Raw genomic sequence first — 56,218 nt, forward strand, 5'->3', positions numbered from 1 at the left:
ATCGGGATGTAGATCGACTCGTTCTCGTGCACGCTTTTGACGGTCTCGTTGACGGTGACGCGGGCCGTGCCGCGGACCACGATCCAGTGCTCGGCGCGATGATGGTGCTTCTGCAGCGACAGACGCCCGCCCGGCTTCACCACGATGCGCTTGACCTGGTGGCGCTCGCCATTGTCGACCGACTGGTAGCTGCCCCAGGGCCGATGCACCTTGAGGTGCTCCTCGGTGACCTTCGGCGCGACCGCCTTGAGTTTTGTGACCAGCCGCTTGAGCCCGTTGGCGTCTTTTTGGCGCGAGACCAGCACTGCATCGGCCGTCGCAACCACGATAAGATCATCAACGCCTTCGAGCGCGACCAGCGCGGAGTCGGTGGTGACGTTGCAGTTGCGGCTATCTTCGAACACGGCGGTGCCGTGCGAAGCATTGCCTTGCCCGTCTTTGTCTGACAATTCCCACACCGCGTGCCAGGAGCCGACGTCGGACCAGCCGCACGACACCGGCACGACCGCTGCGCGCGCGGTCTTCTCCATCACCGCATAGTCGATCGAGATCGCCTTGGCCGCGCCGAACGCCTCGGGCTCCAGCGTCACGAAGCCGAGATCGCGTCCGGCGTTACTAACAGCAGTGGAAATCGCCTCCACGCTCGCCGCATCGACCCTGCGGTATTCGTCGAGCAGGACGCTAGCCGGAAACATGAAATTGCCGCTGTTCCAGAGATAGCCGGAATTGACGTAGTCGGCTGCCTTCACCGCATCCGGCTTCTCGACGAAGCGCGCGACCGCGTGCACCTCGCCGGAGATGACCTCGCCCGGGCTGATATAGCCGTATTCGGTCGCCGGCCGCTCCGGCTTGACGCCGAACGTGACGATGCGCCCGGCGCTTGCGGCGGTGAGGCCTTGGCGGCAGGCCGCGACGAACGCGGCATTGTCCTGCACCACGTGGTCGGCGGCGAGCGCGAGCACGATGGCCTCACTCGCGCGGTTCTGCGCGAACACCGCGCCGGCTGCGATCGCGGGGCCGGAATCGCGCCGCATCGGCTCGAGGATCACGTCGGCCTCGATGCCGATCTCGGCGAGCTGCTCCAGCACCATGAAACGATAGGACGCATTGGTGATGACGATCGGGCGATCGAACAGCGACGCCTCCGAGACGCGCAACAGCGTGTCCTGGAACGTCGAGCGCGTGCCGAACAGCGGCAGGAATTGCTTGGGGCGCACCTCGCGCGAAGCCGGCCACAGCCGCGTGCCGGCACCGCCGCACATGATCAGGGGGATAATGCGTTTGTCCATCGTCATCTCAAACCTTGAAGTCGTCCCGATACCAGGTGACACAATTACGAACTCCGTGCGCGATCGGCCTTGACGGTGCAAAGCCGGCGTCGCGCATCAGATCCTCGACATCCGCGAACGTTTCCAAAGGTTTCTCGGCAGCAATTCTTTGATCGCCGTCCGACCCAGCTCCTGCTCCAGAACTCCGACGACGTGCGTCAGCTCTTCCGGGTGGTGGTTCTCGACATTGTAGACCTTAGACGGCGCATTTGCGGCAGCCGGGTCACCTGCGGGCACCAAGCCGATGAAATCGGCGGCACCCGTGACCAAAATCGCCTGATCCGTCATCCTGTTCCCAAAGACTGCTTCGCCCGATCCGTCGCTCGATCTTTCGCCCGCGGCGCCTCTTTAGCCTCGGCGTCGACGGCGTCGCAATAGCCCGCCGCCCTGCATGCGGGCTCCCGATCACCGCTATTGCAAGATCGGCGCCAAAACCATACCAAAGCGGCCGAATTCGGCGCCTTGCGTCGGGTTGCTTCAAAACCCTTGTTCATGCGGGCGAAATGCGCCGAATCCTGCTGTCGACGGCCAAGATCCTGATTTCCGGAGCGCTGCTCTACCTGGCGCTGCGCAAGGTCGATCTGTCCGAACTGTTTTCTCGTTTCAACGTGACCAGCCTGTTCTGGATCGGCTTGGCGATCGCGATCGCGTTCCTGCAAATCTTCGTCGGCGTGTTGCGCTGGCGCGAGATCAGCGCCGAATGCGGCGCCCCGCTCGAGCTCAGCCGGGCCATGCGCTACAACGTGATCGGATCGTTCTTCAACCAAACCCTGCCCTCGGCGATCGGCGGCGATGCGGTCCGGCTGTGGCTCGTCGCGCGCGCCGGCGCCGGCTGGCGCGCGGCGACCTACTCGATCTTCGTCGACCGTGCGATCGGTTTGATCGCGCTCGCGATCATGATCGTGGCAAGCCTGCCTTGGAGCTACGCCCTCATCGCCGATCCGCACGGGCGCTCCGCGCTGCTGCTCGTCGACTTCGCGGCGCTTGCGGGTGGTCTCGGCTTCCTGGTCTTCGGCGCGCTGCAATGGCGCTGGCTGAAAACCTGGTGGGCCACGCATCACATTCACGCCTGTGCCGTGATCGCCAACCGCGTGATCTTCAGCCGCTCGCGCGGACCGGCCGTCGTGATCCTGTCGCTCGCCGTGCATGTGCTGGCCGTCGTGGTCGCCTGGTGCGTCGTGCAGTCGATCGCGGCGCCGGTCGGCTTCAGCGACGTCTTTGTGCTGGTGCCGCCGGTGATGCTGATCACGATGATGCCGATCTCGATCGCCGGCTGGGGCGTGCGTGAAGCCACCATGAGCCTCGCCTTCGGCTTCGCGGGGTTGGCCACAAACGAGGGCGTCAACGTCTCGCTGCTGTTCGGCGCCGTGTACTTCATCGTCGGCGCGATCGGCGGCCTGGTCTGGATCCTCAGCGCGGAGAAAGCCGCGCAGGGATCGGCGCCGCTCGGGGTGCCGGAGTGAACGCGGCCGTCGACGCGCTCGGCGCGATACCATCGCTGCTTGCCGTTGTGATTGCCGCACTGGTGTCGGGCGTCATCACCTGGACCAGCCGCCCCCTGCTCCAGCGTTACGCATTGGCGCGGCCCAACGCGCGGTCCTCTCATCGTATCCCGACCCCGCAGGGTGCGGGCATCGCGGTGATATCAGCGACGCTGCTGGTCGCATCAGCCTGGGCAGCCTGGGCGGACGTCGCGATTCCGCCGGCGTTGATCGCTGCGACGGTCTTGATCGCCCTGGTCGGATTTGCCGACGACATCAAGTCGCTGCCGGTGCTCGTGCGTCTCGTGCTGCAGGCCGCAGCGGTCGGCGCCGTCGTGTTCACCACGCCCGAGACCGCGCGCATCGTGCCGGCGCTGCCGCTCGCGCTGGAGCGCGGACTCATCCTGCTGGCGGGCGTGTGGTTCTTGAACCTCGTCAACTTCATGGACGGGCTCGATCTGATGACGGTGGCGGAAGTCGTGCCCGTCACCGCGACGCTGCTGCTGCTGGCACTGCTCGGCGATCTGTCGTGGCCGGCCGCGCTGATCGCGGCGACGCTGTGCGGCGCCATGCTCGGCTTTGCGCCGTTCAACAAGCCGGTCGCAAAAGTCTTCCTGGGCGATGTCGGCAGCCTGCCGATCGGCCTTTTGCTCGGCTGGTGCCTGCTCGATCTCGCCTGGCGCGGGCAGCCCGCCGCGGCGCTGTTGCTGCCGGCCTATTACCTCGTGGATTCCACCATCACGCTGTTTCGGCGCATCGCAAGGGGCGAGCAATTCTGGTCGGCGCATCGCTCGCATTTCTACCAGCGCGCCACCGACCACGGCTTCACGGTCTCTCGCGTGATCGGAGAGGTGTTCGCCCTCAATCTCGTGCTCGCGGGGCTTGCCATCGTCACCGCGCGCGCCAGCTCGGTGACGATCACGCTGATCGCGCTGCTGGCGGGCGCAATCGCGATCGGCATCGTGCTGTGGCGGTTCTCCCGCCCTCAGGCGTCCTGAGCCACCAGCGCCAGCCGCAGCCCCTCGTCCAGAGACACCTGCGGCTGCCACCCGGTCGCGGTCACCTTGGAGAGGTTGAGCTCGAGCGAGCCGATCAGGCTGTCCTGCGTATCTTGCCGGCCCATCACGCGCAGCAGCGTGCTGAGCAGGTCCTGCGGCATGCCGAACAGCCGCGAGTTCTTGCCGGCAGCCTTGGCCAGCCGCGCGATGAACTCGGGCGTCGAGACCTGCTCCCTGTCCGCCACCAGGAAGATCTCGAAATTGCTCGCGGGATCTGAATGAGAGAGCCGTCGCAGGATGAACGACGACAGGTTCTGCACGGCAAGGAAGGCGCGGTGATTGCGGATCGCGGCAAAGGGCAGCGGCAGACCGAGGTTCACGGCACGCGTCAACAGCGCGAAATTGCCCTTGGCGCCCGCACCATAGACCAGCGGCGGCCTGATCACCGAGATCGTCATGGCGCTGTCGCGCGCCAGCGTCTTCAAGCCCGCTTCGGCCGCGGCCTTGGACATGCCGTAGAGACCGCGCGGCGTCAGGATATCGTCCTCGCTGAACGGCGCGCGGCCCTCGTTGCTGCGACCGTGCACGAGAACGGTGCTGATGAAGATGAACTGGCGCACGCCGGCCGTCGCCGCGCTGCGCGCCAGGTGCAGCGTGCCGGCAATGTTGACGTTGCGATAGAGCTGGACCGCATGCTCTTCGTGCTTGTGATGCACCCGCGCGGCGAGATGAACGACGGCATCGACGCCTTCAAGTGCCGCCTGCCAGTCGGTGTCGGGCCCGATCGTTTCGATCACGACCTCGTCGTCCATGCCTTCCGGTCTGCGCACCGCGCGGCGGACCGACCACCCCTCGCGCGCCAGCGCGGGTACGACATGACGGCCGACGAAACCGCTCGCACCCGTCACCAGCACGACTGGCTTGCGCTCGTTCATCGTTGCTCCGCCAGTTCGGGGTTGCGCAACAATTCGTCGACCAGGGCAGCATAGGCGTTCATCGCGGTGACGCGATCGAATTTCGCTGCCGCCTTTACCGCGCGCTCCGCAATGGCGACACCGTCGGAGTGAGACGCAGCGCGGATGACCTCGGCCAGTTGATCGGCACGGCCCGGCGTCACCACCCAGCCCAGCCCGTTCTCCACCACCGTCAACGCGGCCTCGGCCTCCGGTTCGGAGACCAGCACCACGGGACGGCCGACCGCCAGCAGATTGTAGAACCGGCTCGGCACCGACACCCCCGCAACGTCCTTCCGGTACGGAATGATCCAGAGATTGGCCGCCGCCAGGAATGCCTCGAGCTCGGCATCCTCGACCCGCCCCACGAAGGAGACATTGGGCAAGTTCGCATCGGCCTGCAACTGCTTCAATCGCTCGAAGCCGATGCCCCAGCCGGAGAGCAGGAAATGGATGTCAGGCTCGGCCCTCAAATGACGCGCCGCCTCGAACACGATCTCCGGATCATGGGTGAAGCCGAGATTGCCCGACAGGCCGACAACGAAACCCGCCGAGAGCGCTTTGCGGAACGGATTATCCGCCGTCACCGGCCGGGGTGCGGCCACGAGCGTCGCCCAGTTCGGGATGAAGCGGATCTTGTTCCGCGTCATGCCGGAATAGCTCAGCAGCGGCCGTTCCGCATCGCGGCCGATGGTGATGACGGCATTGAGCGCGCGGAACATCAGGCTGTTGGCAGCGCGCATCGTCATGGTCACGATCGAACCGGGCTTCAGCAGGCCCGCCATCACGAGCACGTCGGGGAAGAGGTCGTGCATGATCAGCGCCGAGCGCGCGCCCTTCAGCCTCGCCGCCGCCGCGACCGCGTAAGGCAGCATGAAAGGTGCAGTGACGGTGAGCACGACGTCACCTCGCCTCAGCTCCCGTGTCAGCGCCAGGAACGTGCGCGCCGCGAACAGCAGCTCGGAGGCACCGCGCCGCACCAGCGCCGCCTTGCCCGCCATCCGGTTCTTGACGGCGACGACCCGCGGCTTGCCCGGGCCGGTCTGCGGTGCCGGGAACGCGCCTGATGAGCCCGACAGCACCACGACCTCGTGATCCTCGGCGATGCGGCAGGCGATCTCGGCCATGATCGCCGCTGTCGTGCTCGGATCAGGCGGGTAATGCTGGCTCGCCACGACGATCTTGCCTCGAGGCTGCATGATCAGGCCGCGGTCGACCCGAATTCCGGAACCGCGTCCTTCAGGATGGTCCTGATGGTGGCCCGATCGTCGCGCGCGATCGCCTGCTCCAGCGCCGCAATCCATTTGCGCAGCGTCTGCATCGGCGGCTCGTTCGGCTGTGCGGCCATGATGCCGGCGACGCCGATCTCGCGGGTCGGCTCCTCGGAGGCGAACAGGATTTCGTGCAGGCGTTCGCCGGGCCGCATGCCAGTGAACACGATTTCGATGTCGTAGCCGGGTTGCAAGCCCGACAGGCGGATCATGCGCTCGGCGAGATCGACGATCTTCACCGGCTGGCCCATGTTGAGCACGTAGACCGACACGTCCGAACGCTGCGTTCCCAGCGCATGTGTTGCCGCCGTGATCACGAGATCGCAGGCCTCGCGGATGGTCATGAAGTAGCGGACCATGTCCGGATGCGTGACCGTCACAGGGCCGCCAGCATCGATCTGGGCCTTGAACTTCGGCACCACCGAGCCGTTCGACGCCAGCACGTTGCCGAACCGGACCGAGATCAGCCGCATCGACCGCCTGGCGCCACCGAGACCCGCCGCAAGATCATGGTCGAGCGCCTGGCAATACATCTCGGCGAAGCGCTTGGTCAGGCCGAGCATCGACACCGGCTCGATCGCCTTGTCGGTCGAGATCATCACCATGGCTTCGGCGCCGGCGCTGTGCGCGGCATCGGCAACGTTGATCGAGCCGAAGATGTTGGTCTTGACGCCCTCGCTCCAGTCGCGCTCGAGGATCGGCACGTGCTTGAGCGCGGCTGCATGGAACACGATGTCCGGCTTGAACTCGGCCATCAGGCGCATGATGCGCTCACGGTCGCGGATGTCGGCGATCCGCCCTTCGATCGAAGCAGCGGTGCCGAGCGCCGCGAGCGTTTCCGTGATCGCGTAGAGTGCCGGCTCGGAATTCTCCACGATCAGAAGGCGCGCCGCCCCGAACGCGACGACGCGCTCGCAGATCTCGGAACCGATCGAGCCGCCCCCGCCGGTGACGATTACCGCCTTGCCCTCGATCAGGGCCTCGAGCCGCGCATAGTCGATCTTTTCGCTCGGCCGCAACAGCAGGTCCTCGACGGCGACGGCCGTGAGCCGTGGCGTGTCGCCACTCTCGAGCGAGGGCATGCGGCTCACGATCACGCCGAGCTTGCGCGCCCGCATCAGGATCGATTCGGGATGGGCCTCCGGCTCGAATGCCGTCGGCGTCATCACGACGCGAGCGATCCCCTTGCCGCGCTTGGTGAAGTCGGCGACGACATCCTCGATGTCGTCGACGCCGCCCAGAACCGGGACGTTGCGGATGGACTGGCCGCGATCGGAACTCGATGGCGAGAGCACGCCGACCGGCCAGATGTGCTTGATCGCCCCGCTCTCGATTCCGCGCAACAGCACCTCGGCATCCGCGGCGCGACCGATCAGCAGCGTCGGCGCGGCATCTCCGGTGCGGGCGTGACGCCGCACCCGCGTGTAGCGGAAATAGCGGTAGGTCATGCGCAACGCGCTGAGGAAGGAGATCTCGAGGAACCAGTAGAGGACGATGGTCACCTTGCCGAGGAAGAAGGCGCCGCGGACGTTGGGGGCGACGAAGATGTAGTCGAGCACCAGGAGTGCAACCGTGAGCACGGTCGCGACGCGGATGATGTTTAGCGCGTCGGGCAGCGAGATAAAGCGCCATTTCGTCGTGGTCAGGTTGAAGACGAAGCACACGACCAAGCTGAAGGCCAGAAAATAGGGCAGGATCTGGATGAGCAGCGGCAGGCGGTCGAAGAAGCCGTCGCCGCCCTCGAAGCGCAGATAGAAGGCGGCGAACAGCGCCGCCGTGGTCGCCAGCAGGTCGTGGAGCGCGATCATGGCATTGCGCAAGGTGAGATGCGAAAGACGCGTCATCCGCTGACCGAAAATCCAATTAGATGCAACCTGATCGCGCTGATATCCCATCTCGGCCGGACATGCCAGTCAAGGCTTGCCCCTCAAGATTTGCCCGTCAAGGTTTGCCATCCGGGCGGCCGTTCAGGAACCGGCTACTGCCGCCTTCGCCTCGGCCTGCTGGGCCCGGATCACCATGCCGCCGGCAACGCCCACACCGATGACGTACATCCAGCCCTCGTGGAAGTCGAACAGATGGGAGTTGAACTGCGAGGTGAAGACGTTCTGGACCACGACCAGGAGGCCGACCCAGTTTGCGAGCCCGTCGCCGCGAAACAAACGCAGATGCAGGATCCAGATGGCGTAAAGAGCGGCGACCCCGATGACGCCCCATTGCACGGCCACGTTCAGCGTCTGGTTATGCGGGTTGCCGATCACCTCGGCGGACGCCTGGTACAGACCACTGCCCGGCGTCGCGGCACGCTCGAATAGCCCGCGCGTCGAACCCGTACCGTGCCCTTTGATCGGCGCCTCCGCGAAGAAACCGAGGGATTTCCGCCAGAATTCGAGCCGCAAGCCTGCCGAGGTCGACTCGCCTTTTTCCACATAGCGTGTGTAGTCGCTGGCAAAGCTGTCAGCGGTCTTGCGCAATTGCGGCGAGGCCTGCCAGGCGAGAACCGCGCCCACGAGCAGGGCCGCGGAGATGATCGCGATGTTGCGCCATCTCAGATGAAGCAACGCAAACACACCGAACAGGATCGGAATCGTGAGGAGCGCGGTGCGCGATACCACCACGAACACCATGTTGGCGAAGAAGGCGAGCGCAAGCGCCGTGAGCAGCCCGGCGATCCAGTAGCGCTTCTGGCGCAGCAACTGCACGATCGGATAGGCGAGCGCGACCGCGCAGAGCGTGAACTCCTGGCTCTGGTCGATGTAGTTCTTGACGAAGATGCCGCGCTCGACGCGATCGGATTTGAGCGCAAGATCAGGGTAGAAGGCGACGACCCAGGACATCACCGACAACAGCGCGCAGGACACCAGGAAGGCGACGAGCACCCAATGTCCGCGCAGCGAGCGCGCAAAATGATAGAGCAGGACCGGCAGCACCAGCAGCTTGACGGTCGGGTTGACCGCGTAGAAGCGCGCGCCCCAGGCCGCGTCCGACCACAGCGTCCCCACCAGCGCGAGCAGGACCAGCGCAATCGGCGCCGCACAGATCGGACGCTTGAGCGATTGCAGGAACTCTCGGACATCGAGGAACGGCACCATGGAGAGCAGCATCAGGACATTGAAGATCGCCGCAAGCGACGTCGACCACGGCAGCGAGGCCGCGGTCAGGATCGCAAACAGATCGACCGTCTCGGACCAGGCCGCCGGACTGCGCAGACGCCGCCACAGAACCTGGCCGGTGGTCTCCCCGGCGAGCGTCGTCACTTGCTCTCTCCCCGCGCGCGATGAACCAGCGCCGTCGTGCTGAAGCCCTTGAGAATGTCGACCAGCACGACCGTGCCGCCCGCGGCCTCGACGACCTCATGGCCGACCACCTGCTCGCGGGTGTAATCGCCCCCTTTGATCAGCGCGCTCGGCTTGATGCGGGTAATCAGGTCGATCGGCGTATCCTCATCGAAAATAACGACGAGATCGACGGCTTCGAGCGCCGCCAGCACTTCTGCACGTGCTCGCTCATCCTGAACGGGGCGGTCGGCGCCCTTCAGCCGCCGCACCGAGGCGTCGCTGTTCAGCCCTACGATCAGGCGGTCGCAGGCGGAGCGCGCCGCTGTCAGCACCTTGACGTGGCCGGGATGCAGGATGTCGAAGCAGCCATTGGTGAAGCCGACGCGCTGGCCTTGCTTCTTCCATTCCGCGAGCTGCGTGTCGAGCGCACCGGGCTCGAGCACGATCTTCTCTTCGGCCGCGAGATAGGCATGCGGCAATATCTTTCGCTTCAACTCGGCCACACTCACGCTGGCGGTGCCCTGCTTGCCGACGGCGACGGCGGCTGCGGCACTGGCCATGCGCAGCGCCGTGTCCCAGTCCGCGCCGGTGGCAAGCGACACCGCGAGCGCCGCGGCGACGGTGTCGCCGGCGCCGGAGACGTCGCGCACCTTGACCGGAAACGCCGGAACGTGAACGGCCTCGCCGTTGCGCGGCACCAGCGTCATGCCGTGCTCGCCTTGGGTGACCAGGATCGCTTCGCAATCGGCGAGCCGCATCACGTCCTCGCTGGCATCGACGATGCTCTGCGGCGTGTCGGCGCGGCTTCGGGTCGCTTCCGAAAATTCCTTGCGATTGGGCGTGAGCAGCGTGGCGCCGCGATAGATCGCCCAGTTCAGGCTCTTGGGATCGACGATCACGGGCTTGCCGAGTTTTCGCGCGGCGTCGATGGTGTGGCGGATGACGCGGGCGGTGAGCACGCCCTTGGCGTAATCGGACAGCAGCACGATGTCGGTGCGCGCGATCTGCGGCAGGATCGCTTCGATCAGCTTGGTCTCGATCGTATCGGAAGCAGGCTGTGCCTGCTCCCAATCCGCACGCAGCATGTGCGTGGAAAAATGCTCGGAGACGAAACGGACCTTTCGCGTGGTCGGACGCGAGGGATCGCACACCAGCACACTTTCGATTGCGCCCTGCTCCGCAAGCGTCGAGGCGAGCTGCCTGCCCGCCTCGTCATCGCCGACGAGGCCGACGAAGATGCAGCGCGCGCCGAGCGCGGCGACGTTGCGCGCGACATTGCCGGCGCCGCCGATATGGATCTCGCTGCGCTGTGCCGCGATGACCGGCGCCGGCGCTTCCGGCGATATCCGCGACACCTCGCCATAGACGAACTCGTCCAGCATGATGTCGCCGATGCACAGCACCGTGCGGCCCGAGATGGCTTGCGCGAGGGTATCGAAATCGAGAATGGGCGTCGGCATGGTGATGGGCCTCAGCGGAAGCGGTCGGGCCGGTCGAGATAATTCCCGACATAGGTCTTCACCGCGTCCTCGAGCGTCGTGAAACCGCCATTATAGCCGGCGCGGTGGAGGCGATCGACCTCGCTCTGGGTGAAGTACTGGTAGCTGCCGCGGATCTGCTCGGGCATGTCGATGTATTCGATGTTGGGGCGGGCGCCGAGCGCGGCATAAGCCGCCAGCATCAGATCCTTGAAGCTGCGCGCCTTGCCGGTGCCGACATTGAAGATGCCGGACACCGAGCGCGTCGCCAGCAGCCACATGATCACGCGCACGACGTCGTCGACATAGATGAAATCGCGGCGCTGGTCGCCGTCGGCGATGCCCTCGCGATGCGACTTGAACAATTGCACGACACGGCCCGCTTTGACGTCGTCGAAACGGCGCGCCAGCACGCTCATCATCGAGCCCTTGTGGTATTCGTTGGGGCCGAACACGTTGAAGAATTTCAGCCCGGCCCATTGCGGCGGCAGTTTCTCGCCGTTCGCTGCGCGCTCGGCGACGGCGAGATCGAACAGATGCTTGCTCCAGCCGTAGAGATTCATCGGCCGCAATTTTTTCAGCGCAGGGACAGAGCTGTCGTCATCAAAACCTGCCTCACCGTCGCCGTAGGTCGCCGCCGAGGAGGCGTAGATCAGCGGCACGGCATTTGCCGTGCACCAGTCCAGGAGACGCATCGACAGGCGGAAGTTGGTCTCGAACACCAGGTCGCCGTCGGTCGCGGTGGTCGCGGAAATCGCCCCGAGATGGATCACGGAGTCGAGCTTGCGGCCCTTCAGCCAGTCCAACAGCTCAGCCGGTGGGACGATATCCACAAGCTGCCGCTTGGCGAGGTTGCGCCATTTGCCCTCGTTGCCAAGGAAATCGCAGACGACGATGTCGCTGCGGCCGGCCTCGTTCAGCGCGGCGACGACATTCGATCCGATAAAACCGGCCCCGCCGGTCACCAGCAACATTCCAACTTCCCTGCCAGATTCCGCCTGCCCGAAGTTTTGCGGTCCGGTTCTGCCCTAGCGCATGATCCGCCAAAGTGTAAGCGGTTTTGGGATTGCCGCTCAGCCGGCTTTACCTGCCGGCCCGGAGCGGCTAACCGAACCGTCACATCAGCGCACCTCGACCTTATTAACGAATGAACCAAGATTCGCAACTTAGTGGCGAGGCAGATCGGGGCGACACGCGCCCGATCCTGATCGTCCCTTACATGTGGATCGGCGATTTCGTCCGGAATCACACCGTCGTGCGGGTCCTGAACGAGCGCTGGCCGAACCGGCCGGTCGATCTGCTCACGACGTCCCTGTGCGCGCCCCTGGTCGATTACATGCCGGGCGTGCGCGATGCGATCGTCTGGGATCTGCCGCGCGGGCAGCTCGCCGTAGGCCGCCAGCTCGGCCTGGCGAAGCTCCTGCGTGAGCGGAACTACGGCACCGCCCTGGTGCTGCCCCGGACCTGGAAGGCCGCCATCGCGCCCGCTTTGGCCGGGATTCCGGAAAGGGTCGGCTTCGTCGGCGAATTCCGGTTCGGCCTGCTCAATCGTTGGCGCTGGGGCGAAAAGAAGCTGCCCCGCTTCATCGACAAGAACGCCGCCCTCGCCCAGCCCGATGGCGCCCCGCTGCCACCGGAATGGCCGGTGCCGCAATTGCGGGTCCCGGCCGAGGACATCCTCCGCTGGCGGCAGGCCAATGGCCTGAGCACAGGCGCCGCCGTGGCGCTGGCTCCCGGCTCGGTCGGGGTGTCAAAACGCTGGACCTACTATCCCGAGGCCGCCCGCTTGCTCGCCGAGCGCGGCCTCGAGGTCTGGGTGGTGGGCGGCCCCGGGGAAAAGGGCCTGGCCCAGGAGATCGTCGCGGCCGGCGGCCCGGGGGTCCGGGACCTCACCGGCAATGATCTGCGCAATGGCGTGCTGGCCATGGCCGCGGCCGGCGTCGCGATCTCCAACGATTCCGGCCTGATGCACATCGCAGCCGCCCTGGCCACGCCGACCATGGGCATCTTCGGGCCGACCAGCCCTTACCTCTGGGCCCCCCTCAACGGCCTCGCCGCGACCGTGGTCCAGGACAAGAGCGTGCTCTCCTGCCAGCCCTGCCAGAGCACGATCTGCAAGATGAACGATCATCGCTGCATGCGAGATATCGCGGCGAGCGAGGTGGTGGAGATTGCGCAGCGGGTGCTGGGTGAGGCCGGCTTGCGGGCCATGACCTGAAGGCCGTCGAGGCTACGCCGATAATGACAGCATACCGGTGTTTTGCCCGACGAGTAAAATCGATTTCGTAAAATCAGCAGCCCATTTACACCGGCCGCCAAGCCATTGATTTCGTTGGCCCCGGCTACTGTGCATGGGGTTGTTTTCGCGGTTTTTGTTTTGGGGATGCGACAGCAGTGACTCAAAGCAGCGGCCGATACACTTCGCCGATCCGCGCCGCCTCGGCATCAAGGCTGAATCGTTCGAGCACCCGTGCCCGCCCGCGCTCGCCCATAGCGATCGCAGTGGCCACATCGCGCATCAGCGGTTCGATCGCTGCAGCCAGTGCATCCGCATCACCGGTCGGGATCAGCACGCCGGTCACGCCATCCTCGACCACGAGTTCGGCCGCGCCGGCGCGTGCGGCGACCAGCGCGCTGCCGGCCGCCATCGCCTCGATCAGCGTCAGGCCAAAACCTTCGTTGCGTGAGGTGAAGGCGTAGATCGTCAGCCGCTGATACCAGCGCTGCACGTCTTCGATCGGCAGTTCGCCAGTGATGACGATGCGCAATTGCAAGCCGGCGACCTCGATCCGCTTCTTCAGGTCGTTTGCGAAAACAGTTTGCTCGGGTGTGACCTGGCCGACGATGATTGCGGTGAAATCCGGATAGCGCGGCAGCAAGCGGCACATCGCATCGACGAACACATCGGTGCCCTTCTGCGCGCGCACCCGGCCGAAGCAGCCGATCGCGTAGCGGCCCGGCAGCGCGGTTTCCGCGAAGGCAGCAGGGCGATCTACCGGCGGCGCATAGACGGCGGTGTCGACGCCGTGTGGGATCACGGTCGCCTTCACCTTCAGGAACGAGGCCGAAAGATCTGATGTCGCGATGATCGCGTCCATGCGCCGGATCAGCCAGCGCGTGATCCAGCTATGATGGCGCTGTGCCGCCGAGGTGAAGACGAGCTTGAGCGGCCAGCCGAGCGCGCGCAACAGCACGCCCGCGATCATCTCGTTGTTGCGGCGCGCGTGCCAGATCACCGGCGCCTTGCGGCGCCACAATCTCAAGAGATCGGCACCGTTCAGGCGCGCGATCCCCTCCGGCGCGTCGGAGCCGAACCACGCGGCGCGAAACAGCTTTGCCAGCCGCGGCGCCACCATCCGGTTGGTCGCGGTGACCCCGGAATAGCGCCTGTGCAGATTTGGCACGATCACTTCGAGATCGCTTGGGGAATTCGCCACGCCACGCTCCGTTTCGAAAGTCCCTATACGCAACATTAAGCATAGTGACCAGTTCAGCCGCGCCGATACCCACTCTTCACCACGTAAACGTTAGCTTGGAGCGTTGATCGAAGACGGGTGAGATCATGACTGTGCTTGTCACCGGCGGTGCCGGCTATATCGGAAGCCACACGGTTCTGGCGCTGGCGGAAGCCGGCGAGGACGTCGTCGTGATCGACGATCTCTCCACCGGCTTCTCGGCCTATCTGCCCGAAGGCGTGCCGCTGTTCATTGGCGATGCCGGCGACGAGAACCTCCTCGAAGGCGTGATCGCCCAGCACAACATCGAGAGCATCATCCATTTCGCTGGCTCGGTGGTCGTGCCGGATTCGATGCGCGATCCGCTCGGCTATTACCGCAACAACTTCACGACCGCGCGCAACCTGCTCAATGTCGCGGTCAAGCGCGGCATCGACCGCTTCATTTTCTCCTCGACCGCTGCGGTCTACGGCGATCCGGACCAGGTGCCGGTGCCCGAGCATGCGCCGACACGGCCATTGTCGCCCTACGGTTCGTCGAAGCTGATGACCGAGATCATGCTGCACGACGTCGCTGCCGCCTACGGCATGCAATACGTGACCCTGCGCTATTTCAACGTTGCGGGTGCCGATCCGCAGGCCCGCATCGGCCTTGCCACCGCCGGCGCCACGCATTTGCTCAAGATCGCGGTGGAAGCCGCGACCGGCCAGCGCGCCAAGATCGACGTGTTCGGCACCGACTATCCGACCCCGGACGGCAGCTGCATCCGCGACTTCATCCATGTCACGGACCTGTCGCAGGCGCATCGCTCGGCGCTCGCCTATTTGCGCAACGGCGGCGCCTCGACGACGCTCAATTGCGGCTATGGCCGCGGCTACTCCGTGCTGGAGACCATCGACGCGGTACGCCGTGTTTCGGGCCGCAGCTTCGCCGTGCAATACGCCCCGCGCCGGCCCGGCGACATCATGACCATGGTCGCCGACACCAGCCGCATCCGCGGCCTGCTCGACTGGAAGCCGCAATACGACGACCTCGAGACCATTGCAGCCCATGCGCTGGCCTGGGAGGACAAGCTGTTCCGCGAGCGTCACGGCGAGCTCCGCCACGCCGCCTCGGCCTAGATTCCATCCGGGCGCAAGCCCTTAATTGGGCTTGAAAAGCGCTGGCTTAGCGGGCACAGAGGCCGTTCGATCCCTGACGCGCGGGCAGGCTTATTCCTGTGCCGTCAATGGACTGCGGATGGCTCAGTTTCCAAAGAAAATCACCGACGATCCCTATGCGGCAGCGGTGCTGATTCGCCGCCTGGTCACGGAACAGGGGATCATCTACTGGCGGCGCTATCTCGTCGCCTTCGCGCTGATGGCGCTTGCCGCCGGATCGACCGCGGGCGCGACCTACGTGCTCGGCCAGGTCATCAACCAGGCCTATGTCGACAAGAACATCCCGGGTATCGCGATGTTCTCGGGCATCACGGTGATCCTGCTCTTCATCAAGGGCGTGGCGACTTACGGCCACATGGTGATCCTGACCAAGATCTCCAATGCCATCCTCGCCACCAACCAGCGCCAGCTGTTCGCCAAGCTGATGCGCGAGAGCGTCGGCTTCTTCTCCGAGCGGCATTCGTCGGAATTTCTGGCGCGGCTGACGGCCGGCGCAAAGTCCATCACCGATGTCCTCAACATGCTGGTCAATGCGGTCGGGCGCGACCTCATGATGCTGCTCGCCATGATCGGCGTGATGGTGTGGCAGGATCCGGTGATGTCGTTCATCGGCCTCGTCGCCGTGCCGCCGGCGATGCTGGTGCTGCGCAAGCTGGTCAAGCGCATCAAGGGCCTCGCCTACAACCAGTTCACCGGCACCGCCGACATTCTCGAGACGATGCAGGAATCGCTGCAGGGCATCCGCACGGTGAAAGCGTTCACGCTCGAAGACACCATGCAGAACCGCATCGACGAGAACATCGCGATTGTCGAGCGCAACGCCAACAAGATGGCCCGCGTCGCCAACCGCTCCAACCCGCTGATGGAGATGCTCGGCGGCTTCGCGGTCGCCGGCTGCCTGCTCTATGGCGGCTACAGCGTGGTCGCCCTCAACGCCACGCCCGGCGCGTTCTTTTCCTTCATGACCGCCTTCCTGATGGCGACCGAGCCGGCCAAGCGGCTGGCGCGGCTCAACATCGACCTCAACAGCCAGCTCGTCGGCGCACGCATGCTGCTCGAAGTCGTCGACAGCCCCGCGAGCGAGCATTCCGACGACGACAAGCCGGCGCTGAAACTGTCGACTGCCCGTATCGAGCTGCGCGACGTCAGCTTCTCCTATCGCAACGGTGAGACCGTCCTCAACCGCATGAGTTTTGTTGCCGAGCCCGGCAAGGTCACCGCATTGGTCGGCCCCTCCGGCGGCGGCAAATCGACGGTGCTGGCGTTGCTGCTGCGCTTCTACGAGGTGACGCAAGGCGACATCGTGATCGACGGCCAGTCGATCGGCGCGGTCTCGCGAAGATCGCTGCGGGCTCAGACCGCCTATGTCGGCCAGGACGTCTATCTGTTCCGCGACACCATCCGCAGCAACATCGCCTTCGGCAAGCCGGGCGCAACCGAAGACCAGATCATCGACGCTGCGAAAGCAGCCTGCGCGCATGACTTCATCATGGGCTTCCCGCTCGGCTACGACACGCCCGTCGGCGAGCACGGCACGCAGCTGTCCGGCGGCCAGCGCCAGCGTATCGCGGTGGCGCGCGCGCTGATCAAGAACGCGCCGATCATCCTGCTCGACGAAGCCACCGCCGCGCTCGATTCGGAGTCCGAGCGGCAGGTGCAGGAGGCGATCGAGCATCTCTGCCAGAACCGCACGACCATCGTGATCGCGCATCGCCTGCACACCATCATGCACGCCGATGCGATCCTGGTGGTCGAGGGCGGCGAGATCGTCGAGCAGGGCCGGCACGACGAGCTGCTCCGCCGCGGCGGACGCTATGCGTCGTTCTTCCGCCTGCAACATCACGACGCCGGCGCTCTGGCGCCGATCAGCGCAACCGCATAGAGTTCCCTTCACCTCAAGAGCAGCGAGATCGCACCATGAACGCCGCCTCCTACGTCATCCCGCTTCCGACCCAGGCTTCGCTTCCCGTCGTCGGGGAAAGCGGCCGTTTTCCCGTGCGCCGCATCTGGTGCGTCGGCCGCAACTATCTCGAGCACATCCGCGAGATGGGCAATGACGAGCGCGCCCCGCCGTTCTTCTTCGCCAAGCACGCCGACATGCTGGTGCCCGACGGCGCCACCATTCCCTATCCGCCGCTGACCAAGGATTTGCATCACGAGGTCGAGCTGATCGTCGCGATGAAGAGCGGCGGGCTGAACATCCCCGCCGACAAGGCGCTCGACCATGTCTACGGCTATGCCGTCGGCATCGACTTGACCCGCCGCGACCTCCAGATCGCCTCCCGCAAGAAGGAGCGTCCCTGGGAGATCGGTAAGTCGTTCGACTATTCGGCGCCCTGCTCCGCGGTGCAGCCGGCATCGAAGATCGGTCATCCCGCCAAGGGCAAGATCTGGCTCACGGTCAACGGTAACGAAGCGCAGAAAGGCGACCTCACCGAGCTGATCTGGAACGTGCCTGAGATTATCTGGCAGCTCTCGCAGCAGGTGAAGCTCGCCGCCGGCGACATCATCATGACGGGCACGCCGGCCGGCGTGTCGCAGCTCCAGCCCGGCGACAAGCTCGAATGCGGCGTCGACGGCGTCGGTACGCTGAAGGTCTCGATCGGCCAGCCAGAGTAAGGCTCACGGCGGCTCTAAATAAAAAGGCCCCGGGCAAGTCCGGGGCCTTTTGTATTTCGACGGCGGATGCCGATCTACCGGGCCTTCACCGGCCGATCGGCGTGGCTTGCCTGCGGCACACCGCGATTGAGCGACATGTGGGAATGCACGCACAGCCAATCATCACGATGCCTTGAAAACACCATCGTGGCCCGGCCCGGGCGCGGAAACGCGCTGCCGTCGGGATGATAGCCTGTGCTCGTCCACGGCACGATCACGGTCGCCATCGTGCCATCGGACGATGCCAGCATCGAGGCCTGGTCGACGACGAAACGGAAGTCGGACGTCTTCGGCCAGACGTTGTCCCATTGCGTCGTGACCCATTGGTCGAGGCCGGGGATAACGTCGTTGTGGGTGCCGAAGGCCAGCACATCCGGATGGAAGAGCGGCCGCGCCGAAGCATAGTCGACCTCGCGGACATAACCCGCGAAGGTTTCCAACCAGTGGCGAAAGTACAGCGTGATCTCGGTATTCGCGGTCGGCAAGGACGCCATCGCCTGCTCCATGTTCGGCAACTCAATCGCGGCACTCTTTGTTGCCATGGGGCGAACCGTCCAGCAAGATACGCGGAGAGCACCGGTGGAGATCGATCGACGAACCGGGCCGATTTCATGGAGCCAGACTCATGAGACGCCTTCTCCTGCTTGCAGCCACGCTTATCGTCTCGTGCGACGTTGCCAGCGCGCAGTCCAGTCAGCCTTATGCTGGCCTTGAGCATCGCCCTATCAAGGCGCTGTCGCACCAGCAGATCGACGATCTTCGAGCCGGACGTGGCATGGGCCTAGCGCTTGCTGCCGAGCTCAATGGATATCCCGGTCCGAGTCATGTTCTTGAGCTAGGTGATTGGCTTGATTTGACCGCGGACCAGCGCATCCAGGTTCAGCGCCTCTTCGATGCCATGAAGCAGGAGGCGGTCCCGCTGGGTAACAAGCTGCTCGAGCAGGAAACGGAATTGGACCGGCTCTTCTTCACCCGCGTCGTGACATCGGAGTCACTCAAGGCGGCCCTCCTTGCCATTTCGGAAACCCAGGCACTGCTCCGCGAAAGCCATCTCAAATATCATCTGTCGACAACCGCCCTGCTCGATCAGAGGCAAATGCAGCGATACGCGGAGCTGCGAGGTTACCAACGGCCCGATAGCTCCGAAGGACACAAGCACCGTCATTAGAAAAATGCTGGCGGTCTGCTTCGCCACCCAATGCAAACGCGATCAGCGCAAAGCCGACAGCACGATGAGGCCGAGGATCAGCGCCGTCAGCGAATATTTGAGCGTGGCGCTCGGCGAACCGCACCGCAAGCTACCGCCGGCGAACAACGCCACGAATAATATGTACTTCCTCGGCAAGGCCGATCAGTTTCCCTATCTCGCCGCAACCGCGAAAGCGAACCGCGTGATCGCGCTTCAGGTCAGCGGGCCGGCACCGGCCCCCGGCTACAGCTTCAACTACATCAATCTCGGCGGCAGCACCGAGAAACTGATGGCGCAGTTCGGCGACCCCTTCCATGTCGGGCCGAGCGGGCTAGAGAAGACCGAGTTCTGGACCTATCACCCATGGCCCTTCTCATTCGAAGTGCAGGCGGACCGCGTCACGTCAATCCGGATCAGCGATCCGACCCTCCAGTAAATAGATTGTACGGGGCCCTGGTCACGCCCGTGACAGGGCCTGGAGACCCTTGAAGGTCAGGCGCTTGGGGTCTGTGACGCCGGCGAGATACAGGCGGCGGATGAATGCGATGACGGCGTCGCGGTCGCAATCGGTCAACGCGACGACGGCGTCGACCGCGATTCTCTGGGCTTCCATTGGGCTCACCTCGGCCTTGCAAGTAACCCCGGCCGAGACAGGCTAGGACTCCGCGGTTAATCCGGCGTTAACCGTTCGCGCAGCATGGCCGATTCACCTGAGCGGCCGTATACGCAAAACAACGCATTGCCCGGGGTGCAGCGGCTCACCGCGCAGTGATGCTGTTCTTGAGCTGAGCGAACTGTTTCTTCAGCCGCGGCACCGCAAAGTCCGTGAAGGTCCGCACCTTCGGCACCGAGAGCCGGCCCTGCGGACAGATCAAATGCGCGGGCATCTCGGGATCCTCGTCGCCGGCAAGCACGATCTCGAGCTCGCCGCGCGCGACCTGCTCACCCACCTGATACGAATACATCCGCGCCACGCCGCGGCCGGCGACGGCCGAGGCCACCGCCGCATAAGTGCTGTTGACGACGAGGCGCGGACTGAATTGCACCGTGCGGGCAGCCGACGAGCCGGCTTGCGGCGCAAAGGTCCAGGAATTGGGAAGGTGGGCCATCGCAACGATCTGGTGCTTGGCGAGATCGCCGGGCTCGGTGATCCGCGGGTGCTGCTTCAGATAGCGTGGTGATGCCACCACGACGCGGCTGATCTCGCCGACCCGCATCGCGACCATCGCCGAATCCGCGAGATGGCCGATGCGGAGCGCGACGTCGACCCCCTCCTCGATCAGATTGACGGCGCGATCGAACAACAGGAGTTTTGCCGACACGGTCGGATAGGCGTCGAGAAACGCATCGAGGATCGGCCGCAGCACCATCTCGCCCGACACCACAGGGGCAGTGATCGTGAGCAGGCCGCGGGGTGCCGTGCGCGGCCCGGCCGTGATATCGTCGGCCTCCTCCAGTTCGGTGAGCACGCGGCGACAGACCGCGACATAGCGCTCGCCCTCCTCGCTCAGCTTGATCGAACGTGTGGTCCGGTGCAGCAGCTCGGCACCGACCCGCTGCTCCAGGAACGCAATGGCGCGGCTCACCGCCGCCGGCGAACGGCCGAGCTTGCGGCCCGCAGCCGCGAGGCTGCCCTCGTCCACCGCAAGGACAAACACCTTCATCGCATCCAGACGATCCATACGTCTCCCACCAGCCCATCGAACTCCGATTGCAAGCTAGGCGTTCGCTCACGCTGCAGCAACCACCGCTGGCGCCGGCCCGGCATTCGTTCGCACCGCGAAAGAGTGTCTGCCGGACAGCGCATATTCGCAGCCGGCCCGCTGCGGCGTATTTCATCCGCCAAGCCAGCCACTGCTGGCGCAGGTTCTGAAAGCCAACAACAGGAGCCCATCATGGGTGTCGAACAGAAGGTTGCCATCATCACCGGTGCTTCGCAGGGCATCGGTGCCGCCCTGGTCCAGGGTTTTCGCGATCGCAACTATCGTGTCGTCGCAACGGCACGCTCGATCAAGCCGTCGGCCGACGATGATGTCCTCGCCGTTCCCGGCGACATTTCCGAGCGGGCCACCGCCGAGCGCGTGGTCTCGCAAGCCATCTCCCGCTTTGGCCGTGTCGACACGCTGGTCAACAACGCCGGCATTTTCGTCGCAAAGCCGTTCACGCAGTACACGGCGGAGGACTATGCGGCGGTGATGGGCACCAACGTCGCGGGCTTCTTCCACGTCACGCAGCTTGCCATCGGCGAGATGGAGAAGCAGGGGTCCGGCCACGTTGTCCAGATCACAACCACGCTGGTTGACCAGGCCAATTCGAATGTGCCCTCGGTGCTGGCCTCGCTGAGCAAGGGTGGGTTGAGCGCCGCGACCAGGTCGCTCGCGATCGAATATGCCAAGCGCGGTATCCGCGTGAACGCGGTGTCGCCCGGCATCATCAAGTCGCCGATGCATCCCGTCGCGACACACGCCCAGCTCGATGCGCTGCATCCCGTCGGCCATATGGGCGAGATGTCCGACATCGTCGACGCCGTGCTCTATCTCGAGGGTGCCGCCTTCGTCACCGGCGAGATCCTGCATGTCGACGGCGGCCAGAGCGCCGGCCATTAGCCCAAGAGGAGAGACGACATGCCCATTGTCACCATTCAAGTGACTCGCGAAGGAACGACGCCGGGAACGGCCTCGCTCACGGCGGAGGAGAAGGCGGCGTTGATCAAGGGATCGAGCGAGCTCCTGCTCGACGTGCTCGGCAAGCCGCTCGATTCCACCTTTGTCGTGATCGAGGAAGTCGACCTCGAGAACTGGGGCTGGGGCGGCCTGCCTGTGCCGGAATTCCGGCGGCGCCGCGCCGCCCGGACAGGTTGATCCGCGCGCCATCGCGCGCGCAGGAGAATGAGATGGCCGAATTCAATGCAAATCCCAAGCACGATACCCGGCCGCAACGGCGGCCGGGAGCGGCATCACAAGCAGCTTCCCGGCAAACCTGGCGATATGCGGTGGCAGGATTATCCGCATCGCTGGTCGGACTTGGCCTCGCGCGCTTTTCGTACACGCCGCTGATCCCGGCCCTGATCGCCGCGAAATGGTTCGCTGCGTCAGACATCGTCTATCTCGGTGCTTCGAACCTGGCCGGCTATCTCGCCGGCGCGCTCGCGGCGCGGGCCGTGGCCGCGCGCATCGGCGCCGTCCGTGCCGTGCGGGCGATGATGTTGCTCGCCACTCTATCTTTTTTTGGCAGTTCAACCCCGGTGTCGTTCACCTGGTTCTTCGCCTGGCGCTTCCTGTCGGGGCTCACCGGTGGAATCATCATGGTGCTGGCGGCCTCCGTCATTCTGCCGCATATCTCGGCCGCGAGGCGCGGCATCGTCGGCGGGGTGATCTTTGCGGGCGTCGGGCTCGGTGTCGCCGCATCGGGCACGCTGGTGCCACTGCTGCTACAGCAAGGCTTGCAACAGAGTTGGTATGGCCTTGGCGTGCTCTCGGGCACGCTCACGCTGGTGAGCTGGTGGAACTGGCCTGCTGAAGTCAAAGCCGATACCGTGCCATCGTATCGCGCGAAGCACGACCACGCTTCGCCCGTTGGTCGCGGCTTGCTCGTCCAATACGGCCTCAACGCGGTGGCGCTGGTGCCGCACATGGTCTTCATCGTCGACTTTGTCGCGCGCGGCCTCGGCCAGGGTATCGCCGCGGGATCGCACTATTGGGTGCTCTATGGCCTTGGCGCAATCGTCGGCCCGCTGATCACCGGTCATCTCGGCGACCGCGCCGGGTTTGGGCCCGCGCTGCGCGCCGCCTTCCTGATCGAAGCGGCCGCCGTGCTGCTCCCGACGGTCAGTACCGCGCCTTTCTCGCTGATCGTGTCGAGCGTGGTGGTCGGCGGCTTCACACCCGGCATCGTACCGCTCGTGCTCGGACGCATCCATGAGCTGGTCCCACACTCCGCCGAGCAGCAGCGCACGACATGGAGCCATGCCACGACCAGCTTTGCGCTGTTCCAGGCGGCCGCGGCCTACGGCTTCTCCTGGATCTATGCGCAGACCGGCGGCGATTATCTCGGCCTGTTTGCGCTGGGCGGCGGCGCCGTGGTGCTCGCACTCGCGATTGATCTTGCGCTGCCGCTTACCACGCGCAAGGCATAGAACGCGGAGGTCGTCGCGATCAGGAATATTGCATCACGCCGTCGTCGATCCGGCCGAACCGCAATGAGACGATGTCGAGCGCGTAGTTCTGGTAGAGCCGCCACGGCTGCTTCGAGCCTTGCTTCGGCATCTTTGCGACCGAGCGCTGCACATAACCCGAGGTGAAATCGAGCGACGGCTGCACGGTAATCGTGGAATCGTCATTATGCGGCACGCACTGCCGGAAATTGTGCCGGTCCATGTAGTTGATGAGCCGACAGACATACTCGCAGGTCAGGTCGCATTTCAGCGTCCATGATGCGTTAGTGTAGCCGAAGGCAGAGGCCATGTTAGGTACGTCCGCATACATCATGCCCTTGTAGGTCAGCGTGTTGGCGAAATCGACGATACGGCCGTCGACACTGATTTCGAGACCGCCGACGACCTGGAGCACCAGTCCCGTCGCGGTCACGATGATGTCCGCCGCAAGCTCGCTGCCGTCCTTCAGCCGGATGCCGTCGCGCGTGAACGTGTCGATCTCTTTTGTGACCACGGACGCGCGCTGCTCGCGGATCGCCTTGAACAGATCGCCATCCGGCACGAGGCAGAGTCGCTGGTCCCAGGGATTGTAGCGCGGCGTAAAATGGGTCGCGACGTCGTAGTCGGGCCCGAGCGCCATCTGCACGCCCTTGAGAACCAGCTCCTTCACCTTCGCAGGACGGCGCCGACTGAGCTGGAAGAAGAACATCCCCCACATCACGTTGCGCCAGCGGATCAGGTGATAGGCAAGCCGCGTCGGCAGATTGCGCCGCAATTTGTTGGCGACGGGATCCTGCGCCGGGCGCGACACCACATAGGTCGGCGAGCGTTGGAGCATGGTGACCTGCGCGGCCGTCTTGGCGAGCTCCGGCACCAGAGTCACCGCGGTCGCGCCCGAGCCGATCACGACGACGCGCTTGCCGGCGCAGTCAATGTCGTCGGTCCATTTCTGCGGATGCACGATGCGGCCGGCGAAATCCGCCGCACCCTTGAACTCCGGCGTGTAGCCCGCCTCGTATTTGTAATAGCCCGAGCACATGAACAGGAAATTGCAGGTGAAGCGCACGGCTTCTGCCGCGCCCTGGCCGGTGATGCGCTCGGCCTCGACGGTCCAGCTCGCCTCACTCGTCGACCACGCCGCACGCTTGACGCGATGATGGAAGCGGATGTGCTTCTCGATGCCGTTCTCGGCCGCGGTTTCGCGAACGTAGTTGAGAATTTGCGCGCCGTCGGCGATCGCCTTCGGATCGGTCCAGGGCTTGAAGGAATAGCCCAGCGTGAACATGTCGCTGTCGGAGCGGACGCCGGGATAGCGAAACAGGTCCCAGGTCCCGCCGATGCAGGCGCGGCCCTCGAGGATGACATAGCTCTTGCCTGGACATTTCGTCTGCAGGTGGAAGCCCGCGCCGATGCCGGACAGGCCGGCACCGACGATCAGCACGTCGAAATGGTCTTGAGCCATTGTTTCCTCCGCAGCCGAGGATTGTCTGACCGGGATCGTCGCTCGTCAACTGGCAATCGGCCTGACACAACCGGGAGGAAACAGGTGCGTCGCGCTCAAAACAACAAAGCCCCGGATCGCTCCGGGGCTTTGCGTCGATAATGGATACGATCAGCGGATCAGTACCGGTAATGGTCCGACTTGTAAGGACCTTCCTGCTTGACGCCGATGTAGTCGGCCTGGTCCTTGCGCAGCTCGGTGAGCTTGACGCCGATCTTGGCGAGGTGCAGGCGCGCGACCTTTTCGTCGAGCGACTTCGGCAGCACGTAGACTTCCTTCTTGTACTTGCCGTCCTTGTTGTTGGCGAAAAGCTCGATCTGCGCCAGCGTCTGGTTGGTGAAGGAGGCCGACATCACGAAGGACGGATGGCCCATCGCGTTACCGAGGTTCACGAGGCGGCCTTCCGACAGCATGATGATGCGATGCTTGTCGGGGAATTCGATCTCGTCGACCTGCGGCTTGATGTTGGTCCACTTCAGGTTACGCAGACCCGCGATCTGGATCTCGTTGTCGAAGTGACCGATGTTGCAGACGATGGCGCGATCCTTCATCGCGCGCATGTGCTCGATCGTGATGATGTCCTTGTTGCCCGTCGCGGTGACGAAGATGTCGGCGCGGGGCGCGGCGTCTTCCATGGTCACGACTTCATAGCCTTCCATCGCCGCCTGCAGCGCGCAGATCGGATCGACTTCGGAGACCATGACGCGGCAGCCGGCCTGGCGCAGCGAGGCGGCCGAACCCTTGCCGACGTCGCCGAAGCCCGCAACCATCGCAATCTTGCCGGACATCATCACGTCGGTGCCACGGCGGATGCCGTCAACCAGCGATTCACGGCAGCCATAGAGGTTGTCGAACTTCGACTTGGTGACGCTGTCGTTGACGTTGATGGCCGGCCATAGCAGCGTGCCGGCCTTCTGCATGTCATAGAGACGATGCACGCCCGTGGTGGTCTCTTCGGAAACGCCCTTGATGCTCTTGGCGATCTCGGCGAAGTAGCCCTTCGGCTTCTCCTTGAGCTGCTTCTTCAGAAGCGCGAAGAATACTTCCTCTTCTTCTGAACCCGGATTGTCCAGAAACTTGGTGTCGCCGTTCTCGGCGCGCAGACCGAGATGGACGTACATGGTGGCGTCGCCGCCGTCGTCGAGGATCATGTTCGGGTGACCGCCGCCGTGCCAGTCGAACAGCTTGGCGGTGTAGTCCCAATACTCGGTAAGGCTCTCACCCTTGACGGCGAACACCGGAATGCCGGCGGCTGCGATTGCCGCCGCGGCGTGGTCCTGCGTCGAATAGATGTTGCAGGAGACCCAGCGGATGTCGGCGCCGAGCGCTGCCAGCGTCTCGATCAGCACGCCGGTCTGGATCGTCATGTGCAGCGAGCCGGCGATACGCGCGCCCTTCAGCGGCTGCTTCGGGCCGTACTCCTCGCGGGTGGCCATCAGGCCGGGCATCTCGGTCTCGGCGAGCGAGAGCTCCTTGCGGCCGAAATCGGCGAGCGAAATGTCCTTGACGATGTAATCGGTGAAGCCGGGCTTCGCGTTCATTGCGGGCGTCCTGTTGTTGAATTGGTCATTCCGGGTCGCCCTGGAGAGGCGAGCCCGGAATCTCGATACGATGGTAGAATTCCGGGTTCGCCGCTGTCGCGGCGTCCCGGGAATGACGTCGGCGATCAGACCGCGCGCTTGAGCGCTTCGACGAGATCGGTCTTCTCCCAGGAGAAACCGCCCTCGTTGTCGGGCGTGCGGCCGAAATGGCCGTAGGCGGAGGTGCGCGCGTAGATCGGGCGGTTGAGATCGAGATGGCTGCGGATGCCACGCGGGGTGAGATCCATCGCCTTGGCGGCGGCCTTCTCGAGCTGATCCTCCGACACCTTACCGGTGCCGTGGGTGTCGATGTAGATCGACAGCGGACGCGCCACACCGATGGCGTAGGCGAGCTGCAGCGTGCAGCGATCCGCAAGACCGGCCGCGACGATGTTCTTGGCGACGTAGCGGGCAGCGTAAGCCGCGGAGCGGTCGACCTTGGTCGGATCCTTGCCGGAGAACGCGCCGCCGCCGTGCGGGGCCGCACCACCGTAGGTGTCGACGATGATCTTGCGGCCGGTCAGGCCGGAATCGCCGTCGGGACCGCCGATGTAGAACTTGCCGGTCGGGTTGATGTGCCAGATCGTCTTCGCCGTGATCCAGTCCTTCGGCAGCGCCTCGCGCACATAGGGCTCGACGATGTCGCGAATCTGCTTGGACGAGATGTCCTCGACCAGATGCTGATGCGACACCACGATCTCGCGCACGCCAACGGGCTTGCCGTTCTCGTACTGCACGGTGACCTGGCTCTTGGAGTCCGGGCCCAGCACCTTCTCGCGGCCCGAGTGGCGCGCTTCGGAGATGAGGCGGAGGATCTTGTGGGCGTAGAAGATCGGCGCCGGCATCAGATCGGGCGTCTCGTTGGTGGCGTAGCCGAACATGATGCCCTGGTCGCCAGCGCCCTCTTCCTTGACTTCGCCCGGCTGCAGCGCATCGACGCCCTGCGCGATGTCGGCGGACTGCGGATGCAGCAGGATCTCGATATCGGCCTTTTGCCAGTGGAAACCTTCCTGCTCGTAGCCGATGTCCTTGATCGCGTCGCGGACGACGCCTTCGATCTGCTCGTTGGTGACGGATGCGGGACCGCGGGTCTCACCGGCGATTACGACTTTGTTGGTGGTCGCGAGGGTTTCGCAGGCGGCGCGAATTTGCCAGGGATCGATGCCGGCTTTCGGTCCTTCGCGGTAGAACAGATCGACGATCTCGTCGGAGATCCGGTCGCACACCTTGTCCGGATGGCCTTCGGACACGGACTCGCTGGTGAAGAGATAGGACGCGCGCATCAGTAACCCCTTGTTCCGCCGCTAGCTGGCGGGCGTTGCGATATTTAGCTTTGAATGATGTCAATCACGCCGGCGCGAGATGACGTAGGATTCGTCGAGAAACCAGAGCCCATTGTACTTTCGCAGCACGTCCCTGGCGGCATCCAGAGTGCGGCCGTTTTGAGTCATTTCCGTCAACCGGTCGTCCTCAATCTGAGCGACATACACCGCCGCATTCCAGGCTGCAAAGGCCGTCGAGGTTCCGATAGTGCCTGTCACCTCGTTGGGCAGCGCTTCCATATCATACCTGAAGATCGAGCGGTTATCTGCATAAGCATTAAAATTTAAGTCGCGGCCCACCGAGCCGAGCTCGTACTTCACCGCGCGCAATAGCTCATGACGGCTCACCGAGAAAGGATTTTCTCCAGGCCAGATCGCCTGGATCATCTCCATGCCCGGATCCTGGCCGTGGGAGTGAATTCCGATCAGGCGGCCGCCTGCCCGCAAGGCCCTCGCCAGGGGCGCAATGATCCGTTTCGCCCTGAAATTAACCGAAGACAGCGCGCGGTATGGCTGGGATGCAATAACGAGGTCGAAATTTGCTTCGGCCTGGCCCGGCCGTGGAATGGTCGAATCGAGCAGAAACCGCTGGTCTTCACGGTAAAGCACCAGCACGACGGGACGCTCATAGAGCGGCATCCCGGTGCGGGGGCTGACCGCCGCGCGCCAGTTTTGCTCCAAAAACGGCTTCAATTCCGTAATTTGCGTCTCGAACTCGCCCGAGGAAGCACCCCGCAAGGGAACCTCGTGCCAGACGGTCGCGGCGGCTGCCGCGGGCGATGCCGGCGTGAGCCAGGGCGCCTCCGCGTAGAGCATGTTGGTAAAAACGAACACCGAGGCCGGATGCTCGAAAATGCGATCCGGCACCTTGTCCAGGGTCAGGCGGAGGTCCTCGAGACTGAGCTCCTTGCCGGCGACATAAAACGGCATGTGCGGAAAGCGCTGATGCATCGAGCGGAGCACGCGCGCCAGCACCGTGCCGTCGCCAACGCCGGCATCGAACACGCGCAGCGCCGGTGGCCGGGGATGAATGCTGGCAAGCTCCAGCGCCACGCGCTCGGCGACCACCCGCTTCTCGCTGCAAGTGTGGACGAACAGCAGGTATTTCTGGCGATTCTCGAAAAAGCGGAAATTGCCACGCGGATCGCGCTTTTCGGGCGGCACCTGAAGTCCGCGCGGGGGCGGCACGCCGCCGGCCATCGATGCGGCCATGTAGGCCTGGATCCGGTCCAGAGTATCGATCGTGATGCGCTTGCCCTCGCGCAGGCGGTGCACGAGCTTCCCATCGTTCACCGCGCGCCGGCCGAACGTCGACTCCGCCATGTCCGCCTTACGGCAGAACTCGGTGATTTGGCTCAGGATTTCGTCATTCTTCATGAAGTGGGACGCAGTGGGCAAAAGGGTTGGGTAATGCCTCCTAGCAAAATCTGCCCACTGAGGGAATAGGGATACATCCACCTGGTTTGCCGTGTGGACAATAGCGAGGCCGTGAACCCCCACGCGCTGCCGGGCAACAAACAGACGCCTCTCCTCAACGGGACCACCGCCAATGCGTCGCCTGCTCGTCGCGCTCTTCGTGCTCGCCGCAACCCTGTGGTCGGCATCCGCTTTTGCGCAGGCGCGCAACCAGCTCGGGCCGCTCTGCACCACCGACACCACGCCGGCCGACCAGATGATCGACGCCTGCACCAAGATCATTGCGCTGAAGGTGTTCAAAGGCGAGCAGCTCGCGACGGTCTACTTCTGGCGCGCGGTAGGCTGGAACAAGAAGGGCGATTACCCGAAGGTCATCACCGACGCCACGGAAGCGATCCGGCTCCAGCCGAGCCAGGCGGCCTATAATCTCAGGGGATCGGCCTACTACGACAGAGGCGAGTACGAGATTGCGATCGCCGATTTCGACAACGCGCTGAAGCTAGGCCCGCCGAGCGCTACCATCTTCCACAATCGCGGCAATGCCTGGCGCGGCAAGGGCGACTTCGCCAAGGCCATTGCCGATTACGATATGTCGATCAAAGCTGATCCCAGATCGGCGTTCTCGTTCCAGAACCGCGGCATCGCGAAGGAGGCACTTGGCGATCTCGACGGCGCGCTGGCCGACATCAACCAGGCGATCCGGCTCGACCCGACGCTGCCGCAGCCGCTGATCAACCGGACCGCGATCTGGCGTGTCAGAGGCGATTACGATCGCGCGATTGCCGACGGCAGCGAAGCGATCCGGCTCGCGAAAGAGAAGCCGCCAGTCAATATCATGACGCCGCCGAACAGCGTTCTGGTCTCGGGCTACGCCCATCGCGCGCTGGCCTATGAGGCGAAAGGCGACTACGCGCACGCGAGGGACGACTACAAGGCGACGCTGGCGATCGTGGCTTCCGATGCCGGCAGCAAGGCCAATCAGGCCACTGCAAAGGTGCGGCTGTCGCTGGTCACCGACGCTAGCGTGCCGATCCCGCGCGATGCGCCGTCACCGACGACGGAGCCCGCGCAGGCACCGGCTCCCCAGCAGACGGGTGCCGCGTCGCCCCCCTCGCCTGCTCCAGCTGCGCGCGGCACGCGCATGGCGCTGATCATCGGCAATGGCGCCTATGCGCATGTAAAGGCCCTGCCGAATCCCCCCAATGACGCTCGCGCCGTTGCGAAGAGCCTGCGCAACATCGGCTTCACCGTGTCAGAAGGCGTCGACCTCGACCGCGCGGCGATGCAGAAGATGACGCGTGACTTCTTGCGGGAGGCGGCGCGAGCACAGGTCGTGGTGGTCTACTATGCCGGCCACGGTGTGCAGGTCGACGGCCGCAACTATCTCATTCCCGTCGACGTCGAACTCAAGCCGGGCGCGAGGATGACGGAGGCGATGATCGACATGGACACGATCATGGCCGGCCTCGACGACCAGGTCCGCACCAATATTTTGATCTTCGATGCCTGCCGCAACAATCCGATGGCACAGCAGGTCGCATCGGCCGGCACCAGCCGCACCATCGAAGCTGCCTCAGGCCTCGCGGCGCCAACGAGTCTCGGAGCCGGTGCGACGCTCGGCGCCGGCACGCTGATCGCCTTCGCCACTGCACCGGGCCAGGTCGCGCTCGACGGCGAGGGTGCCAACTCGCCGTTCTCCGCCGCGCTCTCCCGCCATCTCGGCACGCCGGGCCTGGAAGTGCAGCAGATGCTGACGCGGGTGCGGGCCGAGGTGGTGTCGACCACGAAGAACAAGCAGGTGCCGTGGTCGAACTCGTCGCTGCTGGGCGAGGTCTATCTGGCGGAGAAGTGAGGGGCGTGTCTGCTGCGGTGAGGCGAAGCGTCGTGCTCATACTCAGTGTCGTCCCGGCGAAGGCCGGGACCGATAACCACAGGACGTAGTTTGGCGAAGACTCGGAGTTGCCGCCTTGGCGTCACAACATCTCCCTTGGGGTATGGGTCCCGGCCTTCGCCGGGACGACACCGAGGGTGTTGCACCGGTTAACCGTCACTCACGAGACGGGCTGCGTAGAGCTCAATTGCCCCACACTTCCTTTGCGATCTCGACGGCGAGGCTGAGCTTGGCCCACTGCTCCTCTTCGGAGAGGACGTTGCCTTCCTCCGTCGACGCAAAACCGCACTGCGGGGAGAGGGCGAGCTGCTCCAGCGGGGCGAACTTGGCGGCTTCCTCGAGACGGCGCTTGATCGCGTCCTTGTTCTCGAGCTCACCGAACTTCGAGGTGATGACGCCGACCACGACGACCTTGTTGCCCTTGGGCAGGAAGCGCAGCGGCTCGAAGCCACCGGCACGGTCGCTGTCGTACTCGAGGAAATAGCCGTCGTAATTGGTGCCGGCGAGCATGGTCTCGGCAACCGGCTCGTAGCCGCCTGACGAAATCCAGGTCGAACGGAAATTGCCGCGGCAGACATGCGTCGTCACCACCATGTCGGCGGGCTTCTCGGCCAGCGCGTAGTTGATGACGCGCGCATAGATCTGCTGGAGGCCCTCGGGATTGTCGCCCCGCTCCCGCGCCTTCTGCAATTCGTCCGGCGAGCAGAGATAGGCCCACACGGTGTCGTCGAATTGGAGATAGCGGCAGCCGGCGTCGTAGAACGCCTTCACGGCCTTGCGGTAGGTCTTGCCGAGGTCCTCGTAGAAGGCGTCGAGATCGGGATAGACGTCCTTGGAGATCGCCTTGCGGCCACCGCGGAAGTGCAGCACCGCCGGCGAAGGGATCGTCATCTTGGCGGTGACGTGGGCCTGGTCGGCGACCTTCTTCAGGAAGCGGAAGTGATCCAGCATCGGGTGGTCATCGGGGAAATCGAGCTTGCCGATCACCCGCACCGCGTCATGCCGCGTCTCGACGCCCGCGAACTGGATGCCCGTGTCGGGGTGGAACATTTCGCAGCCGGTGAGCTTGGCCAGGAAGTCGAAATGCCACCAGGAGCGGCGGAATTCGCCGTCGGTCGCGAGCTTCAGGCCGAGCGAGGCCTGCTTATGCACGACCTTCTCGATCTCCATGTCCTCGATCTTGCGCAGATCGTCGGCCGAGATCTCGCCCTTCTCCAGCCTGGCGCGGGCTTCCTTGATCTTGGCGGGACGCAGGAGGCTGCCGACCTCGTCGGCGCGGAAGGGGGCTTTGGTTCGCTGCATTTCTTACTCCCAGTTATTTTTAATGGGCCGCCGCCCCTGCGACGCCGAGGTGGCGCTCGAGGACCGACGGGTCGGCCTTCAGCGCGGCGCTCGGAGCGTCGTGGACGATCGTTCCGCGCTCCAATATCACAACACGGTCGGCCAGCCCCAGAATCTTTTGGGCATTCTGCTCGACGATGATCGAGCAGATGCCGCCCGCCCGCGTGATGGTCCCGATCGCTTTCAAGAGCTCCTCGACGATGATGGGGGCGAGGCCCTCGGTCGGCTCGTCCAGGAGAAGCACTTTCGGATTGAGGGTCAGCGCGCGGCCGATCGCCAGCATCTGCTGCTCGCCGCCGGAGAGCTGGTTGCCGAAATTGCTACGCCGCTCCTTCAGCCGCGGGAACATCTCGTAAACCCTCTCGACGGTCCAGGGGCCGGGCTGGGCCACTGCGGACATGTTCTCCTCCACCGTGAGAGAGCGGAAGATGTTGCGCTCCTGCGGCACCCAGCCGATCCCGGCGCGCGCCCGCTGGTCCGGCCGCAAGGTCGTGACGTCGGTACCACCCAGCCCGACAGTGCCGGAGAAGCGACGGGTGACGCCGACGATGGAGTTGATCAGCGTGGTCTTGCCGGTGCCGTTGCGCCCCAACAGCGCCAGCACCTGACCTTCGGCTAGACGCAGCGACATGTTAGGCAGCACCATGGCCTCGCCGTAGCCGGCTCGAAGCGAGTCGATCGCGAGCAGGTCAGACATTGACCGCCTCCTCGCCGAGATAGACCGCCTTGACCTGCGGGTCGCGCGCAACCTGCTCGGGCGGGCCTTCGGTGAGCAGCGCGCCGGAGACCAGGACAGAGATGCGGTCGGCGAAGGAGAACACGAGGTCCATGTCGTGCTCGATCAGCAGCACGGTGACGTCGCGCGGCAGGCTGCCTACCACGGCGAGAATGTCGTGGCGCTCGCTCTCGGGCACGCCGGCGGCGGGCTCGTCCAGCAGCAGCACGCGCGGCTTGGCGGCGATCGCGACCGCGATCTCGAGCAGGCGCTGCTTGCCGTAAGGCAGCGTTACGGTCTGTTCGTTCATGACGTCGAGCAGGTGGAAGCGCGTCAGGAGGTCGGCGATCTCGCCGTTGACGTCGCTGCGCGTACCCATCCGCCGCCACCAGTCGCCGCCATGGCCGAGGCGCTCTGAGACAGCGAGACCGATGGTCTCGAGCGGGGTCAGGTCGGGATAGAGCTGGTTGATCTGGAAGGTGCGCGACAAGCCGCGCAACACGCGCTTGTGCACGGGCAGATCCGTGATGTCCTGGCCTTCGAGCAGGATGCGGCCCGAGTTCGGCTTGAGCACGCCGGTGAGCTGGTTGATGACCGTGGTCTTGCCGGCGCCGTTCGGGCCGATCAGCGCGTGACGGGCGCCTTGTTCGATTTTTAGCGACAAGTCGCGAGTGACACGCAGACCGCCAAACTGCTTTTCGAGACTTTGGGTTTCGAGCGCGATGGTCATGCGTCGCTCTCCGGCACGGCGACGACGGCCTTGCGCCCGGCTATCTGCCTGATGACCAGATTGGGCACATACAACATCCAGCGATGCAGTCGCTGCCGGCCGATAAGGACGATCACGACGAGCACGAGGCCGATCCAGAACTGCCAGTATTGCGGGGTGATGGTCGAGAACAATTCCTGCAGCATACGAAACAGCACTGCGCCGATCAGCCCGCCGTAGAGATAGCCGGTGCCGCCGATCACGAGCACCAGCATCAGGTCCGCCGAGCGCTCGAAGGAGAACACATCGAGCGAGGCGATCGCGGTGGTCTGGGTGAACAGCGCGCCTGCGATGCCGGCATAGAACGCTGCGAGCGTGTAGATCGCAATCAAGCGGCGGTTGACGGGGATGCCGATAGCGGCCGCGCGCAGCGGGTTGTTCTTGATCGCGCGCAATGACAGTCCGAACGGCGAATGCACGACGCGGCGGGCGAACAGGAACAACAAGAACAGAACGGCGAGCGAATAGAAGAAGCCGGTCTTGCCGAACATATCGAATGGGATCTCACCGAAGATCGGCTGCATCTCGATACCCTGCAGGCCGTCGGTGCCGCCGGTGATGTTGGAGAAGCGTTCGGCCAGCGCCTCGAGCAACAACGCGATGCCGAGCGTCACCATCAGCCGCGTCAGGTCGACGCCGCGGATCACGAGGAAGCTGGTGGCGAAGCCGAGCACCATCGCGACAAGGCCGGCGACGACAAGCGCAAGCACGGGTTCGTTGATGATTCCGTGCAGCGCAAGAAGCCCCGCCGCGTAGGCGCCGACGCCGAAGAAGGCGGCATGGCCGAGCGAGACGATGCCAGCGTAGCCGAGGATCAGATCGAGCGACATCGCAAACAGCGCGAGCCGCAGGATGTCCGTCATGATCAAATAACGCGTGGGAAATACGAAGCCGCAGGCCAGCACGATCAGCCAGAAAGCGGCCTCGCCATAATGCCAGCGGGCCTTGCGCTGGGCGTGATAGCCGACGTCGGAGGAGACGCTCATCGGCGAACTCAACGCGCGGCCGTGCGGCCGAACAGACCGTTCGGGCGCCAGATCAGGATCACGATCATCATGGTGTAGATCACGAAAGGCCCCATCTTCGGGACGTAATATTTGCCAGCGACGTCGCCGATGCCGAGCAGCAGCGAGGCCAGAAACGGGCCGGTGATCGAGGACGAGCCGCCCACGGTGACCACGATCAGGAAGTAGATCATGAATTTCAGCGGAAAGTACGGGTCGAGGCCGAGGATTTCGGCACTCAGCGCGCCGCCGAGACCGGCCAGGCCGCAACCAAAGGCAAATGTGAAAGCGAACACCTGCGGCACGTTGATGCCGAGGCCGCTCGCGGCGCGGGGATCGTCGACCGCGGCGCGCAGACGGCTGCCGAACCGCGTCTTGGCCAGCACCATCTGGAGACCAATGGTGAGCAGCCCGCAGATCACGATGATCATCAGGCGGTAGCGGCCGATGCCGACTCCGAACACGTCGAACTGGCCCTGGAGCGCTGCCGGCAAGTTGATGAAGACCCGCGAGGAGCCCTGGATGTAGTCGACGGCCGCGACCGACATGAACGTGAGGCCGATCGTGAACAGCACCTGATCGAGATGGCTGCGCGCATAGAGGTGTCGGTACAGCGTGCGCTCGAGCACGATGCCGATCGCAGCAGAGGAGACGAAGGCAAGCGGCAATGCAGCGAAGAATGGCCAGCCCATCCGGTTGACCAGCACCATGCAGACATAGCCGCCGGCCATGGCGAAGGCGCCATGGGCGAGGTTGACGAAGTTCATCAAGCCGAGCGTGACCGCGAGCCCGCAAGCCAGCACGAACAGCAGCATGCCGTAGGCAACGCCATCGAACAGGTTGGTGAGGATTGAGGTCATCGTCTCAGCTTGGAGTTATCGTCATGGCCGGGCTTGTCCCGGCCATCCACGTTCTTGGTTCGGCTCTCGCGTCGTTGCCCGGGTCAAGCCCGGTCATGACGAGAGTGGCGGGCGAGATCCCCGATGCGCGCTCGGGGATGACGCGCTTTCGCGCGTTACTTCTTAGTCTTGCCGAGATCCTTGACGGCCTCGAAGGTCGCGAACTCGACGTTATAGAGCTCGCCGTCGACCTTCTCGACCTTCCGGATGTAGATGTTCTGCACGATGTCGCGGGTCTCGGGGTCGATCGAGATCGGCCCGCGCGGGCTCTCCCACTTCTGGCCCTTCATGGCTTCGACCAGCTTGGTGCCGTCGGTGTCGCCATTGGTCTTCTTCAACGCTTCGTAGATCAGGTGAATGCCATCATAGCCGCTCACTGCCATGAAGCCCGGCCGGTTTCCGTACGCCTTCTTGTAGGCCGCGACGAAATCCTTGTTCATCTGCGAGGGATGCGCCGCCGAATAGAGGTGCGCGGTGACCGTGCCCAGCACGGCGTCGCCCATGTTGTTGAGGAGATCGTCGTCGGTCACGTCGCCCGGTCCGATCACCTTAATGCCGGCCTTGTCGAGCCCGCGCTCGGCATACTGCTTCATGAAGTTGCCGCCCTGGCCGGCCGGCACGAACACGAAGATCGCCTCAGGCTTGGCATCCTTCATACGCTGGAGGAACGGTGCGAAATCCGGATTGGCAAGCGGCGTCTTCACCTCTTCGACCACCTCGCCGCCACCGGCGGTGAAGTTCTGCTTGAAGAAGTTGAGCGCGTCATTGCCCGGCGCGTAGTCCGAGGTCAGCGTCGCCACCTTCTTGATGCCGTTTTTCACCGCCCAGTCGGCGATGATGGTGGAGGATTGCGCCAGGGTGAAGCTGGTGCGCACAATATAGGGCGAGCGCTCGGTGATGATGGAGGTGCCGGCCGCCATCACGACTTCCGGGATCTTGGCTTGCGTGGCCAGCGGCGCCGCCGCGAGCGCGGCCGGCGTCACGCCGAAGCCGGCGATGAAATGGACCTTGTCGTTGACGATCAGCTCCTGCGCGGCGGTCTTGGTTTTGTCCGGAATCGCAGCATCGTCCTTGAGGATGATCTCGATTTTCTTGCCGGCGACGGTGTCGCCCTTCTGCTGCATGTAGAGCTTGATCGCGTTCTCGATCTGCTTGCCGGTCGAGGCCTGGCCGCCGGTCATCGGCAGGATCAGGCCGACCTTGACGCTGTCCTCAGCCCTGGCCGGAGCGATGGCCGCAAGGCCCGCGATGGCGGTAGCTGCAGCGGCCCAAATAGTCGTACGAGACAGTTGTTTGCGTTCGAACATCAGATGTCCCTCCCCTTCATTCCTGATCTCTTGTGCGCCGGACCGAGTGCCCGGTCCTTAGGTTTAGCTCACGCACGCGTGATGTCGCGCGCCACATGGCGTCTTTCGCGCCCTTATTGTCAATCGGACGTTTGGCGACCATTCGGCGCAAGCCGAGCGTTCCGATTGTCGACGGCAGAAGCGATATCGGGTCACGTCCGGGTAACCTCGGCATCGTGACTACGATCACCTTCATTTGTACGATTGTACAAACAAAATGGACCTGTCAACGAAAAAGCTTCATCTCCAATCAAGCCACTTTGTCGCGAGCTCTTGCAGCAGTCTAGAAACGCAGCCAGCCGAGGGGATGGAGGATTTCGTCTTTTGTTTGCAGAATTTGCACATCGGCCAAGGCTCGGGGTCGACATATTCCGGTAGCACGTTACCTACCTCGAATAAGTCTATTTTACCTGTTGAAGGCTACTCTCCCGGTGCCAGCCTGACTTGGCGTCCAACACGACTGATCGCGCGCGCCCCCGTACAATGCCCAGATTCTTCCGTTCCCTCCTGATCCTCCTCGCGCTCTCCGCGGGCCTGTCCGGCTGCGGCACCGTCAACGAAAAGCTCTCGTCCGGCATGGGCGACTACGTCCCGCAATGGGCCGGCGGCTTGCCGGCGGACGCCCCGCCGCGGGCGGGCACGCCACAATACGATGCCTACATGAAGGAGCGCGAGCGCAAGCGGCTGATGCCGGCAGCGGATCGCGAAAAGGAAGAGCAGGCGCAGAAGGGCGCAACGGGCTCGGCCTCCGGCACCGCGGTGCGTTAAGTCGTGCCCTCTCGCCGCTTGCGGCGAGAGGTGGGCCAAATCAATCCACGAACACCACGGTCTTGCGGCCATTGAGGATGACGCGGTCGTTGAGATGGTAGCGAATCGCGCGCGCCAGCACGCGGCGCTCGATATCGCGGCCCTTTCGGACGAGATCCTCGGGGGTATCGCGGTGGCTGATGCGCTCGACGTCCTGGTCGATGATCGGGCCCTCGTCGAGGTCGCGCGTGACGTAATGCGCGGTGGCGCCGATCAGCTTGACGCCACGCTCATGGGCCTGGTGATAGGGTTTTGCGCCCTTGAAACCCGGCAGGAATGAGTGGTGGATGTTGATGCAGCGTCCCGACAGATTTGCCGAGAGATCGTCCGACAATATCTGCATATAGCGGGCAAGCACGACGAGATCCGTCCCGGTCTTGGCGACGAGGTCGAGGATCTGCGCCTCCTGATCGCGCTTGGTCTCTTTCGTAACAGGCAGATAGTGGAATGGAACCCCGCCGAAATCGAGCCCGTCATAGACCTCGCGCGGATGATTGGAGACGATTGCGGCCAAAGTCATCGGCAGCTCGCCGGTGCGCCAGCGATAGAGGATGTCGACCAGGCAGTGGTCGGACTTCGATACCAGCAGCATCACCTTGCGAAGCGCGGCGCGATCTCGCATCTGCCATTCCATGCCGAAACGCTCGGCGATCGCGGCAAAGCCGGTCTGGAGCGCCGACAGCTCCACGGCGAGATCGGCGGCGGTGAACACCACCCGCATGAAGAACTTGTTGGTCTCGATGTCGTCGAACTGCTGGGCGTCGAGAATGTTCTGTCCGTTATGGGCCAGGAAAGTCGACACCGCCGAGACGATGCCGGGACGATCCGGACAGGACAGGGTCAGGACATATTGATGATCTGGCATGGGCCTTGATGAAGGTTTGGGCAACGGCTGCGGAACGATCCGCGATCGCGCCCTGCTCTATCACCGACCCCACCCTTGCGCCAATCCCGACGGTGGAGTCAGGATGAACGCACCATTGCTTTGACTGACCGGAGTAGGCTCATGGCCGACCGTTTGAACGGCACCCGCATCCTGATCCTCGAAACGCGCGAGGAGGCGCAGTTTTCGAAGCTGCTGGCCGAGCAAGGCGCCGAGGTCGTGCAATGCCCGATGTTCACCATACAGGATGCACCGGACCCCGCCCCGGTCGAGGTCTGGATCCGCCGTGCCATCGACAAGCCCTTCGACGATCTCGTGCTGATGACCGGCGAAGGACTGCGGCGGATCATGAAGCTCGCCGTCGCGCGAGGGCTCGATCAGGCCCTCGTGGCGACGCTTGCCGGATCGCGGAAATTCACCCGTGGCCCGAAGCCCGGCAAGGCACTGCGCGAAGTCGGGCTCGAGGCGCAGCAGACCACGGAGAAGCCGACCACCGAGGGCGTGATCGAGATGTTGGGCAATCTCGACCTGAAGGGGCATCGCCTCGGCCTCCAGCTCTATCCCGACAAGGATCACAGCGCGCTGACCGATGCGCTGTCGGCGCAAGGGGCCGAGGTCGATAGCGTGCTGCCCTATGCCTACGATTCCAAGGCGGCGGATGCCAACATCGTCACCGCCATCGACGACATGGCCGAAGGGCGGATCGATTCCATCGCGCTGACCAATCTCGGGCAGGTCCGCCGGCTGATCGAAGCCGCGAAAGCCCACGGCAGCGAGGCGAAGCTGCGCGCAGGTCTCGAGCGGACGCTGATCGCGTCGGTAGGACCGGCGGTCTCGGGCGAGCTCACCGCGCATGGTTTGCGCACGGACGTCTCGCCGGCCGACGAAGCCTATTTCATGCGGCCCCTGATCTCGGCCATGGCGACGGCGCTCGCGGAGCGGAAGCAAGCTCCTGCGCGTTGATCGCGCGTCGTCGGCGAGCATGGCACTATGCGGCAGCGCCGATTGACACCGGGATCGCCGGGGTTACCCTGCGAGAAGAAAACGAATAACAAAGGGCAGAGAATCGCCGTGAAACCAGTAGTCGGATCTTGAGCACGACCATACGTCTTTCCGCGCTCGCGCCATTCCGCATCCGCAACTATCGCTTTCAATGGCCGTCCGATCTGCTCACCTCCTGGGCATTCGAGATCGAGACGCTGGTGCTCGGCTGGTACATCATGGTCGAGACCGGCTCGGTGCTGCTACTCACCGTGCTTGCGTCGCTCCAGTTCGTCGGGACGTTGGTGGCGCCGGTGTTCGGCATGGTCGGCGACCGCATGGGTCATCGCGATCTCCTGGTCGCGATGCGTCTTGCCTATATGGTGCTCGCGTCGACCATCATGATTCTGGCGCTGACCGGTCACCTGACGCCGCTAAGCGTCATGATCATCGTCGCAATCATGGGCCTGATTCGACCCTCGGACCTCGGCGTTCGCGGCGCGCTGCTCGCCGAGATCATGCCGACCGAGCAACTGGTGGGCGCCATCAGCGTTGCGCGCACGACCCAGGACAGCGCGCGCATCGCCGGCGCGTTGACGGGCGCCGGGCTGTTTGCCGTCCTCGGCATTGGCCTCGTTTACGTGGTGATCGTCTGCCTCTATCTCGCGGCCGCGCTGCTCATGCTCTGCCTGACCCGGCCGGAAAGGACCATTGCCACAACTCATCTTCCGGCGGACAGTCGCGCCGTTTCGAGATTGCTGGTCGATTTGAAGGAAGGGATCGTCTACGCCTGGAATGGCGCGGGAATGCGCGCGGCGCTGTGCGTCGCCTTCCTCGCCAACCTGACCGCATTTCCTTTCACCGGCGGATTGCTGCCCTACATCGCGCGGGATATCTTTCATACCGACCAAACCGGCCTCGGTTATCTCTCGGCGAGCTTCGCCGTCGGCTCCCTGATCGGCTCCATCACGCTCAGCCTCGTCAGCGGATTGCGCATTGCCCGGCTCCTGATCGGCGCGACGCTGGCCTGGTACGCCATGCTGCTGGTGTTCGTCGAGATCAGGACGATGCCGGCGGCGATGGCCTGCCTCGTGCTCGCCGGCATCGCCCAGAGCATGTCGATGATATCAGCTGCCGTCATCCTGATGCGGACGGCCAGCGCACACCTTCGCGGCCGCGTCATGGGCGTGCGCATGATGGTGATCTACGGCCTGCCGCTCGGATTGCTCGCGGCCGGCAGCCTGATCGACATCATCGGCTATTCCGCGACGGGGTCGCTCTATGCTGTATCGGGGTTCATCGCAATGATGGCGATCGCGGTGCGCTGGCGCGCTGACCTCTGGCCGGTGCACGCCCCCGCCAATGGACGCTAATCCCCGTACCCGCGCAATCGCTCGATATCGAGGATGGTGACGCCGCCATATTCCAGCCGGAGCAAGCCTTCTTTCTCCAGCCGGTTCAGCGCGCGGTTGGCATTCTGGCGGGACATGCCGGAAAGCGCGCCGATCTCTTCCTGGGTGATCTCCAGATGCGCGGTCGATTCCGGATAGAGGATCGGATTGAACAGCGAGGCGATGCTGCGGGCAAGCCGCGCGGTGGCATCCAGCGTACGGTTGACTTCGAGCATGCCGATGAACTGGCCGAGCCGCTCGTTGAGCTGGCGCACCAGGAAGCGGTTGAAGCCGACGCTGTTCTCGAACAGCCACATGAAGGCGCTACGTTCCATCAGTGCGACACGGCTGTTGCGCAGCGCGACCACATCATAGCGGCGCGGCTCGTTCTTGAGCACGCTGCCTTCGCCGAACCAGGCGCCTGCCGTCAGCCCGGCAAGACTCGTCTCCTTGCCGTCGCGCGAGACCCCGCCCATCCGGGCAAGGCCGAAGACCATGCCGGCCCAATAGTCGAACGTGTCGCCGCGCATGAAGACGGTCTCGCCGGTGCCGTAGGACCGCTCCGTTATCCCGGCGCGAGCGACCTCGATCTCCGCTTGCGTGAGCTCGCGCGACCAGGCAGCGACGCGCTTCAGTTGATCTTCTGAAATCATGATCCCGAAGCCAGCCGCACCGTGCGTCACTCCTTATTCTGCTGCAATGCAGCATGATCTTTCCGACCACCATCCGACGAAAGATGGAGGATGCTCCCATCCAAAAACTTTGTCGCAGAATTGTCAGCCGGGAGACATTTCAAAATAGCGCTTTCCCCTATTGAGGACCACCTCGGGCGATGCGGCTTTTGATCCCAAACGGGAACGAGAGCGGCGCGGCTCCGGTCGAGACCATCTGCTGCATGGCCTCACCGGCACGGCCGTACTAGGATCGCCCTATAGAACGGACGAAGAGCGCCACTGAATGCGCCATCACCGGGAGGGTTCTGTTTGGTGGCTACCAGTCTTGAAGTGCGCGGCGTGTCCTTGCGATTCGGCGGCGTTCGTGCGCTGACTGATGTCGGCTTCGCCATCAGGGAAGGCGAGCTGTTCTCGATCATCGGCCCCAACGGCGCGGGCAAGACGTCGATCGTGAACTGTATTTCCGGCCGCTACAAGCCGACCGAAGGCCAGCTGTTCTACCAGGGCCGCGACATCACTGGCCTGACGCCCAACGCGCGGGCGTCGCTCGGCATCGGCCGCACCTTCCAGAACCTGGCGCTGTTCCACCACATGAGCGTGCTCGACAACATCATGGTCGGCCGCCATCACCTCCTGAAGAACAATTTCCTCACGGGCTCGCTGTACTGGCTCACCGGCGCGCGCAAGGAAGAGCTCGAGCATCGCCGCAAGGTCGAGGAAATCATCGACTTCCTCGATCTCCAGTCGGTGCGAAAGGCGCAAGCCGGCACCCTCTCCTATGGCCTGCGCAAGCGCGTGGAGCTCGCGCGCGCCATGGCGCTGGAGCCGCGCCTCATACTCCTCGACGAGCCGATGGCCGGCATGAATTTCGAGGAGAAGGAGGATATGGCCCGCTACATCGTCGATCTCAACGAGGAGTTCGGCATGACCGTGGTGATGATCGAGCACGATATGGGCGTGGTGATGGACATCTCCCACCGCGTCATGGTGCTGGATTTCGGCCGCAAGATCGCCGAGGGCGACCCGGCCGCCGTGCTCGCCGATCCCCACGTCAGGCGCGCCTATCTCGGCGAAGAGGACGAGGTGCTGGTCGATCCTGACGATGCTCCGCCGGCGCAGGAGAGCGCGGCATGATGGATTACGCAGGCCGCGTCGCGCAGGCCGACACCTATCCGAAGATGCTCCGGCTCAATGCGAAGGAGTACGGCAACGAGATTGCGCTGCGCGAGAAGGACCTTGGGCTGTGGCGCCCGTTCACCTGGAACGCCTACCAGAGGCGGGTGCGCGATTTCGCGCTCGGCCTCGTCGAACTGGGCCTTGGGCGCCAAGACGTCATAGGCATCATCGGCGACAACCGGCCGGACTGGGTCGCGGCGGAAATCGCCACTCATGCGGTTGGAGGCTTGAGCCTCGGGCTCTATCGCGACGTGCTCGACGAAGAAGCCTCGTATCTCCTCAATTATGGCGAGGCGCAGCTCGTTTTCGCCGAGGACGAGGAGCAGGTCGACAAGCTGCTCACGCTCGCCGACCGCGTCCCAAAGCTGAAGCACATCATCTATTCCGATCCACGCGGCATGCGGAAATACGATGATCCGCGTTTGATGTCGGCGGAGACGTTTGCCGAACTCGGGCGGGCGCGGGCGACGCGCGAACCGGAGCTTTACGACCGGCTGGTGGACGCGACCAAGGGCGAGGACGTCGCGATCCTCTGCACGACGTCTGGCACCACCTCGCATCCAAAGCTCGCGATGCTCGCCGCCGGCCGCGTGCTCGGCCATTGCGCGACGTATCTGGCTTTCGACCCGAAGGGGCCGGACGACGAATACGTCTCGGTGCTGCCGCTGCCCTGGATCATGGAACAGGTCTATGTACTTGGCAAAGGCCTCTTGTGCCGGATGAAGATCAACTTTGTCGAAGAGCCCGAGACCATGATGAGCGATCTGCGCGAGATCGCACCGACGTTTGTCCTGTTTGCACCGCGCGTGTGGGAATCGATCGCCGCCGACGTCCGCGCCAGGGTGATGGACGCAACGCCTTTCAAGCAAAGCCTGTTCGACATCGGCATGAGGAGCGGGCTTGCCGCGCTCGAACAGGGCCAGCGTTCCGGCTTTGCCGACGCGATCCTGTTCCGCGCGTTGCGCGACCGCCTCGGCTTCACCCGCCTGCGTTCAGCTGCAACCGGCGGCGCGGCACTCGGGCCCGAGACATTCAAGTTCTTCCAGGCGATGGGCGTGCCGCTGCGCACGCTCTACGGCCAGACCGAGCTGCTGGGGGCCTACACGCTGCATCCCGCGGGCAAGGTCGATCCCGACACCACCGGCGTGCCGATGGCCGACAGCGTCGAAATCCGCATCGACAATGCCGATGTTCACGGTGTCGGCGAGATCGTGGTGCGGCATCCCCACATGTTCCTCGGCTATTACAAGAACCCGGAGGCGAGCGTCGCCGACGTCAGGGACGGCTGGATGCTGTCCGGCGACGCTGGCTATTTCAACGCGAACCGCCAGCTCGTGGTCATCGACCGCATCAAGGATCTCGCCGAGACCTCGCGCGGCGAGCGCTTTTCGCCGCAGTTCATCGAGAACAAGCTGAAGTTCTCGCCCTATATCGCGGAAGCCGTGGTGCTTGGCGCAGGCCGCGACGCGCTCGCGGCGATGATCTGCATCCGCTACTCGATCATCTCCAAATGGGCGGAGAAGAACCGGCTCTCGTTCACGACCTACAGCGATCTCGCCTCGCGGCCCGAGGTCTATGCGCTGCTCAAGAAGGAAGTCGAGACCGTCAACGCCACTCTGCCGCAGGCACAGCGCATCTCGCGCTTCCTGCTGCTCTACAAGGAGCTCGACGCCGACGACGGCGAGCTTACCCGCACGCGGAAAGTGCGCCGCAGCGTCATCAACGAAAAATACGAAGGCATCATCGACGCGATCTACCGCGGCCAGGCCGACATCCCCGTGGACACTGTGATCCGGTTCCAGGACGGCACCACACAGCGCGTACGAACAACGCTGAGGGTCGTGGATCTGGGTGGACCGGGCCAGCTCGCGGAGGCCGCGGAGTGAGCACGCTTTCAAACGGGCGTACGCTGCCAGTCGATACACCCTTCTCCCCGCAAGCGGGGAGAAGGTGAAGGATAGCATAACATGAACACCGCCTTTCTCATTCAGCTCCTGGTCAACGGCCTCGTGGTCGGCACGCTCTATGGCGTGGTCGCGATGTCGTTCGTGCTGATCTACAAGGCCACGCAGGTCGTCAATTTCGCGCAGGGCGAACTCTTGCTGGTCGGCGCCTGGGTGTGCTGGACCCTGCTCGCGAAATATCAGGTGCCGTTCTGGATCGGCATGCCGATGACGCTGGTGTTCATGTTCGTGTTCGGCATCGCGGTGCAGGTTCTGATCCTGCGGCCGATGATCGGCGAACCCATCATCTCCGTCATCATGGTGACCATCGGCCTGTCCACCGTGCTGCAGGCGACGCTGAAATGGATGTTCGGCGTCAATCCGCAGCCGTTCCCGCGCGTGTTCGAGAGCCAGTCCGTCAGCCTGTTCGGGCTTCAGATCCAAACCGTCTATGTCATGAGCCTCGTGGTCTCGATCGCGATGATGATCGGCATGGCCTGGTTCTTCCGCGCCTCAAAGTACGGGCTTGCGATGCGCGCCACCGCGTTCAACCAGCAGGTCGCGCAATCTCTCGGCATTTCCGTGAAGAGCGTGTTCGCGATGGCTTGGGCGATCTCCGCAACGGTGTCGGCGGTGGCAGGCGTCGTTGTTGCCGTCGTGAACGGCGTATCCTCGGGCCTCGCCGCTTACGGCATTAAGGTGTTTCCGGCGGCGATCCTCGGCGGGCTCGATTCCGTCGGGGGCGCCGTGCTCGGCGGCATCATCATCGGGTTACTCGAGAACATCGCGCAATATGTCGACAGCGAATACCTTCACTGGGGCAATCTCTACGAGATCGCGCCGTTCTACGTCCTCATCATCGTGCTGATGATCAAGCCCTACGGCCTGTTCGGCACCCACGACATCGAACGGATCTGATACATGGCCGGCCCCGCGCTCATCCCTGCTGGTGATTTCCGCACCTCTTACGCGGCCGACACCACGATCTTTCCGACCACGACCAGCCGCAATTTTGCGATCGCCGGCGTAGTACTGCTCTGCCTCGTGCCGCAATTCCTTGGCGGGTACTGGCTCAGCATCCTGATTCAGATCGGCATCTTTTCCATCGCGGCCCTCGGGCTGAACATCCTGGTTGGCTTCACCGGCCAGATTTCAATTGGCCATGCCGCGTTCTTCCTGCTCGGCGCGTTCACGTCTGCCTACATCTCTAACGGCACATCGATCCCGGTGTTCTTCGCGATCCCCCTCGCGGGCGTCGTCACTGCGCTGGTCGGGCTGATCTTCGGCATCCCGGCGGCGCGGCTGAAGGGGCTCTACCTCGTGATCGCCACGCTCGCCGCGCAATATATCCTGCTCGACTTCTTCTCCCGCGCGGAGTGGTTCACCGGCGGCTCGGTGCCGGCCAGCGCCAATCCGTTCTCGATCTTCGGCTACACGCTGCGCGGCGACAGGCAATATTTCTACGTCGTACTCGCCTACGTAGTTGCAAGCTACGTCCTCGTCACCAATCTGATGCGCACCCGCGACGGCCGCGCGCTGGTGGCGATCCGCGACCATTATCTCTCCGCGGAGATCATGGGCATCAATCTCACCAAGTACCGCACGCTGTCATTTGGGCTCGCGGCGTTCTTCGCCGGCATCGCCGGCGCGCTCTACGCGCACTACCAGCTCGTGGTGTCGCAAGAGGGTTTCGGCATCGAACGCTCGATCCTGTTCCTCGCCATGATCATTATCGGCGGCACCGGTTCGATCATGGGCACGCTGATGGGCACCGCGTTCGTGGTGCTGCTGCCCGAGACGATGGAGTTCCTCAGCGTGACGCTGAAGGGCGGCGCGATCGACAAGGCGCTGTCGCTCAACAACAACATCACCTTCCTGCGCGAGATCGCGATCGGGGTGATCATCATCGCGTTCCTGATGTTCGAGCCGGACGGGCTCGCCCATCGCTGGCGACAGATCAAGGCGTATTGGAAACTCTACCCGTTCTCCCATTGAGCGCGGGCAACTCTCTAACCAACAAATAAACAGGAGGAGGCAACCAATGAAGACAAAATCCCTTTTGAGCACCGCATCGCTTGCACTGGCGATCGCCGCATTCTCGTCAGGCGCGCAGGCGCAGATCGCAATCGGGCATCTCGCCGATTATTCCGGCGGCACGTCCGACGTCGGCACGCCCTACGGCCAGGCCGTCGCCGACACCTTCGCCTGGGTCAACAAGAACGGCGGCGTTGGCGGCAAGCAGATCAACGTCGACACCAACGACTATGGCTACCAGGTGCCGCGCGCCATCGCGCTCTACAAGAAGTGGTCGGCGCCGGACTCCAAAGTCGCGGCGATCATGGGCTGGGGCACGGCAGACACCGAGGCGCTGACCGGCTTCCTCGCACAAGATAAAATCCCCGACCTCTCCGGCTCCTACGCCGCCGCCCTCACCGATCCCGAAGGCGTCAGCGGCAAGGCCAAGCCCGCGCCGTATAATTTCTTCTACGGTCCGAGCTATTCGGACTCGCTGCGCGCGATGCTGATGTGGGCAGCCGAAGACTGGAAGGCCAAAAGCAAGTCCGGCAAGCCGAAGTTCGTCCACATGGGGGCCAACCACCCCTATCCGAACGCGCCGAAGGCCGCCGGCGAAGCGATGGCGCAGGAGCTCGGCTTCGAGGTGCTGCCGCCGCTGGTCTTCGCGCTCGCGCCGGGTGACTATAGCGCGCAGTGCCTGAGCCTGAAATCCTCAGGCGCCAACTACGCCTATCTCGGCAACACCGCCGCGTCCAACATCTCGGTGATGAAGGCCTGCAAGACCGCCGGCGTCGACATCCAGTTCATGGGCAATGTCTGGGGCATGGACGAGAATGCCGCCAAGACCGCGGGCGACGCCGCCGACGGCGTGATCTTCCCGCTGCGCACCGCTGTAAGCTGGGGCGGCGATGCGCCCGGCATGAAGACGGTGATGGAGATCTCGAAGATGTCCGATCCTACCGGCAAGGTCTATCGCCCGGTGCACTACATCGCGGCCGTCTGCTCGGCGCTTTACATGAAGGAAGCGATCGATTGGGCCGCCAAGAACGGCGGCGCCACCGGCGAGAACGTCGCCAAGGGCTTCTACCAGAAGAAGGACTGGGTGCCATCAGGCATGGAAGGCGTCTGCAATGCCTCGACCTGGACCGACAAGGACCACCGCGGCACGCTGAAGGTCGATCTCTACCGCACCAAGATTGCGGGCGCGACCGACGGCGACCTCAACGACCTCATGGCTAAGGGCGCGATCAAGCTCGAGAAGGTCAAGACTGTCGAGCTTCCGCGCAAGCCGGAATTGCTGGGCTGGTAACCACAACATCGGACGTCATGGCCGGGCTTGTCCCGGCCATCCGCGCCTGACCACTCGGACGAAGTACGTGGATGCCCGGGCCAAGCCCGGGCACGACGAGCACAGCAAATTGGCGGCAACTGATATGACCGACACCCTCGAAGCAGCTCGCCCCTCCCCCGGCGTCGTACCCGCACCGCCTCTCCTCGGCGTGCGCAACATCGAGGTCGTCTACGACGACGTCATCTTGGTGCTGCGCGGTCTCAGCCTCGACGTGCCCAAGGGCGCGATCGTGGCGCTGCTCGGCGCCAACGGCGCCGGCAAGTCGACGACGCTGAAGGCGATCTCCGGGCTGCTCAAGACCGAGGACGGCGAAGTCACGCGCGGCGAGATCCTGTTCGAGGGCGAGCGCATCAACGGCATCGATCCCGACAAGATCGTCCGTCGCGGCATCTTCCAGGTGATGGAGGGCCGGCGCATCGTTGCCGACATGACCTCGCTGGAAAACCTCAAGCTCGGCGCCTTCACCCGCAGGGACCGCGAGATCGGCGCCGATCTCGACATGGTCTTCAACTACTTCCCGCGCCTCAAGGAGCGCACCGGGTTGGCGGGTTATCTCTCCGGCGGCGAGCAGCAGATGCTCGCGATCGGTCGCGCGCTGATGGCGCGCCCGAAGATGATCCTGATGGACGAGCCCTCGATGGGCCTGTCGCCGCTGCTGGTGAAAGAGGTGTTCTCGATCATCCAGAAGATCAACCGTGACCTCGGCGTCACCATTCTCCTCGTCGAGCAGAACGCCCGCGCCGCGCTGTCGGTGGCAAGCCACGGCTACATCATGGAGCAGGGCAAGGTCGTGCTCGACGGCACCGCGGACGAATTGCGCGACAACGAGGACGTCAAGGAATTCTACCTCGGCGGCGCCGGCGACCAGCGCAAAAGCTTCAAGAACCTCAAGAGCTTCAAGCGGCGCAAGCGCTGGCTTTAACCTTCCAGCACCTGCTCCGCTTCCGTGACTGCGCAGAGAACATGATAGAACGACGACGCAGGAATGGTGTCGATCAGCGATTTGCCGTCGCGGTCGAACTGGTCGTACCAGCCGCCCCGCACGGGATGGCTGAGATAATGGCGTTCGAGCCGCGCCAGCGCCATGCGCGCCTCGTCCGCCGCGCCCTCCTCGCCGGATTCGGCCTGCGCGATCCACGCCTTCGCGATCTCAGTCTGCGGCCACAGCCGGCGCGTGTTGCGGCGAATGTTGCCGGCGTCGTCACCCTCGTCGACCAGACAGCCGGTGGCTTCATCGCGATAGCGCAGCGCGGCTTCCAGCAGCTCGGCGCGCCGCTGTCCGGTCGGGCAGCCCGTGATGCGTTCGAATCCCTTCAGCAGCCAGACCCATTCCGCCTGATGGCCGGGCTCGACGCTGACCGGCGCGATCTTCGACCAGTCCTCTTCGAAATATTCGCCGAGCGCGCGCGTCCGCTTGTCGTAGAGATTGGCGAGGAACAGCGCGAAGAACTCGCCGGCACGGTTCTGGAACGACAAATCGTGGGTCGCGTCGAAGCACGCGATCATCGCCTCGAACAGATGCATGTGCGGGTTCTGCCGGCGCGGCAGCGAGACCGGAAGGCTCTCGTGGACGCCGCCGTGCGGCGAGCGCAGATGGCCGTCGAGGAAGGCGAGCAGCGCGTCGATCTCGGCGCGAATTTGTGCGTCCTGGTCGAGCGCATAGACGGTCGCGAGCGCAAACAGGATGAAGGCGTGGTCGTAGGCATCGCGCCGGCCGTCCAGCACCGCGCCCTCCGGCGTCAGCCGGTGCACGTAGCCGGGCCGGCCGTCGGGGGCCTTTGCCTTGGCGAGCAGATGCTCCAGCCCCTTGAGCGCGATGGCGCGCCCCTCAGGGTACCAGCCCATCTGCGCGGCCTTGGCATAGCACCAGATCTGGCGGGCCTGCACGAACACGCGTCGCGGCGCGATCACGTCCGCCGTGCCGTCGCGGTGCAGCCGATCGATGAAACCACCCGCGCCATGGTCCCAACCGACCGTCGACCACAGCGGCAGCGCCTCGTCGATCATGCGGCGCTTCAGGCGCGCGACGACGTCCGCCGCCTCGTCCGCCGCACTGATTCCCTCGTCCGCCATCGCGTCCCCTTCAAACCTCGCCCATGGCCGTCTGATACCCATGCCGGCGGCGGCACGCAACGGATGCCAACCCGGAAAGATCAGCCATGACCGCCCATTACGACGCCCTCGAGACGCGCGAACAAGCCGCGCGCGAGGCCGATCTGTTCGCCCGCCTGCCCGGCGTGCTGCGCTGTGCGATGACCGCGCCCGTCTATGCAGATCGCCTGAAAGGCGTGGATCCGGCGACCGTGACCTCCAGGGCGGCCCTGGCGGGCCTGCCGGTGCTGCGCAAGTCGGAACTGCCGGCCCTGCACAAGGCCTCGACGCCCTTCGGAGGGTTGGTCGCGGCGGCGCCCGGTTCGTTCGCCCGTCTCTTCACCTCCCCAGGGCCGATTTTCGAGCCGGAGGGGCGGCAAGCCGACCCCTGGCGCGGCGCACGGGCGCTGTTCGCGGCCGGGTTCCGACCTGATGACATCGTGCTCAACACCTTCAGCTACCATCTCACCCCCGGCGGCTTCATCTTCGATGCGTCGGCGCGCGCGCTCGGTTGCGCCGTGATCCCCGCAGGTCCAGGAAATACCGAGCAGCAATTCGAGCTGATCGAGGCCTACCGTCCTGTCGGCTACAGCGGCACGCCGGACTTCCTCAAGATCTTGCTCGATGCTGCCGCAAGCTCCGGCCGCGACGTCTCGTCGATCAAGCGCGCGCTGGTCTCGGGCGCAGCATTCCCACCCTCGCTCCAGGCGGAGATCAAGGCGCGCGGCATCGAGGCCTACCAGGCCTTCGGCACCGCCGATCTCGGCCTCATCGCCTTCGAGACCGTGTCGCGCGACGGCATGGTCGTGAATGAGGATCTGATCATGGAGATCGTCAAGCCCGGTACCGGCGATCCCGTGGCGCCCGGCGACGTCGGCGAGATCGTCGTGACCTCGCTCGACCCGCACCATCCCTGGATCCGGCTCGCGCTCGGCGATCTCACCGCGGCACTGCCGGGCACCAGCCCCTGTGGGCGCACCAACATGCGCATCAAGGGCTGGATGGGCCGCGCCGACCAGACCACCAAGATCAAGGGGATGTTCGTCCGCCCCGAGCAGGTCGCCGAGATCGGCAAGCGCCATTCCGCGCTCGGAAGATTGCGCCTCGTCGTCGCGCGCCAGGGCGAGGCCGATGCCATGACGCTGAAAGCGGAAACGGCTGCCGCGAACGACACGTTGCGCGAGGAGATTGCGGGCACCTTGCGCGCCGTGACGAAGCTCGGAGGCGAGGTTGAACTGGTGAGGCCCGGTGCGCTGCCGAACGACGGCAAGGTGATCGCGGACGAGCGGTGACACTGACCTCGTTCTGGTAACAGCGAATATTTCGCAACGCTGCGCCCTGTTCAAACGCTGCGCCCTGTTCAGGTGTAAATCAGCGCAAAAATCCCGGATATCCGAGGCTTACGCGCTTCTGGCGAGCAACGGGTGGAAAATAACAGGCAATTCCAGACCGCTATCAGGGAATGGCCTGGCAAAGAACAGCGAATTTGCCGAGCCGAAGCAGGGAAGCCGATCAGTGGTCCCAGCAAGTGCACGAGAACCATCTGATCTCCTGATCCGCCAGACCGTATGGACAGAGTGACACCAAGCTCGCCTGCATCGCTTCTTCGGGCACGCCAGCCAGCATCTTGTCACGCCCTTGTGATGAAATTCGAACACGCGATAGGAGGCCTCTACATTCGCCAATTGGACTCCCCCGCTACCCCCATAGCCCTATGAATCCGCAATATCGGATTTTGGGCGTTACCAACGCGGTGAGCCGCTCTCTGCTGAAGCACCCTCCTGGGCTAGCGTTTCTCCGGACCAGCGAACCTAAGGAGAAACGAACATGGGCGTCCGGTTTGATCAGCAGCGGCTTCAGGACGATCCGCCATGGCACGTCCGCCGCGCCCTCCCATCCACAAGCGCCGCGGTCGCCCACCTAACCATCCGGCACAGCAGGACTTTACGCTCGAGCAGATTGATAGGATCTATCCGTGGCTGTGCAGGCGGCTTAAGGCTGATCGGGCGGCGCAGGAGCGCACGGTCGAGCGAATCGCGCTCAGCGAGCGCGCTTACCGCCTGTTGGCATTTTGGGCGCGGAAGCGCTTGAAAAATGTAGATTGGACGACCCTCCGCAATAGCCACAGCTTTGGAAGGGCGGGCACCGTCACCCCGGAGAACGCTGCAGGGATTCGGAGGACTTCGAAGCGGAGATCGAGCGCCAGTATCCGCGGCCTTCCGATCCTGCACTGTAACCGCCAATTTCCGTGAGCGAATCCGAGGCCTGATCTGCAAAACCTCTCCGGAGCAATTCGCCCTAGGCCAACTCAATCAGGAGAAAAGTTTTGCAGATCGAGCACCTGTCAATTGACGCGTCGAAGCCCTACGCCGGCAATGTCCGCACCCATTCGCCGAAGCAGATCAAGCAGATCAAGCAGAGCATCAAGCGGTTCAGCTTCACCAATCCAATTCTGATCGATGATGAAGGTCGGGTCATTGCGGGTCACGGAGACTTGCAGCCGCAAGCATGCTCAGTCGACGCCCCGATCAGCTTCTCATCGCGCGTCACCAACGCTGCGCAGCACTTAATCCAACGCCTTTGGCCCACGCCCCTTTTCCCCAACAGCAAAACCTGAGGACCCTGAAGCCCCGTTGAATGCTGGCTTGCTCTCCTGCTGCGAGTCACTTTCGATGAGTAAAGCTTTCGGTAACCAAACAGTTCGTTTCGAGGCAGTCAGCGAACTGCACACACGCTGCTCATACACCTTTGCATCCCTTGTCGCCCACCATCCATATCCCTTAAAACATAGAGCTTTTTGCTTTCGATCGTTTCGAGCGATCGGCAGTTATGGGCACCTGAGTGCAGAAAAGTAGCAACACGCGGGGAAAATCCGGGGATTTCGTTCCTGCGCTGTTCATGGGTAAAATTCCCAGCATGACCGACGACCTCACCATGCGTCGGACCGTGATCGGCGGCGAAACCGCATCCGGCCATTACGAGGTGATCTGGGACGAGCTGTCGATCGGGCGGATCTTCCGTGGCGTCGGCGGCATCGACGGCTGGTCGTGGGCGGTCATCCTGCCGAACGTCCCCCAGCGCAACGAGCACCGCGGCGGCGCCCGCAGCCTCACCGAAGCTAAAGCCCGGTTCCGAACCGCCTGGGAGGATCTGCACGGGCAAATCGGCTACGACCAGATCCAGATGGCGCGCGAGATCCAGGGCCGGCGCCGGCCGTGGCACAAGGCCGGAACGAATCGTCCCTGAAGGACTCGAATCCACGTCTGTGTTGCGTGGAGTTGGTCGGTGGCGTTGCGGCGCGGAAAGCGGACCGAGATCGGGACCAAGGCGCCCTTCCCGGGCTTCATCGAGCCGGTGCTTGCAGGTCGACCGGGTCCCGCGCGGCGACTTCGCAGATCTGCAGAAGAGTCTCGCCGGCAACGCCACAAATATCGGATGATCGCCTTCGACCTGCTCTATCTTGAAGGCCGGGACCTGCGCTGCCTGCCGCTGCTGGAGCGCAAGGCGGCACTGAAAGCGCTGATATCAGGAACGCCGATTGCCTACAGCGAGCATTTCGACATTGGCGGAGACGAGCTTCTTCGGCGCGTCTGCAAAGGCGAGCTCGAGGGCGTCGTCTCCAAGATCACCGACTCGCCCTATGGCGGCGTGCGCGGCAATTACTGGGTCAAGACGACGTGCGCGCATCGCGAGACGCTGGCGATCGCCGGCTTCAAGATCAAGGACAACCGCTTCGACGTCATCTATGTCGGCCGGCAGGACGGCGACGAGTTGCTCTATGCCGGCAAGGTCGAGCACGGCTTCGAGGACGCGGCCGTGAGGGAGCTGCAGCGCCGGCTGCAGAAGCTGGTGCGCAAGACGCAGCCGTTCGCCAGGCGCATCCCCAATACGGGCATCTGGGTCGAGCCACGCCTTGCTGCGGAGTCGAGTATCGCGCCAAATCGGCCAACGGCCGCCTGCGGCATCCGACGTTAAAGGGCCTGCGCGAGGATCTGTAACCATGGCGCAGCTGACACCCGCAGAGCAGATCGAGCAGAGCTACGACCTCGCCATGATGGCGCTGGCCGACTACCTCACGCGCGAGAGCGATGCCAAGGCCACCATTGGCGGTTGACACAACCAGGGCCCGCTGTTTTAACTCGTGGCCTTGGGGGAAAACCATTTGAAATCCGAAAGATCAGTTGGAATCGATTGCCTCCGCGCAATCGCCATCATCTGGGTGCTGCTTTATCATTTCGTCCCGTTGCAGGTCTTTAACCGCGGCACTTTCGGCGTCCTGCTGTTCTTCATCATCAGTGGCTATTGCATCGCGTTCAGTGTCGAAACGTCAGAAACAGCCTGGCACTTCTACGCGAAGCGGCTCGGCCGCCTGGTGCCGGGCCTGGTCTTCTGCGGGTTGCTGACGACGCTGTTCAAATATTTTGCACCTGACCTCGTCGAGGCCGGGCGCGGGATGAACTGGCTGTCTTACTTCTACATGCCATTCGGGCTTGCGACGCTTAACATTCTCCAAAAGAACTACGTGCTGCCGGACGGCGCCTACTGGTCCCTGGTGGTGGAGTTCCAGTTTTACGTCTTCTGCTTCCTGATGATGGCAATCGGCCTGCGGCAGCGATTGATCGCGCTCCTCTGCGCGTTCGTCGCCTTTCGCACGGTCACCACCAGCACCGACTATTATACCAATAACGATTTCTTCCCTTTCTTCATTGCCGGCATGAGCGTGGCGGCGCTCATCAGAGGGCGCACCGTGGAAGGCATCGCGGGGATCGTGGTGGCGTTTTCAGTTGAGCTTTATCATCTGAAATTCCACGTCAAACAGCCTTCAGTTCCGATCGAGATGTATCGATCGCTGTTACTGTGGACGGGCACGGCGCTGGTCTACCTCACCGCGCGGTATGACTACCTCTTGCCGCGCGCCTTCCGCGCGCTCGCTTTCATCGGCGTTATCAGCTATCCGCTTTACCTAATCCATCAGGATGTCGGGATGATGATCCTGCAATGGGCGCATGTCGGCCGTGAGTCCACGACCGACCTGCTCATTCGGGCTTTCGTGCTGCCGGCGTTCCTCGCCGGCATCGCCTGGCTGGTCTACGTCGTCGTCGAGAAGCCAACGATGAAGCCGCTGACAGCCTTCCTGACCAATCCGCTCGGTTTCTTACCGTACCGGACCGACGTCGGCTCGGCATCGACCGCTTCGCCGGCAGCTAGCAGCGTCTGCTCGGAACCTCGAATGTCCGAGCATGCACCATGAAAATCATTCTCGATTAGAACGTTTTTGCTTGCAGATCCGGTCGGGCGAACTGAAACTGTTCCTCACCTATGGTGTGCAAACCCCGCCGACGGCGCACAGGCCACGTGCCGGGACAGGTCGACCACGACCTTGACCTCGATGGCGACGAACACAAGACCGATCGCCGCCAGACACACGGCAAACCCCGTCCGCCAGTTCATGTCACGCTCTCCTCATTTGCAGTAGCGCTTAGCCAGCATGATCGAGAGCCGGCTGTGGCCGCGATCGCGCGCCAGCCTCTCCGCCGCGACTCTGCTGCCGCCGGCTTCCGCGACCAGCGCATGCGCGCCCGCGCAGAACGCCGGCAAGACGGCACACTGAAACCCCTCGGCCATCGCGATGTAGCGGGCCGCGAAGAAACAGGCATAGGGTCGACATGGCGCTGCGCGCCGGCGCGGCGACGCCGGCGGCGAGGATCGCCGCGAGCAG

The 56,218-nt window shown here is 64.0% G+C and carries 52 protein-coding genes; 26 read left to right on the forward strand and 26 right to left on the reverse strand.

What is annotated here, in order from left to right; genetic code table 11:
* Both AC0L27_RS18155 and AC0L27_RS18160 read right to left on the reverse strand, forming a co-directional pair.
* Window positions 1-1,289, reverse strand: a 1,289-nt coding sequence (locus AC0L27_RS18155) for a mannose-1-phosphate guanylyltransferase/mannose-6-phosphate isomerase (RefSeq protein WP_473319885.1), incomplete at its 3' end; no start/stop codon positions are given.
* 96 nt (window positions 1,290-1,385) lie between these two features.
* Window positions 1,386-1,616 (reverse strand): hypothetical protein, encoded by a 231-nt coding sequence (locus AC0L27_RS18160; RefSeq protein WP_473319886.1) that lies wholly within the window; start codon window positions 1,614-1,616, stop codon window positions 1,386-1,388.
* A gap of 215 nt (window positions 1,617-1,831) precedes the next feature.
* On the opposite strand from AC0L27_RS18160, the gene AC0L27_RS18165 reads away from it, so the two are divergent.
* Window positions 1,832-2,791, forward strand: a complete 960-nt coding sequence (locus AC0L27_RS18165; RefSeq protein ID WP_354254830.1) for a lysylphosphatidylglycerol synthase transmembrane domain-containing protein — start codon at window positions 1,832-1,834, stop codon at window positions 2,789-2,791.
* Window positions 2,788-3,807 carry an MraY family glycosyltransferase gene (locus tag AC0L27_RS18170; protein ID WP_473308911.1) on the forward strand — a complete coding sequence of 340 codons (1,020 nt, stop codon included), beginning with the start codon at window positions 2,788-2,790 and terminating at the stop codon, window positions 3,805-3,807. The genes AC0L27_RS18165 and AC0L27_RS18170 overlap by 4 nt, the downstream gene beginning before the upstream one ends.
* Here AC0L27_RS18170 and AC0L27_RS18175 read toward each other — a convergent pair.
* The 6 genes from AC0L27_RS18175 to rfaD all read right to left on the reverse strand — a co-directional run bounded on the left by AC0L27_RS18175 (window position 3,795) and on the right by rfaD (window position 11,761).
* Window positions 3,795-4,742, reverse strand: a complete 948-nt coding sequence (locus AC0L27_RS18175; protein ID WP_473308910.1) for an NAD-dependent epimerase/dehydratase family protein — start codon at window positions 4,740-4,742, stop codon at window positions 3,795-3,797. The two genes, AC0L27_RS18170 and AC0L27_RS18175, sit on opposite strands and share 13 nt — an antisense overlap.
* A complete protein-coding gene (locus AC0L27_RS18180; protein ID WP_473319889.1) occupies window positions 4,739-5,959 on the reverse strand; it encodes a glycosyltransferase family 4 protein in 1,221 nt (406 codons plus the stop codon). Before AC0L27_RS18180 ends, AC0L27_RS18175 begins: the two co-directional genes overlap by 4 nt.
* 2 nt (window positions 5,960-5,961) lie before the next feature.
* Window positions 5,962-7,875, reverse strand: a complete 1,914-nt coding sequence (locus AC0L27_RS18185; protein WP_275169934.1) for a nucleoside-diphosphate sugar epimerase/dehydratase — start codon at window positions 7,873-7,875, stop codon at window positions 5,962-5,964.
* A 123-nt stretch (window positions 7,876-7,998) separates the two neighbouring features.
* Window positions 7,999-9,288 carry an O-antigen ligase family protein gene (locus AC0L27_RS18190; protein ID WP_473319891.1) on the reverse strand — a complete coding sequence of 430 codons (1,290 nt, stop codon included), beginning with the start codon at window positions 9,286-9,288 and terminating at the stop codon, window positions 7,999-8,001.
* The gene (gene rfaE1 / locus AC0L27_RS18195) at window positions 9,285-10,769 is read right to left on the reverse strand and encodes a D-glycero-beta-D-manno-heptose-7-phosphate kinase (protein ID WP_473319893.1); all 1,485 of its coding nucleotides are present in this window, start codon (window positions 10,767-10,769) and stop codon (window positions 9,285-9,287) included. The genes AC0L27_RS18190 and rfaE1 overlap by 4 nt, the downstream gene beginning before the upstream one ends.
* 11 nt (window positions 10,770-10,780) lie before the next feature.
* Window positions 10,781-11,761 carry an ADP-glyceromanno-heptose 6-epimerase gene (rfaD, locus tag AC0L27_RS18200; protein WP_473319895.1) on the reverse strand — a complete coding sequence of 327 codons (981 nt, stop codon included), beginning with the start codon at window positions 11,759-11,761 and terminating at the stop codon, window positions 10,781-10,783.
* 173 nt (window positions 11,762-11,934) lie between these two features.
* Here rfaD and waaF point away from each other — a divergent pair, with 173 nt between their 5' ends.
* Window positions 11,935-13,005, forward strand: a complete 1,071-nt coding sequence (gene waaF / locus AC0L27_RS18205) for a lipopolysaccharide heptosyltransferase II (protein ID WP_473319896.1) — start codon at window positions 11,935-11,937, stop codon at window positions 13,003-13,005.
* A 181-nt stretch (window positions 13,006-13,186) separates the two neighbouring features.
* Here the strand turns inward: waaF and AC0L27_RS18210 are convergent, their stop codons facing one another.
* Window positions 13,187-14,224 (reverse strand): glycosyltransferase family 4 protein, encoded by a 1,038-nt coding sequence (locus tag AC0L27_RS18210; protein ID WP_473319898.1) that lies wholly within the window; start codon window positions 14,222-14,224, stop codon window positions 13,187-13,189.
* Between the two features lie 125 nt (window positions 14,225-14,349).
* Here AC0L27_RS18210 and galE point away from each other — a divergent pair, with 125 nt between their 5' ends.
* The 3 genes from galE (at window position 14,350) to AC0L27_RS18225 (ending at window position 18,021) form a co-directional block, all read left to right on the forward strand.
* Window positions 14,350-15,363: a UDP-glucose 4-epimerase GalE gene (gene galE / locus AC0L27_RS18215; protein ID WP_473319900.1), complete on the forward strand. Its 1,014-nt coding sequence runs from the start codon at window positions 14,350-14,352 to the stop codon at window positions 15,361-15,363.
* Between the two features lie 118 nt (window positions 15,364-15,481).
* Window positions 15,482-17,284 carry an ABC transporter ATP-binding protein gene (locus AC0L27_RS18220; protein WP_473308902.1) on the forward strand — a complete coding sequence of 601 codons (1,803 nt, stop codon included), beginning with the start codon at window positions 15,482-15,484 and terminating at the stop codon, window positions 17,282-17,284.
* Between the two features lie 35 nt (window positions 17,285-17,319).
* A complete protein-coding gene (locus AC0L27_RS18225; protein ID WP_473308901.1) occupies window positions 17,320-18,021 on the forward strand; it encodes a fumarylacetoacetate hydrolase family protein in 702 nt (233 codons plus the stop codon).
* Between the two features lie 74 nt (window positions 18,022-18,095).
* On the opposite strand, the gene AC0L27_RS18230 is transcribed toward AC0L27_RS18225, so the two are convergent.
* Entirely contained in the window at window positions 18,096-18,554 is a 459-nt protein-coding gene (locus AC0L27_RS18230) for a YybH family protein (RefSeq protein WP_275170197.1), read from the reverse strand.
* Window positions 18,555-18,685: 131 nt separating this feature from the next.
* On the opposite strand from AC0L27_RS18230, the gene AC0L27_RS18235 reads away from it, so the two are divergent.
* Entirely contained in the window at window positions 18,686-19,228 is a 543-nt protein-coding gene (locus AC0L27_RS18235; protein WP_473308900.1) for a periplasmic heavy metal sensor, read from the forward strand.
* 64 nt (window positions 19,229-19,292) lie between these two features.
* The gene (locus AC0L27_RS18240; RefSeq protein WP_473319901.1) at window positions 19,293-19,685 is read left to right on the forward strand and encodes a hypothetical protein; all 393 of its coding nucleotides are present in this window, start codon (window positions 19,293-19,295) and stop codon (window positions 19,683-19,685) included.
* A 21-nt stretch (window positions 19,686-19,706) separates the two neighbouring features.
* On the opposite strand, the gene AC0L27_RS18245 is transcribed toward AC0L27_RS18240, so the two are convergent.
* Both AC0L27_RS18245 and AC0L27_RS18250 read right to left on the reverse strand, forming a co-directional pair.
* Window positions 19,707-19,862, reverse strand: coding sequence for a hypothetical protein (locus AC0L27_RS18245; RefSeq protein WP_007612486.1), 156 nt, complete (start codon window positions 19,860-19,862; stop codon window positions 19,707-19,709).
* 145 nt (window positions 19,863-20,007) lie between these two features.
* Window positions 20,008-20,931, reverse strand: coding sequence for a LysR family transcriptional regulator (locus tag AC0L27_RS18250; RefSeq protein WP_473308898.1), 924 nt, complete (start codon window positions 20,929-20,931; stop codon window positions 20,008-20,010).
* A gap of 213 nt (window positions 20,932-21,144) precedes the next feature.
* Between AC0L27_RS18250 and AC0L27_RS18255 the strand changes: the two genes are divergently transcribed.
* The 3 genes from AC0L27_RS18255 to AC0L27_RS18265 are packed head-to-tail and all read left to right on the forward strand — an operon-like array spanning window position 21,145 to window position 23,384.
* Window positions 21,145-21,855 (forward strand): SDR family NAD(P)-dependent oxidoreductase, encoded by a 711-nt coding sequence (locus AC0L27_RS18255; protein ID WP_473308897.1) that lies wholly within the window; start codon window positions 21,145-21,147, stop codon window positions 21,853-21,855.
* Between the two features lie 18 nt (window positions 21,856-21,873).
* Window positions 21,874-22,110: a tautomerase family protein gene (locus tag AC0L27_RS18260; RefSeq protein ID WP_106946322.1), complete on the forward strand. Its 237-nt coding sequence runs from the start codon at window positions 21,874-21,876 to the stop codon at window positions 22,108-22,110.
* Between the two features lie 32 nt (window positions 22,111-22,142).
* Window positions 22,143-23,384, forward strand: a complete 1,242-nt coding sequence (locus AC0L27_RS18265; protein WP_473319902.1) for a YbfB/YjiJ family MFS transporter — start codon at window positions 22,143-22,145, stop codon at window positions 23,382-23,384.
* A gap of 19 nt (window positions 23,385-23,403) precedes the next feature.
* Here AC0L27_RS18265 and AC0L27_RS18270 read toward each other — a convergent pair whose 3' ends face one another.
* From AC0L27_RS18270 to AC0L27_RS18285, 4 genes are all read right to left on the reverse strand, one after another.
* The gene (locus AC0L27_RS18270) at window positions 23,404-24,864 is read right to left on the reverse strand and encodes a flavin-containing monooxygenase (RefSeq protein ID WP_473319904.1); all 1,461 of its coding nucleotides are present in this window, start codon (window positions 24,862-24,864) and stop codon (window positions 23,404-23,406) included.
* Between the two features lie 158 nt (window positions 24,865-25,022).
* Window positions 25,023-26,444 (reverse strand): adenosylhomocysteinase, encoded by a 1,422-nt coding sequence (gene ahcY, locus AC0L27_RS18275; protein WP_473308894.1) that lies wholly within the window; start codon window positions 26,442-26,444, stop codon window positions 25,023-25,025.
* Window positions 26,445-26,569: 125 nt separating this feature from the next.
* The gene (gene metK, locus AC0L27_RS18280; protein ID WP_354057977.1) at window positions 26,570-27,766 is read right to left on the reverse strand and encodes a methionine adenosyltransferase; all 1,197 of its coding nucleotides are present in this window, start codon (window positions 27,764-27,766) and stop codon (window positions 26,570-26,572) included.
* A gap of 60 nt (window positions 27,767-27,826) precedes the next feature.
* Window positions 27,827-29,182 (reverse strand): hypothetical protein, encoded by a 1,356-nt coding sequence (locus AC0L27_RS18285; RefSeq protein WP_275170196.1) that lies wholly within the window; start codon window positions 29,180-29,182, stop codon window positions 27,827-27,829.
* Window positions 29,183-29,354: 172 nt separating this feature from the next.
* Here AC0L27_RS18285 and AC0L27_RS18290 point away from each other — a divergent pair, with 172 nt between their 5' ends.
* Window positions 29,355-31,073: a caspase family protein gene (locus AC0L27_RS18290; RefSeq protein ID WP_473308893.1), complete on the forward strand. Its 1,719-nt coding sequence runs from the start codon at window positions 29,355-29,357 to the stop codon at window positions 31,071-31,073.
* Window positions 31,074-31,295: 222 nt separating this feature from the next.
* Here the strand turns inward: AC0L27_RS18290 and AC0L27_RS18295 are convergent, their stop codons facing one another.
* The 6 genes from AC0L27_RS18295 to AC0L27_RS18320 form a co-directional block, all read right to left on the reverse strand.
* A complete protein-coding gene (locus AC0L27_RS18295; protein ID WP_275169917.1) occupies window positions 31,296-32,414 on the reverse strand; it encodes a cobalamin-independent methionine synthase II family protein in 1,119 nt (372 codons plus the stop codon).
* A gap of 19 nt (window positions 32,415-32,433) precedes the next feature.
* Window positions 32,434-33,150: an ABC transporter ATP-binding protein gene (locus AC0L27_RS18300; protein WP_473319905.1), complete on the reverse strand. Its 717-nt coding sequence runs from the start codon at window positions 33,148-33,150 to the stop codon at window positions 32,434-32,436.
* A complete protein-coding gene (locus tag AC0L27_RS18305) occupies window positions 33,143-33,898 on the reverse strand; it encodes an ABC transporter ATP-binding protein (RefSeq protein ID WP_473308632.1) in 756 nt (251 codons plus the stop codon). Before AC0L27_RS18305 ends, AC0L27_RS18300 begins: the two co-directional genes overlap by 8 nt.
* On the reverse strand, window positions 33,895-34,923 hold the full coding sequence (locus AC0L27_RS18310; RefSeq protein WP_473308631.1) for a branched-chain amino acid ABC transporter permease: 1,029 nt from the start codon (window positions 34,921-34,923) through the stop codon (window positions 33,895-33,897). The genes AC0L27_RS18305 and AC0L27_RS18310 overlap by 4 nt, the downstream gene beginning before the upstream one ends.
* An 8-nt stretch (window positions 34,924-34,931) precedes the next feature.
* Entirely contained in the window at window positions 34,932-35,801 is an 870-nt protein-coding gene (locus AC0L27_RS18315) for a branched-chain amino acid ABC transporter permease (protein WP_007612509.1), read from the reverse strand.
* A gap of 155 nt (window positions 35,802-35,956) precedes the next feature.
* Window positions 35,957-37,147 (reverse strand): ABC transporter substrate-binding protein, encoded by a 1,191-nt coding sequence (locus tag AC0L27_RS18320; RefSeq protein WP_473319906.1) that lies wholly within the window; start codon window positions 37,145-37,147, stop codon window positions 35,957-35,959.
* 522 nt (window positions 37,148-37,669) lie between these two features.
* On the opposite strand from AC0L27_RS18320, the gene AC0L27_RS18325 reads away from it, so the two are divergent.
* Entirely contained in the window at window positions 37,670-37,954 is a 285-nt protein-coding gene (locus AC0L27_RS18325) for a hypothetical protein (protein WP_354057963.1), read from the forward strand.
* Window positions 37,955-37,994: 40 nt separating this feature from the next.
* On the opposite strand, the gene purU is transcribed toward AC0L27_RS18325, so the two are convergent.
* On the reverse strand, window positions 37,995-38,858 hold the full coding sequence (purU, locus tag AC0L27_RS18330; protein ID WP_275170195.1) for a formyltetrahydrofolate deformylase: 864 nt from the start codon (window positions 38,856-38,858) through the stop codon (window positions 37,995-37,997).
* Between the two features lie 141 nt (window positions 38,859-38,999).
* On the opposite strand from purU, the gene AC0L27_RS18335 reads away from it, so the two are divergent.
* Window positions 39,000-39,839 carry a uroporphyrinogen-III synthase gene (locus AC0L27_RS18335; protein WP_473319908.1) on the forward strand — a complete coding sequence of 280 codons (840 nt, stop codon included), beginning with the start codon at window positions 39,000-39,002 and terminating at the stop codon, window positions 39,837-39,839.
* 128 nt (window positions 39,840-39,967) lie between these two features.
* Window positions 39,968-41,230 (forward strand): MFS transporter, encoded by a 1,263-nt coding sequence (locus tag AC0L27_RS18340; RefSeq protein ID WP_473319909.1) that lies wholly within the window; start codon window positions 39,968-39,970, stop codon window positions 41,228-41,230.
* On the opposite strand, the gene AC0L27_RS18345 is transcribed toward AC0L27_RS18340, so the two are convergent.
* On the reverse strand, window positions 41,227-41,901 hold the full coding sequence (locus tag AC0L27_RS18345) for a Crp/Fnr family transcriptional regulator (RefSeq protein ID WP_106946375.1): 675 nt from the start codon (window positions 41,899-41,901) through the stop codon (window positions 41,227-41,229). The genes AC0L27_RS18340 and AC0L27_RS18345 overlap by 4 nt on opposite strands.
* A gap of 333 nt (window positions 41,902-42,234) precedes the next feature.
* Here AC0L27_RS18345 and AC0L27_RS18350 point away from each other — a divergent pair, with 333 nt between their 5' ends.
* The 6 genes from AC0L27_RS18350 to AC0L27_RS18375 all read left to right on the forward strand — a co-directional run bounded on the left by AC0L27_RS18350 (window position 42,235) and on the right by AC0L27_RS18375 (window position 49,330).
* Window positions 42,235-43,056, forward strand: a complete 822-nt coding sequence (locus tag AC0L27_RS18350; RefSeq protein WP_027519023.1) for an ABC transporter ATP-binding protein — start codon at window positions 42,235-42,237, stop codon at window positions 43,054-43,056.
* Window positions 43,053-44,984, forward strand: coding sequence for an AMP-binding protein (locus AC0L27_RS18355; RefSeq protein WP_473319911.1), 1,932 nt, complete (start codon window positions 43,053-43,055; stop codon window positions 44,982-44,984). Before AC0L27_RS18350 ends, AC0L27_RS18355 begins: the two co-directional genes overlap by 4 nt.
* Window positions 44,985-45,065: 81 nt before the next feature.
* Entirely contained in the window at window positions 45,066-45,959 is an 894-nt protein-coding gene (locus AC0L27_RS18360) for a branched-chain amino acid ABC transporter permease (RefSeq protein ID WP_007612526.1), read from the forward strand.
* Window positions 45,960-45,962: 3 nt separating this feature from the next.
* Complete coding sequence (locus tag AC0L27_RS18365) at window positions 45,963-47,036, forward strand: branched-chain amino acid ABC transporter permease (RefSeq protein ID WP_473308625.1); 1,074 nt, start codon at window positions 45,963-45,965, stop codon at window positions 47,034-47,036.
* A gap of 46 nt (window positions 47,037-47,082) precedes the next feature.
* Window positions 47,083-48,366, forward strand: a complete 1,284-nt coding sequence (locus AC0L27_RS18370; RefSeq protein WP_473308624.1) for an ABC transporter substrate-binding protein — start codon at window positions 47,083-47,085, stop codon at window positions 48,364-48,366.
* Window positions 48,367-48,490: 124 nt separating this feature from the next.
* On the forward strand, window positions 48,491-49,330 hold the full coding sequence (locus tag AC0L27_RS18375) for an ABC transporter ATP-binding protein (RefSeq protein WP_473308623.1): 840 nt from the start codon (window positions 48,491-48,493) through the stop codon (window positions 49,328-49,330).
* On the opposite strand, the gene AC0L27_RS18380 is transcribed toward AC0L27_RS18375, so the two are convergent.
* The gene (locus AC0L27_RS18380; protein ID WP_473319912.1) at window positions 49,327-50,481 is read right to left on the reverse strand and encodes an AGE family epimerase/isomerase; all 1,155 of its coding nucleotides are present in this window, start codon (window positions 50,479-50,481) and stop codon (window positions 49,327-49,329) included. The genes AC0L27_RS18375 and AC0L27_RS18380 overlap by 4 nt on opposite strands.
* An 86-nt stretch (window positions 50,482-50,567) precedes the next feature.
* Between AC0L27_RS18380 and AC0L27_RS18385 the strand changes: the two genes are divergently transcribed.
* The 5 genes from AC0L27_RS18385 to AC0L27_RS18405 all read left to right on the forward strand — a co-directional run bounded on the left by AC0L27_RS18385 (window position 50,568) and on the right by AC0L27_RS18405 (window position 55,750).
* A complete protein-coding gene (locus tag AC0L27_RS18385) occupies window positions 50,568-51,791 on the forward strand; it encodes a phenylacetate--CoA ligase family protein (RefSeq protein ID WP_473319913.1) in 1,224 nt (407 codons plus the stop codon).
* Window positions 51,792-52,825: 1,034 nt separating this feature from the next.
* Window positions 52,826-53,116, forward strand: a complete 291-nt coding sequence (locus AC0L27_RS18390; protein WP_473319915.1) for a ParB N-terminal domain-containing protein — start codon at window positions 52,826-52,828, stop codon at window positions 53,114-53,116.
* A gap of 299 nt (window positions 53,117-53,415) precedes the next feature.
* Window positions 53,416-53,745 (forward strand): hypothetical protein, encoded by a 330-nt coding sequence (locus AC0L27_RS18395; RefSeq protein ID WP_473308619.1) that lies wholly within the window; start codon window positions 53,416-53,418, stop codon window positions 53,743-53,745.
* 189 nt (window positions 53,746-53,934) lie between these two features.
* The gene (locus AC0L27_RS18400) at window positions 53,935-54,474 is read left to right on the forward strand and encodes an ATP dependent DNA ligase (protein ID WP_473308618.1); all 540 of its coding nucleotides are present in this window, start codon (window positions 53,935-53,937) and stop codon (window positions 54,472-54,474) included.
* A 166-nt stretch (window positions 54,475-54,640) separates the two neighbouring features.
* Window positions 54,641-55,750 carry an acyltransferase family protein gene (locus AC0L27_RS18405; protein ID WP_473308617.1) on the forward strand — a complete coding sequence of 370 codons (1,110 nt, stop codon included), beginning with the start codon at window positions 54,641-54,643 and terminating at the stop codon, window positions 55,748-55,750.
* A gap of 62 nt (window positions 55,751-55,812) precedes the next feature.
* Here the strand turns inward: AC0L27_RS18405 and AC0L27_RS18410 are convergent, their stop codons facing one another.
* A complete protein-coding gene (locus AC0L27_RS18410) occupies window positions 55,813-55,950 on the reverse strand; it encodes a hypothetical protein (protein ID WP_473308616.1) in 138 nt (45 codons plus the stop codon).
* Between the last annotated feature and the right edge of the window lie 268 nt (window positions 55,951-56,218).

This window comes from Bradyrhizobium sp. Ken51, from assembly GCF_055807435.1.

What these genes read in the sequence shown, in the direction of transcription:
- AC0L27_RS18160 (WP_473319886.1), bottom strand. Translation starts at nt 1,616, where the DNA reads ATGACGGATCAGGCGATTTTGGTCACGGGTGCCGCCGATTTCATCGGC.
- AC0L27_RS18165 (WP_354254830.1), top strand. Translation starts at nt 1,832, where the DNA reads ATGCGCCGAATCCTGCTGTCGACGGCCAAGATCCTGATTTCCGGAGCG.
- AC0L27_RS18175 (WP_473308910.1), bottom strand. Translation starts at nt 4,742, where the DNA reads ATGAACGAGCGCAAGCCAGTCGTGCTGGTGACGGGTGCGAGCGGTTTC.
- AC0L27_RS18180 (WP_473319889.1), bottom strand. Translation starts at nt 5,959, where the DNA reads ATGCAGCCTCGAGGCAAGATCGTCGTGGCGAGCCAGCATTACCCGCCT.
- AC0L27_RS18185 (WP_275169934.1), bottom strand. Translation starts at nt 7,875, where the DNA reads ATGACGCGTCTTTCGCATCTCACCTTGCGCAATGCCATGATCGCGCTC.
- rfaE1 (WP_473319893.1), bottom strand. Translation starts at nt 10,769, where the DNA reads ATGCCGACGCCCATTCTCGATTTCGATACCCTCGCGCAAGCCATCTCG.
- rfaD (WP_473319895.1), bottom strand. Translation starts at nt 11,761, where the DNA reads ATGTTGCTGGTGACCGGCGGGGCCGGTTTTATCGGATCGAATGTCGTC.
- waaF (WP_473319896.1), top strand. Translation starts at nt 11,935, where the DNA reads ATGAACCAAGATTCGCAACTTAGTGGCGAGGCAGATCGGGGCGACACG.
- galE (WP_473319900.1), top strand. Translation starts at nt 14,350, where the DNA reads ATGACTGTGCTTGTCACCGGCGGTGCCGGCTATATCGGAAGCCACACG.
- AC0L27_RS18220 (WP_473308902.1), top strand. Translation starts at nt 15,482, where the DNA reads ATGGCTCAGTTTCCAAAGAAAATCACCGACGATCCCTATGCGGCAGCG.
- AC0L27_RS18225 (WP_473308901.1), top strand. Translation starts at nt 17,320, where the DNA reads ATGAACGCCGCCTCCTACGTCATCCCGCTTCCGACCCAGGCTTCGCTT.
- AC0L27_RS18230 (WP_275170197.1), bottom strand. Translation starts at nt 18,554, where the DNA reads ATGGCGTCCTTGCCGACCGCGAATACCGAGATCACGCTGTACTTTCGC.
- AC0L27_RS18235 (WP_473308900.1), top strand. Translation starts at nt 18,686, where the DNA reads ATGAGACGCCTTCTCCTGCTTGCAGCCACGCTTATCGTCTCGTGCGAC.
- AC0L27_RS18240 (WP_473319901.1), top strand. Translation starts at nt 19,293, where the DNA reads ATGAGGCCGAGGATCAGCGCCGTCAGCGAATATTTGAGCGTGGCGCTC.
- AC0L27_RS18245 (WP_007612486.1), bottom strand. Translation starts at nt 19,862, where the DNA reads ATGGAAGCCCAGAGAATCGCGGTCGACGCCGTCGTCGCGTTGACCGAT.
- AC0L27_RS18250 (WP_473308898.1), bottom strand. Translation starts at nt 20,931, where the DNA reads ATGGATCGTCTGGATGCGATGAAGGTGTTTGTCCTTGCGGTGGACGAG.
- AC0L27_RS18255 (WP_473308897.1), top strand. Translation starts at nt 21,145, where the DNA reads ATGGGTGTCGAACAGAAGGTTGCCATCATCACCGGTGCTTCGCAGGGC.
- AC0L27_RS18260 (WP_106946322.1), top strand. Translation starts at nt 21,874, where the DNA reads ATGCCCATTGTCACCATTCAAGTGACTCGCGAAGGAACGACGCCGGGA.
- AC0L27_RS18265 (WP_473319902.1), top strand. Translation starts at nt 22,143, where the DNA reads ATGGCCGAATTCAATGCAAATCCCAAGCACGATACCCGGCCGCAACGG.
- AC0L27_RS18270 (WP_473319904.1), bottom strand. Translation starts at nt 24,864, where the DNA reads ATGGCTCAAGACCATTTCGACGTGCTGATCGTCGGTGCCGGCCTGTCC.
- ahcY (WP_473308894.1), bottom strand. Translation starts at nt 26,444, where the DNA reads ATGAACGCGAAGCCCGGCTTCACCGATTACATCGTCAAGGACATTTCG.
- metK (WP_354057977.1), bottom strand. Translation starts at nt 27,766, where the DNA reads ATGCGCGCGTCCTATCTCTTCACCAGCGAGTCCGTGTCCGAAGGCCAT.
- AC0L27_RS18285 (WP_275170196.1), bottom strand. Translation starts at nt 29,182, where the DNA reads ATGAAGAATGACGAAATCCTGAGCCAAATCACCGAGTTCTGCCGTAAG.
- AC0L27_RS18290 (WP_473308893.1), top strand. Translation starts at nt 29,355, where the DNA reads ATGCGTCGCCTGCTCGTCGCGCTCTTCGTGCTCGCCGCAACCCTGTGG.
- AC0L27_RS18295 (WP_275169917.1), bottom strand. Translation starts at nt 32,414, where the DNA reads ATGCAGCGAACCAAAGCCCCCTTCCGCGCCGACGAGGTCGGCAGCCTC.
- AC0L27_RS18300 (WP_473319905.1), bottom strand. Translation starts at nt 33,150, where the DNA reads ATGTCTGACCTGCTCGCGATCGACTCGCTTCGAGCCGGCTACGGCGAG.
- AC0L27_RS18305 (WP_473308632.1), bottom strand. Translation starts at nt 33,898, where the DNA reads ATGACCATCGCGCTCGAAACCCAAAGTCTCGAAAAGCAGTTTGGCGGT.
- AC0L27_RS18310 (WP_473308631.1), bottom strand. Translation starts at nt 34,923, where the DNA reads ATGAGCGTCTCCTCCGACGTCGGCTATCACGCCCAGCGCAAGGCCCGC.
- AC0L27_RS18315 (WP_007612509.1), bottom strand. Translation starts at nt 35,801, where the DNA reads ATGACCTCAATCCTCACCAACCTGTTCGATGGCGTTGCCTACGGCATG.
- AC0L27_RS18320 (WP_473319906.1), bottom strand. Translation starts at nt 37,147, where the DNA reads ATGTTCGAACGCAAACAACTGTCTCGTACGACTATTTGGGCCGCTGCA.
- AC0L27_RS18325 (WP_354057963.1), top strand. Translation starts at nt 37,670, where the DNA reads ATGCCCAGATTCTTCCGTTCCCTCCTGATCCTCCTCGCGCTCTCCGCG.
- purU (WP_275170195.1), bottom strand. Translation starts at nt 38,858, where the DNA reads ATGCCAGATCATCAATATGTCCTGACCCTGTCCTGTCCGGATCGTCCC.
- AC0L27_RS18335 (WP_473319908.1), top strand. Translation starts at nt 39,000, where the DNA reads ATGGCCGACCGTTTGAACGGCACCCGCATCCTGATCCTCGAAACGCGC.
- AC0L27_RS18345 (WP_106946375.1), bottom strand. Translation starts at nt 41,901, where the DNA reads ATGATTTCAGAAGATCAACTGAAGCGCGTCGCTGCCTGGTCGCGCGAG.
- AC0L27_RS18355 (WP_473319911.1), top strand. Translation starts at nt 43,053, where the DNA reads ATGATGGATTACGCAGGCCGCGTCGCGCAGGCCGACACCTATCCGAAG.
- AC0L27_RS18360 (WP_007612526.1), top strand. Translation starts at nt 45,066, where the DNA reads ATGAACACCGCCTTTCTCATTCAGCTCCTGGTCAACGGCCTCGTGGTC.
- AC0L27_RS18365 (WP_473308625.1), top strand. Translation starts at nt 45,963, where the DNA reads ATGGCCGGCCCCGCGCTCATCCCTGCTGGTGATTTCCGCACCTCTTAC.
- AC0L27_RS18370 (WP_473308624.1), top strand. Translation starts at nt 47,083, where the DNA reads ATGAAGACAAAATCCCTTTTGAGCACCGCATCGCTTGCACTGGCGATC.
- AC0L27_RS18375 (WP_473308623.1), top strand. Translation starts at nt 48,491, where the DNA reads ATGACCGACACCCTCGAAGCAGCTCGCCCCTCCCCCGGCGTCGTACCC.
- AC0L27_RS18380 (WP_473319912.1), bottom strand. Translation starts at nt 50,481, where the DNA reads ATGGCGGACGAGGGAATCAGTGCGGCGGACGAGGCGGCGGACGTCGTC.
- AC0L27_RS18385 (WP_473319913.1), top strand. Translation starts at nt 50,568, where the DNA reads ATGACCGCCCATTACGACGCCCTCGAGACGCGCGAACAAGCCGCGCGC.
- AC0L27_RS18395 (WP_473308619.1), top strand. Translation starts at nt 53,416, where the DNA reads ATGACCGACGACCTCACCATGCGTCGGACCGTGATCGGCGGCGAAACC.
- AC0L27_RS18400 (WP_473308618.1), top strand. Translation starts at nt 53,935, where the DNA reads ATGATCGCCTTCGACCTGCTCTATCTTGAAGGCCGGGACCTGCGCTGC.
- AC0L27_RS18410 (WP_473308616.1), bottom strand. Translation starts at nt 55,950, where the DNA reads ATGAACTGGCGGACGGGGTTTGCCGTGTGTCTGGCGGCGATCGGTCTT.